This is a genomic window from Rheinheimera sp. MM224 (assembly GCF_947090785.1).
Classification (GTDB): Bacteria; Pseudomonadota; Gammaproteobacteria; order Enterobacterales; family Alteromonadaceae; genus Pararheinheimera.
The window spans coordinates 3231715-3289169 of sequence record NZ_OX352320.1; the positions used below are offsets into that span (position 1 = coordinate 3231715).

Genomic DNA, 57455 nt, shown 5'->3' on the forward strand with positions numbered 1-57455 from the left:
TGGTGTATCGTCCAAATAACCCGGTAACTTTGGATGATGCAGCCCGCGCCGAAGTGGAAGCCTTTTTGGAAGCCATTGACGCTGACGATGACGTACAACATGTGTATGTGGGTTTAGCGGGTTAATACTGCAAACTAAAGATGAAGGCGGCTGTGGCCGCCTTTGTTTTATCCAAATTTTGATACATAGGTACTGCGATGTTAATTATTAAAGTAGCCTCCGCCAATCCGGCCAAAATCAAAGCTGTTGCCTCTGCTTTTGCCGACCTGTTCCCCGATGAAAGCTTGGATGTGCAAGGAATTGCAGTACCCAGTGGTGTTGCCGACCAGCCGATGAGCAGTGATGAAACCTTATTAGGTGCGATGAACAGAGTGGCTGAACTGGCAGGGTTCGAGGCTGATTTTCGTGTCGCCATAGAAGCGGGTTTAGACGGTGATTTTACTTTTGCCTGGATGGTGATTGAACATCAGGGCAAGATTGGCAAAGCCCGCTCTGCCAGTTTAATGTTGCCGCCCGAGGCTTTGTCGCAATTGCAGCAAGGTAAAGAGTTGGGTGATGTGATGGATGCGATGTTTAATCAGCACAATATCAAACAAAAAGGGGGAGCCATAGCCCTGCTGACTCAGCACAAACTCAGTCGCAGTTCTGTTTATCATCAGGCTTTAATTCTGGCGATGATCCCTTTTTTAAATCTTGATTTGTTTTAAATCAGGTTGTCATACAGCTGATTCAGCCTTAGTGTAGAGTACAACTTAACATCAAGGAGAATCCAATGTCCGGACTAAAAGTACTGGCCCTCTGTGGCAGCTTAAGAACTAAATCGACCAACAAAGCCCTGGTAGAGTATGCGATGGCCCATGCCCCCGAAGGTATGGACATTGAATTGGCAGATTTAACTGATTTGCCTTTTTATAATTCTGACCTCACAACCAAACCCGCAGCAGTTGAACGCTTGCTGGCACAATTCGCTAAAGCCGATGCCTTGCTGCTCGCTTGCCCTGAATACAACTACTCTATTGCGCCCGCTCTGAAAAATGCGCTCGACTGGGCATCCCGTGAACCCAACAATGCTTTAATGGCTGGTAAAGTGGCTGCTATTATGGGCTCAGGTGGCGGTATGGGGACTTCCAGAGCTCAATACCATTTACGTCAGGTTTGCGTATTTTTAGACTTGCATCTGGTGAATAAACCCGAAGTATTCTGTAACGCTTTTGCCAATACCTTCGATGCAGAGGTTAAACTGACAGACGAGCGAATCCAAAGCCTTATAGTGCAGCAACTGGATGCTTTACAGCAATTGGCATTGCGCTTTAAAGACTAAGCGCATCACAGTACCAAAGGTTAAAAAAAGCAGATAAAACAATAAAGTTGTTTTCATCTGCTTTCTTTGTCAGAGTAAAGAACCTGATAAGAATATTACATTTTTTTACAAAGCCACCATCCGAAGTGGCAAGGACCTAGGTAGAGCTTGTTACAACGCTTAAAAAATGATTTCCACCTGTCAATGATTACTCTGGTTGGAGTGATAGCCAGTGGTACTTTATTGCCTTACGCTTTGTACCGTATCGCGACGGGGAATTATCTGGTTGGTGTAGTAGATTTGCTAATGATTGCCGTCAGTACCTTTTCAGTTCTGATGGCATGGCGTACTGGTGATACCGAAAAACCCGGCTTTTTAATGGCCGCCGTATTTTGTTTTGGCGCTGTGTTAGTGTGCATGAAGCTCGGGCAGGATGTACTGTTCTGGATTTACCCACTGATGGTGTTTATTTTCTTTTTAGTGGCGCCTATCAAAGCCTTATTGCTGCTGTTACTGATGGTCAGCGCTATTGTGTCGCTGCACTTTTCCGAACAGTCCGCTATTTTTGCCAACAGCTTTCAACTGCTGGCGTTTATTACCACAACTTTAATTACCAGTATTTTTGCTTATATTTTTGCTTACCGCACTCATCTGCAGCGTCAGGAATTACGGCGCTTAGCCACTACAGATCCGCTGACTGGGGCCGCCACCCGGCATTCTCTGACCGATGAATTAACTTATGCTATCCAGCAACATCAACACAAAGGCGTGGTCAGTGGTTTAATGCTGCTGGACCTGGATCATTTCAAACGCATTAACGATAACTTTGGCCATCAGGTCGGCGATCAAATTTTGAGTCAGCTAGTGCCTTTGTTAAAACAAATGATCCGCCAGCAGGATTCGGTGTTTCGTTATGGTGGCGAAGAGTTTGTACTGCTGATTAAAGAAATTCAGCTAGCTGATTTACATCGTTTAGCAGAAAAAATCCGTCACGCAGTCTGGCATCAATTAGCCTTACCAGATGGTTCAGCTCTGACTACCTCTATTGGTATAGCGACAGTGCAGCACGCCAATGACTGGGAAAGCTGGTTACAAAATGCCGATATTGCGTTGTATCAGGCCAAACATCAGGGTCGGAATCAGGTGGTTATTGCGGCGCAGCCTGCAGAGCAAGCAACAACTCAGTCTTAGACTTAAGTCGAAGCGCCAAATACCGAACAATACTTTAAGCTGACTATCATCATTCAGTGCAGGTGTCTTTTATGTTGTCTTTTATCATCAGCCGTTTTTTTGCTATTCAAATTTTGGTATTGCTGGCTTTGGCTTTAGCGAATTATTTCTCCGCCATCAAACTTGGTTTTATTCAGGATGTTTTGTTACTGCCCACCCTGACTATTTTTCTGGTTTATCACTACTGTAAAAAACAAAATGCTTTTTTAAACACAGAGCAAAACCAAAAAGTGATTTATGCCCTGATTCTAAGTGATGCGCTGATCCAGGCTGTTTTAACCTTCAGTAGCCCACAGGGCATTATTGCAGCACAGCACTTTACCAACGCCGCTTTAACTTATGCCGCAGTCATGGTCTTTCATAGCCTGATGATTTATTTTGCAGTGGGCTACAGCAAAACCTTATTTGAAAAACGCCAGGCGTTGAGCTAATAGCTAAAACCAGCCATGTCAACAATCCCTCTCACAAGGACGGCCATCGTTGTCACCATCAATCAACACATTAGGGCAGTTTTTTAAATAAAACCTGGCCTCGTCACAGGAGCTCATTTCAGAACAGTGTTGCTTACCTTCACACTGAAATTGCGGGTTTTGTTGTGCTTGTATGGGTGGCCACACCGGATTTTCTAATGAAGCAGTAGTACTTTGCTCGTCATCAGTTTCAACTAACCCTGCAACTGCTGGCGAAGCTGCCTCTGCATTGAACAAATGCATCGATTGATAACCAAGCCAGGCGAGAATAGAAAAAGTCACCACTACAGATAACAACTGCTGGAATGGCAAAGATGACAAAGCTGGTTTTTTCACTGCAGGGGCTGGAGCAAAATGCTGACCTGCTCTGTACGCTGATACAGCTTTAGGCATACCTTGTGGGTCGACTTCAATCTGAAAGAAAATGCAGTCACCGTCTTGCAGCTTCTCAGGTTTTTTGCGAAAACCACTGCTGCTGATACGAATATCCGGTCCTGCTTTATCCTGCTGAATAAAGCCACTGCCTTTGCTGGGGTTCCAGTCTCTTAACTTTCCCTGATGTAACATCTCAACGTCCTGTTGTATCTATTTTAAAAACACCTTATTTAACCTAAATCACATTTGTTTTACAAGCATAAAAAAAGGCCACCTTTTGCAAAGCAGCCCTTTTAAGCAGAATGAACTATTAATTACGGATCAGATAGTCAAAAGCACCTAAAGCCGCTGTTGCACCACTGCCCATCGCAATAATAATTTGCTTGAATGGTGTATTAGTCGCGTCACCTGCGGCAAACACGCCTTTTAATGACGTCTGGCCGTGGCTGTCGACGATGATTTCACCACGTGGTGTTAACTCCACAGCACCACGTAACCACTCAGTATTTGGTACTAAACCAATCTGTACAAAGATACCGGCCAGTTCAACAGTTTTGCTTTCGCCGTTGGTACGGTCAGTGTACTGTAAGCCAACAACTCGCTGACCATCACCCAACACTTCTGTCGTTTGCGCTTGAGTGATAATAGTGATGTTGCCCATAGACTGCGCTTTTTTGATAAGCACTGCATCTGCACGTAATGTGCTGTCAAATTCCAGCACTGTGACATGCTGAACTATACCCGCTAAGTCGATAGCCGCTTCAATACCAGAGTTACCACCACCAATCACTGCTACTTTTTTGCCTTTAAACAAAGGACCATCACAGTGTGGGCAATACGCTACACCCTTGCCACGGTATTCTTTTTCACCAGGCACGTTCATCTCTCTCCAACGGGCGCCAGGAGATAGAACTATGCTTTTACTTTTCAGCACAGCGCCGTTTTCAAGCGTGATTTCAAACAAGTCGTTTTTGCCCAGTTTCACTGCTTTTTGGCTATTCATAATGTCCACTTCGTAATGACGAACGTGAGACTCTAAGTTAGCCACCAGTTTTGGACCTTCAGTTTCTTTGACAGAAATAAAGTTCTCAATACCTACAGTATCAGCAACCTGGCCACCAAAACGCTCGGCAACAATACCTGTGTTCAGGCCTTTACGGGCGGCATAAATAGCAGCTGCAGAACCTGCAGGGCCACCACCCACAATCAGCATGTCGAAGTTGTCTTTGGTTTTCAAAGCTTCAGCTTGACGAGCCGCAGCACCGCTGTCGACTTTGTTCAGAATATTGGTCAGGGTAATAGCGCCCTGAGAGAACTGCTGACCATTTAAATACACTGTAGGTACTGCCATGATATTACGTTTGCTGACTTCATCAGGGAATACAGCACCGTCAATCATGGTGGTTTTAATGCTTGGGTTAACAGCCGCCATTAAATTCAGTGCCTGAACAACTTCAGGACAAGTCTGACAGCTTAAAGATACAAACACTTCAAAGTTAAATTCACCTTGTAAAGAAGCAATTTGCTCCAGCACAGCAACTTCTTCTTTAATGGTGTGGCCACCTGAATGCAACAAAGCCAGCACCAGAGAGGTAAACTCGTGGCCCATAGGCACACCAGCAAAACGAATTTGAGTGTTCTTCGCAGTAGAGCGCACCAACATAGATGGCTTTAATACTGCAGGGTCTGTCTCATCTTTTAAATGGATCAGCGAACTTAAACCGGCGATATCTTCGGCCAGACTCTTTAACTCGGCTGCTTTATCGCTGCCGTCTAACGCAACTACCAGCTCCACCGGGCTTTTCAGGTTTTGCAAATAGGTTTTTAATTGGTTCTTTAGGTTAGTATCTAACATATTTGGCCCCTTTCTTATAGCCACAGTCACGGCCACCTTCAGGTGGATTGCCACTGCCCTTTTGGACAAAGCTTCGCCGTACCAGTAAATTCTGGTGAGCAAAACTCACAAATTTATTTTAAATAGGGGCTGAGAACTCAGCCCCTGCAGTCTTAATCAGACTTAGATTTTACCAACCAGGTCTAAAGATGGAGCTAAAGTCGCTTCACCCGGAGTCCATTTAGCTGGACATACTTCACCGTCGTGGTTTGCTACGTATTGTGCAGCCTGAACTTTACGGAACAGTTCTGCAGCGCTACGGCCGATACCTAAGTCGTGAATTTCAGCAACTTTGATTTCGCCTTGTGGGTTGATTACGAAAGTACCACGTAAAGCTAAACCTTCTTCCTCGATCATCACACCGAAGTTACGAGTGATAGTACCTGTTGGGTCACCGATCATTGGGTAGTTGATTTTTTTGATAGTGTCAGAAGCATCGTGCCACGCTTTGTGAGTGAAATGCGTGTCAGTAGATACTGAGTAAACTTCAACACCGATTTCCTGGAACTTAGGATAGAAATCAGCCAGATCGCCTAATTCAGTTGGGCAAACGAAAGTGAAGTCAGCTGGGTAGAACACTACTACTGACCATTTGCCTGCCAGATCCTGTTCAGTCACTGGAACAAATTTACCGTGATGGAAGGCAGTCGCTTTAAATGGCTTGATGGTGCTGTTGATAATTGAAGACATTGTCTTACTCCATGTTGGTTGGTTATTAAAATTGAACTCGCTTCGATGGAACAAAGAATAACTGTTCCAGACGATTTGAGATAACGAATTAAATCTATAAACTTAATCTGTTTTTGTGATTGGAAAATACAGTTATTTATCTGTTTTTCCACTTTATTCTACAGTGCCACTATGACAACACTAAAAACATACAGTTCTGAGCTGCACTCTCTCTTTGCTAACGAGTACCACAAAAAATGCAAAGAATGACTATGCTCAATAAGTCAGTGTTGAAATGGGGGCATAAATTGAAACTTCAAGCAGCGAAAGTCCTGACAACTGGTGTTTTTTTAGCGGTGGCGACTGCCGTGGTTGCTGATGATCCACCCGTGTATCGTTACCAGCAAGCCAATGGTGTAACAGCTTTTTCTGACAGAGCACCAAAAAACAGGCCTTATCAGTTGGTTCGCTTTGACTGTTTCGCCTGTGACCTGCAAAGCACTGTGAACTGGCACAATACGCCATTGTTTTTACAGAAGTATCAGCAGGAAATAACCACAGCGGCGCAACACCATCAACTAGACCCTGCTTTATTAAGAGCGGTGATCCATGCTGAATCCGCTTTTAATCCTAAAGCATTATCCAAAAGTGGTGCTGCAGGTTTAATGCAGTTGATGCCAGATACAGCGACAGAAGTGGGTGTACAAAACGTCTGGCACCAGCAGCAGAATATTCAGGGTGGTGCATCTTACCTGTCCTCTTTACTCAAACGTTATAAAGGCGATATTAAACTGGCAATGGCGGCTTATAACGCTGGGCCCGGGGCTGTAGATAAACATCAGGGTATCCCACCTTACGCTGAAACTCAGACTTATGTAGAGCGGGTTCAACTGTTATTCTCGCGTTACCAAAAAGCCGTATACAGTTCCTGAAACATTTAAAGGCAAAGAGTAACAATTTATAAGCCTTTGTTTTTAAATAATTTTAACTCCTGCCGTTCTTTTGCAATTCCTCAGCACAACAGGCAGACTAGCAGCACTATTAAGGAGTTGCTTTAAGGACCTGTTATGAAAAAATTGATTGCTGTCTGTATTCCGACATTATTACTCAGTGCTTGTGTTATTCACGTAGGCAATAGTTCTGCGGCTGAAGATCTAAAACACGAACAACTCCATTTGCAGTTAAGTGCCGCTGATTTGACTGAATTAAAAGCTGAAACTGAAGCAGGCGACCTGAAAATTATCGGTATCAAAGGCTTAACCCAAATTGAGGTGGTTGCGGATTTGTATTCCAGCGAAGACAAACCTTTTACTTTGTCACTGGAAAAACAAGGCTCAGCTGCTGTGCTTAAAGCTGTCGGCGGGTCCTGTATTGGTATGTGTACTGGTTCTTCTGCTTATGCAGATCTGGTTGTCAAAGTGCCGGCTGAACTGGCATTGGCGCTGGAAGACGGTTCAGGTGATATCAGTATTGAAGGCTTAAGCTCAGATTTGGTGATTGAAGATGGCTCGGGCAATTTAACAGTACAAGGTGGCCGTAATCTGGTACTGGAAGATGGTTCAGGTAATGTCAGTCTGACCCAGCTAAGTGGCAACCTTACTGTGGAAGATGGCTCAGGCGATCTGTTGATTCAGCAGGTTGCAGGCACTGTGCTGGCGGAGGATGGCTCGGGTGACACAGATATTCAGCAGGTAAAAGGCATGGTCAGTGTCAGTGATGGCTCTGGCGATATCCGCGTGCAACAAGCGGGTGGTTTTACTTTATTGGACGATGGTTCAGGCGAACTCAAAATTGACCAGATCAATGGCCCTGTCAGCTTAAACAAAGACTAAACTACAGGAAAAAAAGTCAAAGCTTAGCCATGCTGGCTTTGACTTTTTTCCGCTGCAGCGCGCAGTTGCCGCAATTGTTTATCATGTAAACCCTTAAGGGTAAACCAGCCAATTAAAGCGCCACTTAACGCCCAGGCCATATCAGACTGAGTATCCCAGACATACCCCTGAGTTCCTAAGAAAGCTTCTGCATTTTCACCTGATAACAAGGCGACCCACCATTCAATCAGCTCGTAGAAAGCGCTGAAAGCTAAGCAAAAACAGACACTGAAAAAACACTGCCAGCTTTGGCCAAAAATTAAACCTTTACGCAAAATCAGCTCACGACAAATAATCACCGGGATAAAACCCTGAGCAAAATGCCCTACTTTATCGTAATTATTGCGCTCTCCGCCCGTCCAGTCTCTGATCCAGTCAAAGAGTGGCACTTCTGCATAAGTATAATGACCGCCAACCATCAAAATTACACAATGCAGCAATATCAATATATAAAGCAAAGGCGTCAGCGCAAAGCGACTTTTGGTCACAGCCAGCACGACTAACCCAATCAAGGCCGGTAAAACTTCCAGAAACCAGGTAAATTGATCTTTAGGCGCAATACCAGACCAGATCAGAACGATAAAAAATACAGCCAACCATACCCCTTGCTTCATCCTGATATCACCTTTCCCAACTCGTTACGGCTATCAAACCAATAAAGCAGTCAAAATACAAGGCCAGACTGATGTAAGCCTGTTCCAAAGCAAAAATAACCTTCTATCCCCTTAACTCACCGCTGGTCACTTTTTGTAAAACAAATGCCAACATTTACCGCACACTGACGCCAGTTCAGCGGAGAGGATTGGATAATGGAAAATACCAAACAACGATTGACGGGTTTTATACTGAGTTTTGCCAGCTTGAGTTTTATTCTCGCTATGGGTCCTTACCTGACATTAAAAACAGCACCTGCTTTAGGCACTTTGCTGACACTATTACCCTGACCTCTTGTTGTTTTTTGTAAGCTACGGTAAAACATCAAAGTTGTCTGCTTTTGGAAGCCTTCTCTTGTCTGATTTTTTAAGTCGTGCTGTTGAATTATCAAGCCGTTTTAGCAGAGCCTATCTGCTCGGCCAGCTGATTTTTATCACGCTGTTTTTTGCCAGCTATCTGGTGATGATGCAACCTTTTCTGGAGATCCAGAATAACAACATAGCCTCACGTTTTCTGATCAGAGGATTGATTGACGGCGCCAGTTCATTACTGATAACGCATCTGCTGTTAAGACCTGTGCTGAAGCTTTACTTGGTTAACACGACAAAGAAACTGCTTACGCTGTCCTGGAGTTTTTTATATTTAATCGCTGTATCTTTATTCTGGTCGGGTATTTCGATGTTAACGGCCAAACTGGAGCTATTAAAAACTACTCAAATTGATACGGTCAGCTTTAACCACCAAAACCAGCAGGTTTTGATGGAATTCTCTCAATTTAATCAATGGCTTTTGGGTGGTTTTAATTCCCTGATTGTGTTGCTCGGTTGGAGCCTGATTTATTTATTCTGGCACAATCTGCAGCAAAAGAAGCAGTTGCAACAACAGATGCAACAAGCTCAAATTCAGCAACTGACCTACCAGCTAAGCCCGCACTTTTTGTTTAATGCCTTAAATTCAATACGAGCCTTAATTTTTGAAAATCAACAGCAGGCAGCACAGACCGTCACTCAATTATCTGAACTGTTGCGTATTCATTTACAAACCCAAATGCGCCCTGTCGCCGTTTTGGCTGAAGAGTGGCAAACCGCAGAGTTTTACCTGCAAATAGAACAGGTTCGATTAGAGCGACGACTGGCAACCCATATTGAGCTGGCTGACGATTGCCTGACACAAAAACTACCGGCGCTGACTTTACTGACACTGATTGAAAATGCGATTAAACATGGCATCAGCCCTAATGCCGAACCTGGCTGGCTGAAAGTCAAAGCAGAAAAAATAAGCCACTCTTTGTGGGTGCTATCGGTCAGCAATAGCTACAAAGCCGCAAGCCCCTTTAAAGGCACTGGCAGTTCACTGGCTAACTTACAACAACGACTGCAGTTGCAACTGGGAGATAGTATTCGCTGTCAGCAGATTAAAACAGAGCATCAGTTTGAAGTGCGTATGGAGCTGCCTTATGTTTAACACTTTACTAGTGGATGACGAAAGGTTAGCCAGAGCCGAATTGCGTCGCTTACTCAGTCCTTACCCACAGATCAGTATTCAGGCCGAAGCCAGCACAGCGGAGCAGGCTTTAGAGCTGATGCAGCAGCAAGCTTTTGATTTGGTGTTTTTAGATATTCAGATGCCGGGTTTATCGGGTTTGCAGCTGGCACCACAATTACAGTCACACTGCCATTTTGTATTTTGTACTGCTTTTGACCAGTATGCGCTGGACGCTTTTGAACTTAATGCTTTGGATTATTTATTAAAGCCTGTAGCGCCAGAGCGGCTGGAAAGAACCATTCAAAAGCTGGAGCAACAACACTCTGCAGGCCAGCAACACAGTTACCTGCCTGAACAACATGGCATATTGCTGAAATTTGGCGAGGTCAGCCGGATCAAACGATTAAATGAAATTCAGCGTTTTGAAAGCATTGGCAACCACACTGCGGTTTACTGCGACGATGGCAAAAGCTTTTTACACAGCTCTTTATCCAAAGTAGAGATGCGCTTAAACCCACAGCAGTTTTTTAAAGTCAGCCGCTCCGACATAGTGCGTATTGATGCTATTTCACAGATTGAACCAGGTCTGGCTGCTGGTACCCTGATTGTTGTGCTCAAAGATGGTTCTGCAGTAGAAGTCAGCCGCCGTCAGGTGCAGCAACTAAAACAGTTGTTTAATGCCTGGGGTTAACCGTATTTCCTCGTTATAGCCCGAAAATCACTTTTTATAAGGCGTAGTCAGTCGGATCTTTTACTCTGAAACTGTTGAATCACAAACTTGGATCTTACAGAGGGTTAAAAGATGAACGAAATGATGACGACTTTAAGCGGCGCTTTTGCCAAAGCTTCACTGACACAATGGCTGATTTTTTTACCCTTGTTTTTGGCTGTCTACTTTTTGCCAAGCCTGCTTGCTTTGGCTTTTAACCGCAAACATTTAAAACTGATTTTAATAGCCAATATACCAGCTGGTTTTTCCTTTATTGCCTGGGGCGCATTAATAGTCTGGGCTGTCACGGGTAAAATGATGGAGAAAAAGCAGCCAGAAAAAAGCCCTGTTTAATCAGGGCTTTTTCATGCTCAGACGCTTCGTGTTGTTTACTGCTGCTGACGATACCATTCGCCTAAAATCAGGCTGGCAGCCACGCTGACATTTAACGATTCCACTTTACCTGTGCCAGGAATTTGTAAGGCGATATCGGCAGACTTAGCCACAGACTGAGATACACCAAACATTTCTTCACCAAAGACTATCACGACTTTAGCTGGCAACTGGCTGCTGTACAGTGATACGCCACCATGGCTTGAGGTAGTCACCAGGGTATAACCCGCTTGTTTACATAGCTGCAATGCCAAAGGCAGGTTGTCACAACTTAAACCTTCAACAAACTCAACACCGCCTTCAGCTGTGCGGGCTGCAGCGCCATGTGCCAGTAAATCCGGGTCTTTCATCACTATGCCACTAATGCCAAAGTGGGCGCAGCTGCGGGCTATAGCGCCTAAATTGTGCGGATTACCGACACCATCTAATGCCAGCAAGCAATCCTGCTTTTTACGGCCATTTTGAGTTAAATAACTGGCCAGTGATAACACAGCCTTACGTTTAACCAACAGCACCACACCACCGTGATGCTGACTGCCTGCTACTTTTTCAAGCTCGGCTTCAGATACCACATGGTAGGCTTTTTTATTGGCAGCCAGATATTTCATTAAATCGGCAAACTTTGGTGCCATTTGCTCGCTTAAATACAAACGCACTAAAGCTTCAGGGCGCTGCAAAAAGGCCACACGGCAGGCATTTTCACCATAAATTTTGGCTTCTTCCTGGCGATTTTGTTTTAACACTTTGGCAGACACAGCTTTAGGCTGAACAGCTTTTGTCTCTGGCGCTTTTAACGCAGCAGCGCGATTGGCTCTATTCGCCGTTGACTTCGCATTTTTTGCACCAGCGTCTTTGGTCCAGGGCTTATGCAATGGATTGGCTGTTTTTTCGCCTTTGCCTTTGTGTTGTGACATAACATTTCCTGCTTGCGCCTTGCGGCCTGTAATCCTAAATGCGGCGGATTTTACCAGCTACAGGGCAACAATACTTCTATTTTTCTATCCGCAGAACAGGGCACTATTGATGACTCACAGAGCAAGCAAAACACTGAAACGCCGCAGCTATATGATCAGCGGGTCCTGTAAGTAAAATGGGGCGTACTAATGCGCCCCTGCAGATGCTGAGCTGGAGCTCGTCATACAGTTGATTAAGCTGCTTTATTTGGCCACTTTTGGAGTGCCGCTCCATGACTTACTAACCACCCGCCACTGGCCGTTGATTTTGGTCATGGCCAGATAATCCACTCCTAGCCATTGTGGGTAATCCAGCATCACTTTCACCACAGCGCCGGTGTCAGTGATATCCAGAATTTGATACTGACGGTGACGCTGATCTTCATCTGGAGCCGGTTGAAAACCTTTAGCCCATTCTTCACCCGAGACACTGACAACTTTTTGTTGTTTGCCCGAGTAGCCGACTACTACTGTGTCTTTTAGGATCACCCGAAAGGCGGTTGGTGCACTGCCTTGTTCAAAAGCTTGCATCATGGTTTGCATGGCGCTGTCGATGGCGGCATATTCGGCGTGTTGTTGCACAGGAGCTTGTGCACTGACATTAGTGTTTGCAGCGGCAGACACAATCCAGCCAAGGCTCAGGCAGGTTACAACCAAGGTTTTTGCAAATGTGTTCATAAAACTGGTTTCCTTTTAGATGAAATAAACGATTAAGGTTGGGTTACGGCTGATTTCTGCTGTTGCAAGATCTGCACAACGGCGCTGGCCACCAAAGGTGCAGACGGATAGTTCTGGCCAGTGACTAAACGGCCATCCACTTCGATATAGGGCTTCTCCGGATCCGGCGCTTTAAACAAGCCACCATGATCTTCAATGGTTTGGCGCATTAAAAACGGCAAGTGCTTAAAATAAGCGGCAGATTGGTCTTCATAATCTTCCGGGTAGCCGGTGACACGTTTACCTGCCAGCAAATACTGGCCATTGCTGAGTTTGAGGCGGACAATACCCGCTGTGCCATGGCACACCGCCGAAATCACGCCGCCATTTTTTTCGTAAATATGTCGTGAAATGTCTTGCAGCCGAACGTCATCCACCACCTGATACATGGCGTTGCTGCCCCCGACGTAATACACAGCCTGGTAAAGAGTGGCATCAATCTCGTCCGGAGTATGAGTTTGGGTAAGGCCGGCCATAATGCGCTGATCTTTCAATCGTTCAATTAAGCGTGGGCCTAGCACCGTCGGGTCTATCGGCACTGCGCCGCCGGCAGGGGACACAAAGTCGATGGCATAACCTGCGTTATGGAAGGTATCCCAGGCATGCACCACTTCGCCAAAGCTGATGCTGGCAGGCACAGTGGAATTACCGTGGAACTTGCTGCTGGACAACACAAACAATACCCGACCAGCTGGGGTTGCTGCTGTGTCGGCTTGGGTTTTGCTGGCTTGTGCCTGCACTGTAGTTAAAAAGCCACTAAACAGCAGGCATAGCAGCAGTTGATAACATTTTTTCCAAATCATAGTGAAAAGCTCCGTCTCAGTTAAAGGAGCATTCACCTTAAGCGAAAATGATTTAAATCAAGGTCTTGCTAGCTGTTCCCGCACTACTGAAACCTGTTTCCGCAGTGATAGCACGCTCGCGGAACAACGCAGGTGTACAGCCATTGGCCTTTTTAAAAGCGGCGTAGAAAGTTGACATCGACTGAAAGCCTGCAGCCTCCGCAATAGCTTCCAGCGTTTGATGGGGTTGTTGCAGCAGCAGGCGCTGGGTTTCGACCACCCGCAATTGTGCGACATAGTGTTTAAACGGCGTGCCGTTGTTGTCATTCAGCAACTGCGACAAGCGCGCCTGAGGAATGCCCAAACGCTTCGACACCCGTGCAAGCGTCAGGCTAGGGTCAAGATACAGCCGCTCACGGGACATCAAATCAGCCAACTGCTGCAACTCTGCGGCAGCTTCAGCTGCCGGAATTCGCCTGTCCTGGTAAGGCTCAACCGGCGCCTGACCTTGCCGCAAGCCCCATGCGACAGCCACACAGAGGTAAAGCACAAAGGAAAACGACAAAGCCCCAACAATATAAGAGGTAAAACCTGAGGTTAAATACGCCAGCCAAATCAGCCAAAGCCCGGCGTTGGCAGCAAGCAGCAATAACCTGGCGCTACCTTCAGGCAAACGATGGCGCTGCTTTACCAGTAAGGCTGTGCTGACCAGCAGATAAATTAACCAAAGCCAGTTGCCAGTGCTGACAATAGAGCCATGCCAGATGGCGGCGTAGTCTGCATAAGGCAAAAACAGATTCAGGGTAATAGCCACTATAGCCAGCACACTGCCATGCACCAATTCAAAACGCCCCAGTTCGCCGGAGGTAGAAAGGTTGGTGCGGGTGAAAAAATATAAAGCCGGGCCAATCAATAAACAAGCGGTCAGGCCGGCTTGCATCACTGAAGCTGGTGTATCTGGTAAAAAATAAAAGGCCACGGATTTGCCGGTGCGGACACTGACCATCAAAATCAGCACAGCAAGAGCACGTTGTGCAACAGATGCTTTACCGGCAAACCATAGATAAAATGCCAAAGCCAAGCCATTAAATGCACCAAGCCCAGAGAAAAAAAACAACAGGTGTTCGTTTAACATCATGAGTCCCCGCCGCTGGAACGGCACTTCGTTACCGAATCATCCTGTTATTCGTGTTGATCTGCAATGAGTTTTCACTGAACGAACACCTTAGTGCCACAAATCCAGGAGGTAAGCTCCACTCTGGTGAGGGTATTGCAGACTATCAAGCCTTGCCATTCGGAAGCCTCAATCATGCCGTTTATGCTAACAGTTAAAAACAAACAAGGTCAGGCACTCTGTCGGGTGTGTGGTGTTACAGCACCGCACTGCTTTGGCTCACAGAATACTTGCCTTTCTGCTCTGGCGCAGTATGCTTGCGCTTTTAGTGCGCCATCAACGCGAACACCATCTTAAAAACGATCCAAAAACTATCTAAAGAGTGGGCTTATGCTGAGTTATCGTCATAGTTATCATGCAGGTAATCACGCCGATGTGATTAAACATCTGGTGCAGATTTGTATCCTGAATTACTTAAAACGCAAAGATAAGCCTTTTTGCTATCACGATACTCATGCCGGTGCCGGCTTATACAGCCTGCATAGCGAACAAGCGCAAAAAACTGTCGAATATCAGACAGGCATAGGCAAACTCTGGAACTATCAAGGCGCAAATGCTGATATCAAAGCTTATGTGGAGACCATCAGGCTGGTGAACGACAGCGACGATTTAGCTTTTTATCCGGGTTCACCGAAAATTGCCGATTTGTTATGTCGCGCTACAGATACCATTCAGGCCACCGAATTACACCCTAGCGATCATCCTATTCTGGCCAGCCAGTTTCAGCGTCGCAGACACAGCCGTATTGAAAAAATGGACGCATGGGCTGGCATACGCGCCATGCTGCCCCCCTTGGCTAAACGCGGCTTAGTGCTGATTGACCCGCCTTATGAGTTAAAAACCGAGTATCAGGACCTGATCAAAGGTTTAGAACAGGCAGTGCAGCGTTTTCCACAAGGTACCTACGCCATTTGGTATCCGGTGATCGAACGTCAGGCGGTCGAAAGCTTTATTGATGCCATTGTCGATACACAAATTCGTAATCAGCTGCGGATAGAATATTGCCCACAGCCAGACGCTGAAGGTTTTGGTATGACGGGCAGTGGTATGTTGGTGATTAACCCACCTTTTACGCTGAAACAAGATATGGAAAACTGCTTAAAAGAGCTGGCACCATTGCTTTCACAAAGCCCGCTCGCCCACTGGCAAGTCACTCAACTCGTGGATGAATAAGGAAATACTCTATGCGTACTCTGGTTTTAGCTTTGGTGCTATTTTGTAGCCCAGTGTTTGCTTTTGGTGAATTAGGCCACCAGATGGTGTGCTCTATGGCTTATCAGTTATTAAGCCCGGTCAGCCAGCAAAAAGTGCAGCAACTGATGCAATTGCACGAACAAAACGATTTTACCAAAGCCTGTTCCTGGCCGGATCAGATACGCTCCTTGCCGGAATATCAGCACACCAAGGTCTGGCATTACATCAATATCCAGCGCTCTGACACTAAGTTAACTATGCAGCACTGCCCTGCCGAAGGTTGTGTCTTGTCGGCTATTGAACAACAACGGAAAAAGCTGACGCCTTTTGCACCGTCAAAAACTCAGCTGGAGGCTCTGCTGTTTGTTGGCCACTTTATTGGCGACTTACATCAACCTTTGCACGCTGGTTATGCCGATGATTTAGGGGGCAATAAAACTGCAGTGTATTTTGCTGGTGAGCCATCGAATTTACATGGCGTCTGGGATAGCCGTATTCTGGAAGCCGCTTCTTACCAGGATGATGCGAAGCAGCAAGCTTTGTATCGGGCGTTAAAAACTAAACAGCAGCAGTGGCAAACCGTCAGTGTGCTGGATTGGGCCAATGAGTCGGTGTTGTTAGTGAAACTGATTTATCAGGGCTATAAACCAGGTATGTTAATAGACGAGCGTTACCAGCAACAGCATCTGCCACAGCTGGAACAACGACTGCAACAAGCTGCAGTGCGTCTGGCTTTAGTGCTGGAGCACAGCTTTAATCCGGCAGCTAACGGCGGTTAACCTCAGCGCTGGTTAAATTCTTCCAGCACAAAAGTTTTAAACTTGCTTAGCTTTAACTGGCTGAGCAAGTTTGCTAAGTGTTCCTGATGTGTTAAGTAACCAGGTTCTGCCAGATACGCCTTGTAATACATTTGAGCAGCAGGGCGTAATTCACCTTCTTTTTCATGTCGTAAGCCCATTTGGGCATAAACCTGCCCTCTGTCCGCCGCAGCATAAATCAAATGAAAGGCCTGCTGATGCACACAACCGGCATAAACTTTATGTATGCTGTGCGGCAGCAAATTCAGCGCTTTGTTCGCCAGATACATTAAATCAAAGGCTGCATTCATCTTACCAAGGCTGGCCATCAGGGTGGCGCCATGACACTGACTGGCAACAGACATCTGCATAGCAGCTAAATGTTGTTTCTGTTTCTCTAAGAAGGCAATAGCGGCTTCTTTGCCATCGGCCTGGCAGATTAAACTGCCCTGCAACCAGATAATATCAGCGGCAAACTGACTGGCCTCTTTGTCGCTGATCAACTGACGAAAACATTGCTGCAACATGGTCTGATACTGGGAAACTCTCTGCTCCGGCATCGGCTGAGCCATTAAAAACAGCAACAGCTTGCATAAACTCACCGTCAATACACAAAACTGGTAACCACTGCCTGCCTGCCGTCTTTTGCGCTCTATCAGTTCAATCGCCTGTTCTGTTTTATCCGATACCATCATCACCAATTGCACTAACTGAGTAATATGGGTCGACATACCGGCAGCCGGGAATTTAACAGCCACACTGAGCGCAGCGGCGTAGTCTTCATTTTCCAGCGCCAGATACACTTGCCAGACTTCTTTTCGTTCCTGATAACGCAGTACTTCTTCGGTCACATTGACTAAAAAGCTGTTGCAGGACTGCAGATCACCTTGCTCGTAATCCAGTAAGAACTGCAACCACAAGGCCCAGCCCTGCTGTTTGGCACAAGCTGATTTAATCAATGCTGAAGCTGCATCACAAACCCCAAGCTCCAGCAACATTTCAGCTTTTAGTTGCAGCACAGCCACTGGCGTGTCAGCACCAGCTTTTTGTTGCAGCTCACCTATCAATTTAAAAGCATCAACATAACGACGTTTGTGCACCAAAGGCAGGATCTGATCCATAAAAGGTTTTAGGCGGACATGCAGTTTGAGTTGCTCGTCCATATGGAATTTATTGCAAGGCCGGTCGAGAAAATCAATCTGATGAAAAGGATAATCCACGGCATGCTTCTGCCGCTCTGTCGCTGTGGATAACACCACCAGACGACTTAAGGGACTAACAATGTTTTTGTGCAGCAGCAACTCAATCAGATCGGCGCCAACCAAAGAGGGTTCCGCATCATAATCAAGGAAAATTACATCGTAAGGGGCAGTACCTTCGCTGCTCAACAGATCCTGAGCTGTGCGACTGAGCTCCACCTTTTTGATGCCAAGGCCGGTCAGTATTTGTTTTAACTGATGACCAGACGCAGGATCAGACTCAACAACTAACACATTGAGATCAAATAACTTACTAAAATCAAATCGGGTAAGACTCAAACCTTTGCCTCGTTTTTCTCTGATCGATGATCCGGCCACTCACACCCCTTTAGTGTAGGCGGAAGATGGCCAGTCGCAAAAGAAAAATTTAGAAAAAACGATACAAAATCCGAGACTTGGCTAATTTTTTAACCGATTTTAGTCTTGTCCACGCCAACGGGCATGACATAAAGTCTCATACTTTTCTTTGCTCAGTAAAATTCTGGCAAGAACAATCTCAGCTACCCCATTGATATCAGCCAAACCAATATGAGCTTCTACATGTAGTTCGGGGTCAATATCCATAGCGATCATATCAACCCAGTCGTCTGTAGCTGGTACTAAATCCACATAAGCGGACGCAGCTGCATGTTGTTGATACAACGCATAATCTTCAGCGGACAAGTTGTCTTCTGCTAACTCTTCAAAAATAGCAAAAGCATGATCGCACAACTCATCCAAAGTCCAGAGTTCAAGTTCTGAGCCAGACATTCTTTTCTCCACACAGACAAATCAAAGGCCGCAGTATACCAATTGCATGCTGAGTATGCCCAGCCAAAGCCGGCTCAAACACGAATATTTACTGGCATCCCAAGCGGCGGGTCGGTAGCATAGCGCCACTTTTGGATCTGCGCTAAGTGAGCATGATGAAACAACGTTTAGGTTTGATTAGTGTATTAGTGGCTGACTATGATGAAGCTATCGAATTTTACACACAAAAGCTTGGCTTTGAATTAGTAGAAGACAGCCCACAAGGTGAAAAAAGATGGGTGGTGGTGCGGCCCCAAGGTGCTGTAGAGACTGCTATTTTGCTGGCCAAAGCCAGTAACGAGCAGCAAAAACAACAGATAGGCAATCAGTGTGGTGGCCGGGTTTTTCTGTTTTTAAATACAGACGATTTCTGGCGTGATCATACCCGGATGCAACAACAAGGCGTAAAGTTTCTCGAAACACCACGCGAAGAAGCTTATGGTACTGTCGCTGTATTTGAAGACTTGTACGGCACCCGCTGGGACTTGCTGCAACTGAATTAAACCGGAGATGTTTGTATGTACCGTTGCCCGCTTTGCCAACAAAGTCTGACTCAACACCATAACAGCTTTGTTTGTGCGTCAAACCATAGCTTTGATCTCGCCAAAGAGGGCTATTTGCATTTATTGCCGGTGCAGCAAAAAAACTCTAAAGTCCCGGGCGATTCGCCGCTGATGATGCAAAGCCGCCGCGACTTTTTAAATGCAGGTTATTATCAGCCCCTGTCCGATGCAGTAAATCAGTATTTTTCCGCAGTGTTACCACAACAGCCTGTGGTGCTCGACCTTGGCTGCGGCGAAGGCTATTACAGCAACAGGCTGATGCAGGCTTTAGCAGACAAAGAACTCAGATTGTGCGGCCTGGATATCGCTAAAACAGCCATCAAAAAAGCCGCGAAAAGCTACCCTGCTATCAAGTTTTGTGTCGCCAGTGCCTGGCATCTGCCTTTTGCCGATCAGAGCTTTGATGCTGCATTAAAACTTTGTGCGCCTTGTGAGCCAGAAGAACTGGCTCGGGTATTAAAAACTGATGGCCTGTTGCTGACCGTGACTCCTGCTCCAGAGCATTTGCTGGAGATCAAACAGCAGGTATACAGTTCAGTGCGTCTGCATAGCGATCAAATCGAAGCCATTCCAGGTTTTGAGCATCAAGAGCGTCAGGAACTGAAACTAAAGCTAACCGATTTACCTGCTGACATGGTGTTAAATCTGTTGGAAATGACCCCTTTAGCCTGGAAGTTTAAACCGGAGCAAAAGCAGATTTTTGCTGCAAGTTCGCCACAAATTAGCCTGAATTTCTATTTAGACATGTATCGGAAAAATCGCTCAGTATAATACTGGCAAAGCCCTTGCATTGGTCCCTGCGGATCCATTGGAGGGCAGTAGCTCAGGCGTTGGTTGTACATGCAGTTTTTTTTCGAACACCATAAAAATCATCTGAAACCTCACATGAGTGGCGTTTTACAGTACGAACAAAAGTTAACTGAACTGGACAGCTGGTGGAGTAAAGTTACTTTAATAGGGAAAATCAATAGCTTACGCCTTGGTTCTACCATACTCGACAGCATGGATCAGACTAAAAAACGCTTCACTGAGCTACAACAAATTCTGATCGACAACTTACTGCTGGAACAAACCAAAAAAACACTGTTAACGGACAAAGCTTGTAGCCAGATTGCCATTGACGTGCTGATCCGTAACTTGTTTGAACGCACAGCAGATATAGGTTTTCTCGCCACTGACAGCCAAATTCGTAGCTTTTTAGCAGAGCCTTGCGTTGAAGCTGTTGATGCAATGCAACAGCATTTAGCCAACTATGTCAGCTATTATTCAGTGTATCAGGATGTGGTTTTAGTCAGCCCTGACGGACAGATACAGCTCAGACTTGCCCCCTCGCAGACGCAAAAATACAGCCGTGATCCCTTAGTGCAGCAGTGCCTGCAACAGCCTCAGCAATTTAGCGAAACCTTCAGGTATTCCGACCTGCAGCCTGAGCAAAAACAAAGCCTGATTTATGCCCAGGCTGTGCTGTCAGAGCAAGGTAGTGCGCTTGGAGTGTTGTGCTTATGCTTTAAGTTTGATGATGAAATAACGACTATTTTCAACAACTTACTGCCAGAACATAGCCAAAGTATATTGTTGCTGCAATCTGAAGATGGCAGCACTGTCTTTAGCTCCGACATCGAGCTGCTACCGCCCCAACACACCGCAGGACGACAACAGCAATTGGGGCTAAGAAAAGTAGAAAGCCGGGATTACTTGCTCAGTTTTGCGCAAACTCAGGGGTATCAGGGTTACTTTGGTCCGGCCTGGCAAACTCAGATCTGGACACCGGTAAAAAGCTTGTCGAATCAACCTAAATCAGCACAACAAGAGCTGGATATTAATAACCTTAAGTTATTTCCAGAACTATTTCATATTCATCGCTCGTCTTTGCAGGTCAATGATGAACTCAGTCTGATTGTATTAAATGGCGTTATTTCGGCAGCCCGCAACGACGCCGTTGAATTTGTGCCTGTGCTTGATGCCATACGTGGTATAGGCAAAGAAATCCATCAAGTGTTTTCTCATTCAGTGGAAGAATTGGCTCACACCGTATTACACAGCCAACTGGAAGAGTTGGTGATGCTGGCACGGCAAGCTCTGGATATTATGGACAGGAATCTGTATGAACGCGCCAATGACTGTCGCTGGTGGGCACATAATAAAAAGTTTCAGCAGTTACTACGACAACCAGACTCAGAAAAACAGCAGGAAGCAGCAAAAGAACTTACTTACATCAATGATTTATATACAGTTTATTCCAATATCTATCTCTACGACAAAACACAGCGTATTTTATGTTGCGCCAGAGATAACACAGAACAGCTGCAGCAAATGCCTGACAATAGCGGCTCTGCAGATTGCCTGTTATTAAATTCCCCTCATCAGTATGCGGTCAGCGATTTTGAGCCCAGTGCTTTGTATCAGCAGCAATCGACCTACATCTACCATGCGCCTGTCTTTACCGATACCACAACAGGTAAAGCTCAGGGGGGCATAGCGCTGGTGTTTGATAGCGCGCCACAATTTAGTGCAATGTTGCTGGATATTTTGCCCAAAAATGAGCAGGGAGAAGTGAAGGCTGATTTTTCCGCCTGTTTTATCGATGAGAAAGGTGCCATTTTGGCATCCAGCGCAACCGAACTCTGGCCAACAGGACATAGTATGCCTTTGCCGGACGAATTATTTTGCTCTGCAAAACAGCACCCTGTCAGTCAGCGTGTCACTCTACACGGACAGTCTTATTGGCTTGCGCTCGCCTATTCTAAGGGCTATCGCGAGTACAAAACTTGCGATGGTTACGACAACCCGCTGTATTGCTGCGCACTGCTGCACTGCTAGTTTAAATTCTGACAAAGCCGCCTCATCAATTAAACCGATAGAGGCTATTGAGTTAAAGCGTTATCTTTCATCTGCATCCATCTTTATGCTGAGCACAAATCAACACAAGATGGATGCAGCGATGAACACAGCTATCACAACTTCAGCTACTGCTCTGCCTGTTGATCACCCATTCTATATTCAGAAAACTGGTACAACCTGACGCGGAACCAATGTCCGACACTATGGTCCATGTTTTTAGGATTAGCGTTTGTCGTCATCATCAGGTGATGAGTTTCAGGAAATACACAGTTTTTTGCAGTGAAGAGTTCTAGCGCAAGCGGTTTTATTCATCTCCCTGGACCGCTGTTTTTCGCCCGGCTATATAGCCGGGCTTTTTTTCACAGCACAGAATCAAATCAATTCTGAATAGTGGTCACTTTATTCCATAAATTCTGATTTTTACTGTAGGAGAAATACTCGTCAGGAAACCAGCATTTAGGAATTAATTCCATATTCTTACGTTCTTCAAAGTTAGAAACCAGCTTACTCAAAATCTCCAGCAGCCGCTCTTCGCTCATTTTTTCCAGTTTCTTGCGTGCCGCAGGGAAATACAGATTGTTATCCACGCTAACCACTACATTGGTACCTGTGTTACTAAAGGTCATACTGCGGGTCACTACCCTGCATATTGGCATATCTGTCGTGGGCGGATACAAAGACACCACCAAGGCATATTCATATCTGTCCAAATCGCGCTTGTCTGAGTCTTTGGGAATATAGGTCACGCCATAGCCTTGTGGGAACAAGCCGGTAATTTTGATCAGCGCATCCACAGCAGCTTTATGGTAATACCCCCGCTCCACACCGCTTTGCAGCACCAGAGCCGCTTTAGGCAAAGACTCGTAGCTGTGGTTTAATTTAGTCGACAACACAACAGAGGTATAAATCTGGGGAATTTTCAGAAGGTTACCTACGCCACCTTCAGGTTTTATGGCGTTTTTAAGCAAGGTGTAAACAAAATTCAGTTTGTCCTGCTCGTTTTGATTAAACAGCTCCCGTTCTTCTTTTGAATTGCCGACATAACGATCACAGGCTAAGCCTTTCGTGACGTAACTCAGTGTCTCCTGATAATTGATTTTTAACAGCGCAACACGGTTTTCATCATCCAGCACCCGAAACTCGTCCAGATCGCCATCCGCACCTTTGAGAATAGCCAAAGCGTCAGGATGATAAGTGCCTATATCCTGCAAAATAGCAGCCATTAATAAAGGCAGCTGCACATCGTCACGGAAAGGGGAATAGTCGGCCTGATAAGCAGCCTCTGCATTATCCAGCATTTCTTTGGCGGCTCGCACCTTACCTTGCACATAGTTATTGTTCAACTCATTATCCAGCAGTAAGCGGTCGAGCAAACGCAAACTTAAAACGCCTTTGTATAAATGCTTAAACTTTTGATTCACCGGAGCAACATACTTGCCATTGCTTGGTGCCAGCAGCTGAATAGTGCCCAAAAACTTAGACGACATTTGTACTGTTTCATCAAAGCTTTCACCTTCTGTCAGTTGTAACACCTGCAAACATAAGGCTTTTAACGCTCTGTAGCGTTCAACGCGACTGTCATCCAACATACGGATATAAAGTTTTAAAGCAGACTGGGCTTCAGCCAGTTTTTTTTGTTCAGCGGAAGACGGCTCTGGTTTTTGTTCCAGTTTTCGCACTTGCAGCTGTAATTGCTGCAGTTTTTCTTCCTGCTGTTTGGCATGACGAAAATAATCAGTGGCCACTTCATACACTGAATCATTCAGAGCTGTGGCATCATGAATTTTGCTAAGAATAGTTTTTACGGTTTTACTATACGAAGACTGACTTATGGTTCCCATCGACATATCGGGCATCTATCCTTTTCAGCAGGCCACTTAGATTGTACGAAAATGAGTATAGCAGTCCTTTGCCTGGTTCGGTTTTAGTCCGCTAACAGCGGTGCTTGCCACTCTGTCTCTGATTCCATCTCCAGATCCCACTCTTGCTGCATTTGCGCAGCAATACGTTTCTTTTTATGCGGTTTAACCGCCAGTAAGTTTGACCAGAACCAGGTCGATAAATCGCCCACCAGATTCGTTTCAGCATTGATCAGTACCACAAAACCTACGCCTTTTTCTTTGGAGTACGCCATTTCAGTACGGTAACCTTTTACCCAACCGCCATGGTAATAGACTTCATGACCGCCAAAGTTAAAAATACGCACACCTAAACCATAATGTGACGTGGTGACATACTGACCCCAGGTGCGACCACCTAAATCATCCGCCACTTTCACTCTTTTAGTCCGCACATCCTGCAACATGGCAGGGCTTAATACCGACGGGTACTGACCTAACTGTGCCATTAACCACTGGCTCATATCCATCACACTGGCATTAACACCTGCTGCTGGACTGACCCGGTAATAGCTTGGATTTACTTTGGTTTCAGCCCAACCTCGTTTTACCCGAACATGAGGCATGGCGCGGTTTTTCGACGCTAAAAAAGCAGAATAACCCACTGAAGCTGTTGGCATTTTTAATGGCTTAAACAGTTTTTGTTCCATCAAACTTTCATAACTGCTGCCGGTGGTTTTTTCCATCACAGGCCGGATCAGACTGAATAATACGTTCTGGTAACCATAACATTTACCTGGTGCACAACGTGGGTTTAAGTAACGAAATTTAGGTAAAATCTGGGCTGGCGTTTGGTTGGCTTCAATTAAATCATCATAAGTGTTAGGCACCAGGCCTGCACTTTGTGATAACAAGTGCTCCACTCTTAACGCACCTGTATGTCGGGGGCTTTTAAAGGAAAAAGCCGGTACGTAACGGGTAACAGGATCATTCCATTGAAAACGGCCCTGATGCACCAGCAATGACGACAATTGACCCGCAAAAGTCTTGGATACAGAAGCCAGTCGGAATACAGTGTAAGCATCAATATTCGATTTGGTGCCTACAGAGCGCACACCGTAAGCCCCCACTTTCACCACTCTGTTGTCTTTGACAATGGCGTAAGCTGCACCTGGAATATTGTTCTTTTTTAACGTCTGGCGAAAATGCCAGTCAAAGTTGGTAGCCAGTTCATCAACATCAGCCGCCAGTAACTGGGGGGAAAGGACGAGGAATGCGCCCACCAGTAATTGGATTAATTTCAATGTGTTAGTCCTCAGACAAAGGGGTTGCCTTTGTTGTAGTGCCACTACTGGCATGTAAGTTATGATAAGTCGTTAACATCGACGGTATCAACTGCGTAATTAAATGCTTTTTGTGTTCTTCACTGACCTGCTGCACAGACCATTCTCCGGCTAAATAGGGCACCAAAGCTGGCCCTGCGATATAACACCAGGCATCCAGCCATTGGCCTGAAGACTGAACTCTGACCTTTTGGCGCAGATACAAACCTGAATCCAGCTCCTCGAAAAAATCCAGCTTTTCAAGTTCGGCAGGATAAACATCAAGCAATAGCTGTCCATGCTGCACATAGCCTGGGCTTTGGGTTAAGGCTGGTATAGGCGTTTCACCTGGCTGCTGGCTTACACCATAGCTTTTGTGATCAGCCAGACTGGCTTGTTGCATAGCGTAATGTTTACCTGTAATGGCATACACCACTTCAGGCAAGGTCAATAAACCATACACAAATACAGCATCACCAGAGCTCATAAGGCTTTCCCTTCCAGCTGTCTTAAAGTTAAAAACAGGCGTAAGTCAAATTCCAGTTGATGATACTGGGGTTCCATGTGCTGACACAATTGATAAAAGGCTTTGTTGTGATCTTTTTCGCGCAAGTGTGCCAATTCATGCACCACAACCATCTTTAACAGCGGAAAAGGCAGCTGTTTAAATAAAGCAGAAATACGGATTTCCTGTTTGGCTTTTAGTTTTCCACCTTGCACCCGGCTGACAAAACTATGTAAACCTAAACTGTTATCCAGATGGATCTTACCATCAAAGCACACTTTACTGACCGGAGAGCTGGATTTCACAAAACGTTGCTTCAGCTCCTGAGTAAACTGATACAGGCTTTTGTCATTCTGGATATCATGCGACGGTTCAGGATAACGGGTCGCCAGCACTTCAGCCAGGCGCCCTTGCGCAATCAAAGACTGCACCTGCGCCCGCACACTTTCAGGATACGAGGTCAGAAAAGTTAAAACAGGTTCCACTAAGCATCATCCAGAACAAAAACGACGCTTAGTGTAAAAAATAAAAGCCCTGCCGTGAACCTTTCTTTTTAGCTGTTGCACTGCAACGCTTGTTTTCCGGATTGTACGGCCAGAATTTGTCCCTGCTGACCGGTTTTTATCTCAACCCACTGTCCTGCCCGCCACGGCATATCCTGCTGTAACTCCAATGCCAGTTGCTGATCAATTTTGACCAACAGCTGATCACAAACTTCGATTTGCCATTGCTGGTCAGCAAAACGCAGCTGTCCAACCAGACTATTACTGTGATCCAACTGCTGACGGGCTTGCTGGTACTGCTGATAACGTTGCAGGTAAGCAGTTGGCTGTGGTGAAGTTTCGTTTTTAGACAAACTATGCAATTGCACTTGATGATAACTAGCATCCGATTGCACCACGATTTGGTAATAGGCTGGTTGCCACCAGAGTTGTTGTGCCAGCCAGATTAAGGCAACGCATGCAGCTAACCCTTGCACTGCCGGCCATAAGGATTTCCAGCTCGCAGTCTTTGGTTTTGATTTTAATTGCAACAGTTGCTGCTTTAATTGCTCTGGCATAGGGTGTTCAGCTTTACTTTGCTGATACAACTGCTGCAGTTTTTCATCCAGCTTATTCATCATGCCCTCCAAGCTGTTTTGCTAACACTTGCCGTGCATAACGTAAACGGCTTTTGACGGTTTCGGGTTCTGCAGCTGTGATCTGTGCTATCTGCTGCAGGCTGAAACCTTCCAGCTGCAACAGCACACTTTCCCGCTGCAGCACAGGCAGTTGCATCAGCACTTGCTGAAGCTTTAAATTGTCCTGATCCTGCTCCAGTACTTGTACAGGTCCCGACTGCTGCGCCGGTAAATCTTCACTTAGCTCATACACCCAGCGCTTTTGTCTTCTGAGTTCATCCAGTAACAGGTTGCGGCCTATGGCAAACAACCAGGTTTTAAAACTGCTGTGTCCGGCAAATTGTTGTTTTTGTTCCATCACTTTTAGCCAACTTTGCTGACTCAGATCTGCAGCCAGGGCAGGATCACTTTGTTTTAATAAAAAATGATATAAATCATCACCATAGCAGTGGACCAACCGGGCAAGATAAGCTGGGTTATCTGTCTGAATATAACTTTGCATCAGCGATAACGGATCAGACTCTGGTTCTGTGTCACGTCTGGTTAACCAGGATAACAGCATCCTTTGCTCCTCTTTTTTGCACAAAGTCAGCATCAAACTGATGCTGACTTTGTGCTTTATTGTTGTGTCTTATTGTTATGCTTTATCCAGACTAAAATCCAGCTGTACCTGCATCCCTTGCTGCGCTAAAGCTTTTCCATCCTTCATTTGCGGCTGATACTTCCAGGCTTTCAGCGCTTTGATGGCCTCGCGGTCAAAAATACGTTTGGGCTCAGCATCCAGCACTTGTACGTCAATAACAGCTCCAGTCGCGTCAATTGAAAAACTTAACTTTACCCAACCTTCAATGCCATCTTTAGCAGCTTGTGCCGGGTATTTAGGATCAATACGAACTAGTGCTGTGGCAGTTTTATCCAGTAGCATAAAATCCCCCGCAGCGCCTAAACCCGGTGTAGGTAACACAGGATCTACAGATACCTCCACTAAAGGCCCAGCCTCTCCTGTCGCATCGGGTGTAAAAGATTCTGGCCTTGGCATAGGTTTTTCTGGCTCTGGCAAAGTGCGCACTATATGGTTTGGCTGACTGTCTTTTCGTGGTTCAGGCAGTTCATTATCAATGGGGATAGGGGTAGCTCTGATAGATATCGCATCTGTTTCTATCAACTGCTGCATCAAGGCAAACAATAAGAAGGTAATCACCAATGCTGGCAAAGCAGCAGTCATTAGTTTCTGTGTGTCTGTACTGGTTTCTGTTCTGTTCATCTGGCATTCTCCACTGGTTTTTTAATTAGACGAAACAGCGGGAAAAAAGGGGTTAACCAGTGATCAAAAAATTATCAGCTTTTGCCGGAATCACACTGCTTGGCGTGACAGCCTGGACTTTGCACGCAACTCCGCTTGAGATTTATCTGGTGCGACATGCCGAAAAATTAAAATCTGCGGATAAAGACCCGGTGCTAAGTCCTTGTGGTCTGGCGCAAGCTAAGGCGATGGCAAAACTAATCCCCACAGCCCTGAGTGCCATTTACCACAGCGGCTATCAGCGTACTCAACAAACGGCACAGCAGATTGCATTGGCCCAATCTGATGCAAAGCTACAGCCTTATAACGCCAGTGATTTGCCTGCTCTTGCTGCAAAAATCCTGCAACAAGACAACACAGTGCTGGTGGTTGGCCACAGCAATACCACGCCTGAACTGATCCATCTGCTCAGTCAGCTACCAGCGCCACAGATCACCGAACAAGACTATGGCGTGGTCTATCAGTTAAAACAGTCGGGGCAAGCTTATAGTTTATTTAGTTATACCATTGTGCAGCCAGCAATCTGCGCTTCATCGAATAGCTAGATCAAGCACTTAGCACAGTAGCCTCACAGCAAAAATAATCCCCTATGCTAGACTGACTGCAGCGAAGTTTTTCTTTCTTTGACAAGCTACAGTCTGGTGCAGGGGCTTTATGGCGTTTTATCAGAAATTGTTAGAACTGTTTCAGTCTATCCACAACTCTGAACGTTTTCTGGATGTATTTCCCGAACTGGAAGCACAAATTCTTCAGCTATTTACCGCCGAACGTATCACTATTTATCAGCGGAGTTACCACAGTCAGGATATTTATTCGCGTTTTAAAACCGGTTCAGAACTGACTGAAATCCGCGTGCCCATAGGTCCACAATCCATAGCGGGTTATGTCGCTTTAAGTAAAAAATCAGTGCTGATTAAAGATGCTTACGATGAACAGGAGTTGCATCTGATCCACCCTAAACTCAATTTCGCCCGTCAGTTTGATCAGAAGTCAGGCTTTCGCACCCGCTCTGTTCTGGCCGTACCTATCACTGAACAAAACGTATTGTTAGGTGTGATCCAACTGATTAATACCAAAACAGCAGTAGCTTTTAGCCAGGAAGACTGTGATAAAGCCATGCAGCTGGCACAATTACTGGGCCAGAAATTTCGTTATGAATTAGGTGCAACCCGTGGGCCTTTTGATTATTTGCAACACCGTAATTTAATCTCAGCCAGTCAGTTACAACAGTTAAATCAGCCACCACAAGATTTTGCCACGCAAGTGAATAAAATCATCACCGACTACAAAATCAGTAAAGAACAGCTGGGCTTATCGCTTGAAGCTTTTTATCAAGTCAGTTTTATTGGCTTTGAACCTGATAAGTATCAGTTACATGGGCTGAACAGCAAACTGAACCGCTCTTACCTGCTGAAAAACCATCTGGTGATCCTCGAAGAGCAATCCGGCAAAGTGGTGATAGCTCTGACCAACCCAAACCACGCCGATACGCTGATGGAAGTGGAACGGGCGACGGGCTTATTAAGTTACGATATTCATGTTGCTTTACCTGACGATATCGATCACTACATCAAAGGCCAGCAAGAGGATAACTTAACTGAGCTTGGCGATTTATTAAATGAAGCCGATGATGATCTGACGCTTGAGACTCTGCAACAGGAAGACGAAGGCATATCAGAAGAAACTCCAGTGGTGGTTAAGCTGGTGAACCGGGTTTTAATGGACGCACAGCGCCTGAATGCCTCTGATATTCATATTGAATCCGGTAAAGGCAAAAGCTCCTGTCGCGTGCGTTTACGTATTGATGGCGAATGCCGTGAGCTCATTCAAATTCCACCCGCTTTTATGCCCCCCGTTGTATCCCGCATTAAAATTATGGCGCGGCTGGATATAGCCGAAAAACGTCTACCACAGGATGGTAAGTTCAGCGTCAAACTGGCGAATAAAATCATCGAAGTGCGGGTTGCCACTTTGCCTACAGTATTTGGTGAAGGTGTGGTGATGCGGATTTTAGCCAGTGGAGAAGCTTTGCCTTTTGATAAGCTGCAACTGAGCCCACGTAATTACCAGATGATGTCGCAGATGATCAAACATCCTCATGGTGTCTTGTTGGTGGTTGGCCCTACAGGCTCAGGGAAAACCACCACTTTGCATGCGATTTTAGGACGGCTGAATACCACGGATAAAAAAATCTGGACAGCTGAAGACCCGGTTGAAATTACCCAGCCTGGCTTACAGCAAGTGCAAATGAACAACAAATCTGGCTTAACCTTTGCCGTGGCTTTGCGAGCTTTTCTGCGCGCCGATCCGGATATTATTTTAATAGGCGAAATGCGTGACAAAGAAACAGCACACGCCGGTATCGAAGCCTCACTCACAGGGCACTTAGTCTTATCCACACTGCACACCAATTCAGCACCTGAAACCATTACCCGACTGATTGATATTGGTATAGATCCTATTAACTTTGCTGACGCCTGCATCGGTATTCTGGCACAGCGGCTGGTTCGGACCTTATGTACTAAATGCAAAGAAGCCTATCAACCAGACCAGATAGAACAGGATTATATAGAGCGGCATTATGGCCTGGCTTTTGCGCCAGAACTTGAGCTAAAAAGCCCGCTGACACTTTACAAAGCCAAGGGTTGTCCGGCTTGTGAACAAACAGGTTATAAAGGCCGGGTGGGTGTGCATGAGCTGTTGCCGGTGACCGCCAAAGTGAGGCAACTGATTTATCACAAAGCCAGCATAGAACAAATTCAGCAGCAGGCTATCACTGATGGTATGCGCACTTTGGTGCAGGACGGTATTTTAAAAGTGTTGTCCGGAGTCACAGACTTTAAACAACTGCAGGCTATTTCGGTGTTTGAAGACTAAAGCCGGCTCACCGACTTTAGTCTGCTCAGGCAAATTACACTTTGCGGAAACGCTCCACCAGTTCATGCAACTGCTCAGAAGTATTTTGTAAATCTTTACCACTTTCGCTGACCGCTGTGCCCTGACTTAGTGATTTACTGGCAAGATCAGAAATACTGACAATTTGCTGATTAATATCTTCAGCCACATGAGCCTGCTCTTCTACAGCAGCGGCCATTTGTCCCGCCATAGCAGCAATACTACTGACTGCAACACTAATGCCTTCCAGCGCTTTTTCCGTTTGAGCAACCTGAGTCACACCCAATTCCGCATCCTTCCGGCCATTTTCCGCCACCATTACAGAGGCTTTGGCTTTGGTCGACAGCTGCTGAATAATCTCATAAATCTCTTTGGTCGATGCTGTAGTACGGGACGCCAATAGCCGCACTTCATCCGCAACCACGGCAAAACCACGGCCTTGTTCGCCAGCGCGCGCCGCTTCAATAGCTGCGTTTAATGCCAGTAAGTTCGTTTGCTCGGCGATCTGCTCGATAATTTGCGCAGCACCCACAATTTTATTAGTTTGCTCAGCCAAATCTGCGACAGACTGACTGATATCGTTCACCGTTTTTTGCAACTGTTGCATAGCACCTCGGGTCTGACCCGCTACTGCGGAGCCCGAACGGGCTAATGCATCTGCATCATCAGCTTTGCTCGCTGTGTCCTGCACATGAGAAGATACCTCGGCGATAGTAGTCGTCATTTCATTCATCGCAGTAGCAACCTGTTCGGTTTGCATCTGTTGTTTACGAATGCTGTCAGCCGCATCGACGGATAAATGCCGTACCTGGTCCGACTGCACAGCCACTTTAGTTGACGCATCTTCAATCCGGGTCAATACGGTATTTAAGTGAGCAGACTCAGCTAATAACGCTACTTCCAACTGCCCTTGCCTGCCTTGGTGTTTTGCATATGAAGCTACAGCCAAGGTATCGGTAAATGCGGTGGGCATTAACTCCAGCAAGCTGTTCAATGATTGCTTATAGCGCATAACTCCCAAGCCATAACCAAGCACTGTCGTCAGAGCAAAAGCAATTGCAGCGGCGCCAGAACCTAAAGCCCACCATAAAATGGCTGAGATAATGACTGCGACCAAAGGTAAAACCGACCAGCGCAAATCAGCGGCCACATCTGAGCCAGCTTTGTCGGTATTTTTCCCGTCATTAATAGCTTTATATAATTGCTCTGCATGAGCGACCTGAGCACGGCTGGGCACAGTACGCACCGATTCGTACCCCACGATACGACCATGTTCCGTGACAGGTGTGACATAGGCATTGACCCAATAATAATCGCCATTTTTGCAGCGATTTTTTACCAGCCCCATCCAGGGCTTACCTTGCTGTAAATAACTCCACATGGTTTTGAATGCAGCTTCGGGCATATCCGGATGCCGCACCACATTATGAGGTTTGCCGACAAGCTCTTCTTTGCTAAAACCACTGATCGAGGCAAAAGCATCGTTACAATGCAAAATCGTGCCTTTGATATCAGTAGAAGAAATAAGCTGCTGCTCTTTTGGAAAAGTACGTTCTTTTTCGGTAACAGGTAGGTTCTTACGCATCTGCGACACTCTCCTTAGTGATCTACGATAGAGCTAAATTCAACGAATGTGAACTAAAACAGGGAAATGAAAATACTGATAAAAACCTAGCAGCAGATTGAAGTCTTGGACAGGAAATGTAAGAAATATATATAACTTGCTGAATGGCTTATCAGACACTACGCCTTTGCAACAAGGTTAGCACTTCTGCGTGATGAGTATGAGGAAACATATCAAAGAGTTGCACTTTTAACAGCTGATAGTCCTGGTTCAACAAAGCTAAATCGCTGGCGAGCGTCTCTGGATTGCAGCTCGAATAAATCAGCCATGCCGGTTGTAATGCCAGTACAGACTGACAAAGCGCAGCGCCTAAGCCTCGTCTGGGTGGATTCACTAACAGCAGATCAGGCGCATCTTCTGACGCTTTCGCAAAAGCGGCTGCATCCAGAGCCTGAAATTTAACTGCAGTAAGGCCGAGTTCAGAGGCTGAACGAGTGGCACTGGCAATAGCTTTGGGAGCAATTTCAATGCCGGTTAAATCCCGCAGCTGACCTTGAGTAGAACTTGCCAGATGCAAACCCAAACCACCAACCCCACAAAACAAATCCCAAAGTTTTTGCCCGGGCAATGAGTCTGCCCATTGTTTTGCTGTGGCATACAAAGCTGCAGCCACTGAAGTATTGGTCTGGAAAAAACTTTGTGGCGTTAAATACAGAGGTATGCCGTTTAACTCTTCACGTAGCAACTCTTGTGAGGTCAATACAATCTCTTCCGGCCCTTCCAGCACAGCCATATGCACAGGCTGCAGGTTGACTGAACACACTTCTAACTCTGGCCATTGTTGTTGTAACCAGAGTAAATGTTTTTGGATAGAGGCCAGACAGTTTTTAGAGCGCAGCACAAATCGCAGCATAAAGCGGCCGGAATGCTGACTTTGACTGAGCAAAATAAGCTTCAGCTCGCCTTGTTTCTGCTCCAACTGATAAGGAGTTAAGCCCGCACGTTGAATAAAGCTTTTAATCAAAGCAAAAGCAGGCGCAAAAGCTGCAGGGTATAAAGGGCAGACTGATAAATCGACAGGGGTTTGGCCGTTTAGAATCCCCAGCACAGGCTGATCCTTTGTACCGGACACCACCATTTTGGCTTTAGTACGAAAACCTTGTTCCTCGCTTGCCACAACAGGCAAAAGTTCAGCTTCGGCAAAAGGCGCCATCAAAAGTGCCAGTTGCTGCTGTTTTTGCTCCAATTGTGTAGCATAAGGTACAGCAAGCTGATTACAGGAGTTACAACGTCCGGCTAAAAACTCAACACAATTCATCGTTTCTCAACTGCACTCAAGGGCTTTGGCTTCATGGCCGCTATTTTACGGCCTAAAGTAAAACCAAAGCCAGAAAAACTACCAGTACGACTTACATCTGACGGAACAAGGCCACAGCTTGCTGGTAATTCTGCAGCGCCAAAGCTGCATCATAACGCTCGCCTTCATCACGCATAAAAGCATGCTGGGCATTGTATTCATACCAGCTAAAACTAACTTTGGCTTCAGTCAGTTGTTGGTACACTTTCTGCCGACCTTCAGGGGATACATGAGGATCCTGTTTGCCCCAGACCATCACCAGTTCGCCCCGAATATCAACAGAGCGGCTTAAGGTTTGCTGACCTTCACCACAAGGTAAGGTATCGCTGTGTAAATCTGTAGCATACAAACAATAGCTGGCTTTAATAGCCGGATTCAAAGCTGCACGAAACGCCAGATGACCGCCAATACAAACGCCCATAGCCCCCACTTCAGGCCGGACATAAGGCAAGGTTTTTAAATAATCCAACATCACCTGATTGTCGCTATCGTAGCTTTCCAGTGGTTTAGTCCATTTATCCTGATTACCTTTGTCTTTGCCCGCGTCGTCATAAGCAAGCACAGTACCCAGCGGATTTAACTCATGGAAAATCTCAGGTACCAGCACGACAAAACCATGACTGGCGAGAATGGCGGCACTACGGGCAATAGGAGCTGTTTGTTGGAAAATTTCTGAATAAAACAAAATAGCCGGATAAGTTTTAACTGCGCTTGCAGCAGCTAAAGGCTGGTACTGATACACCTGCATTGGCCCTGTTGGCGTAATTAAGGTGACTTTGCTGTGTTCAATTTGCATAAAAGTTTGTCTGAAATAGAAGGCTGGGCTTCCATCATAATCAGCAAAATACAAAGGCACCAGCATGTTTCCGCTATCTATACCCAAGTAATTACAGTTGTAGCGAGGCGACAAGCCTTAGAGACCCCAGGAGCATAGTAAACCTATGAGACTGGGGCGAGAGGGTGCAGTCAACAAAGCTACAGCTTCAAGTAAGACGGGTATATACAGTATTAATCAGCCATTCAGCTACTCTGCATACACTTAGCTTATCTAAATGTAAGGAGTTTATATGGTCCAGTCCCGCTCGTGGGTTGCTGCCGCAGTGTTAGCCGCAGGTATGGTCGCAGGTAGCGCCATTTTAGCCAATAGCCTGATTGAATTCAGGGCTATGGAGCGTGTGGTACAGGTGAAAGGTTTGTCGGAGCGAGAAGTAGCCGCAGACACTGTGATTTGGCCTATTAAGTTTAACGATGTCGACAACAACCTGACCACTTTGGTAGCCAATGTTGAACGTAAAAACGAGCAAATTCAGGCGTTTTTAAAGCTGCAGGGTTTTAGTCAAAAAGAAATCACTGTCGCTGTGCCACAAATTGTTGATCGTCAGGCGGGTTATTACGACCCCAATGCCAATCAGATGCGTTATACAGCCAGCTCAACTGTGACGGTGTACAGCAGCAATGTCGATTTAGTGCATCAGGCCATGGCGAAGTTACTGGAATTAAGTAAAACCGGTATCGCGATAGCAGGTCAGGACTACGACAGTAAACCCGAATTTATTTTCAGTGGTTTAAACGAATTAAAGCCCGACATGATTGCAGAAGCGACGCGCAATGCCCGTGAAGTGGCCACTAAATTTGCAGCTGACTCAGACAGTAAACTGGGCAAAATTAAAACGGCAAGCCAGGGCCAGTTCAGTATTACTGACCGTGACAGCAATACGCCTTATATCAAAAAAGTCAGAGTAGTAGCGACAGTTGACTACTACCTGTCAGATTAAAACGGAGCTTATGATGAAAAAAGCATTGTTGATGACCGCAAGTATTGCCGCACTGCTAACCCTGACAGGTTGTGCGGTACGTGGCCCCACTGTGTGGGTAGAGCCACCAGCTTATTATGGCCCGGCAGTGATAGTGGAGCCAAGACCAACGGTAGTGGTCTACGAAGAGCGCCATTATCATCAGGACAGGCACTACCATAAAAAGCATAAAAAACATAAACGTCATTATCATCATGATGACTGATCTGACTTAGGCGCTGAGTTGTACAATTGATGGTATTAGCACTAAGCTAAGCTGGTAAGTTTAAATAAAAGGGAAAAAAATGCGTATATATTCAGCTTTTGTTGCTGTTGTGCTGATGTCAGGTTTAACAGGCTGTGCCGTCAGAGGTCCAAGTGTAACTGTAGAACCACCTAAAGTTCTGATTCCGGGCGTAATAGTTGAAGGTCAGGGTCATGGCAAACATTGTCCACCTGGACAAGCGAAAAAAGGCAGATGTTAAGTTTTTATTTTTTGTTTTTATTTTAATTTGGCAGGACGTGTGAAAAGGCCGGTGTTTAATCAAACACCGGCCTTTTTATTGTTCGTCATCAAGCTGTATTCAATGCGCTGGCAGTAATTCCAATAACTGCTCTAAAGGCACCAGTTTCAGGTTCTGACCTTGTTCCGGCATCCGGTTACGACCATCCTGTACTATCACAGCACCTTGTTCAAAACCGTTACCCAAGGACAAAGTGGTCAGCTCCAGGCCATCGGTTTCTGAGCTGCCATCTATTCCCAACTCTGCATTTAAGCGAATACGAAAGCGGGCTACGGCTTTAAAAGGGGCAGTTGCCTGAAACAACACATAACTGTCATTGCCCTGACTGGATGCCAGTAAATACGGTGTTTTTGCTGGCTCTGCTGGTAACAAAGCCAAACCTTCCACATCAGCCACCAGCACATCGCCATCGGCTTTAATTACCAGTTCGCCTTTGGTATCCGCTTTGGCATCAGCAGCAAAACGCCAAATACCTACATCTTCTTCGCCCAAAAACAGCACGTCGTTCTGATCATCGGCCACACAACCTTCCGGCTGACTTGGCACTTTTAAACGTCGTACTTGTTTGGCGCTCCAGCTCTGGCCATTGGAGCTGATCTGGTACTGCAACACTGTGCCATCTTTGTCATTGGCAAAAACATAAGTCTGACCGCTGCGTTTTGACTGATACAAACACAAACCATAAATATCGCTAAAAGGTGTGGCAAATTTCAGTGCTGTTTTCACTTGCCCCTGCGCATCTATTGCAAAAAGTTGTACCGAGTTATCCGCTCTTAAGGTAGCTGCGGCTATATCCTGTTTTTTACCCTGATACTCAAGGCCATAACGCAGGTCGATATTGTTAACCCGACCTACATGTAAAAACTGCAGCTGCTCGCCTTTCATGTTGTAGACAGCCACACCCGCTCTTTTGTCTGTGGCTAAAATACGACTGTTATCTGGAGTGGCTGAGTGTTGCCAGACAGCAGGATCGTCTATTGCGTCCCCTCTGTAACTGACGGCCACAGTTTCCAAAGTTGGCTTTAACTGCTGCATCGGTAGAGTGGAACGCTCTGGCAAGACGGCTGCTTGCGCCCGATAAGCTTTATCTTTTAATTGCGTATGCTGACCATCTTCACTGACAACAGACAAGCTGCCTGCAGCGAGGCCTAACTGCTCTGCAGTCTCTAGCGCTCTGATGGCTTTGCTCTGTTGCCACACCAAAGCATCGTCTTGAGTTTGATAACTTTGCAGCAAAGCAGGTTCTTCCTGTAACGCCACTAAAGTGCTATCTGCAGTAAATTCCAGCGCTTTCAATTCACCTGTGAGTTTGCCAAAAGGAGCCTGCACATCAATCAGGGTGCGGCCTTCGTCGGACTCCACTTCCGCATTGTAAGACCAGAGCGCTGTCGCGCCTTCAGCCAGATACAAGGTGCCTTTTTGCTGATCCACAGCACAGGCTGTGGCATCAGTGGGCAGGTTTAAATTACGGATAGACAAAGGCGCTGCTAAAAACTTCGAATCCTGCGCCAGTAACCACTGCTCACCTAAGCCTCTGTCACCTATTAAAAACAGGCTAAGTTGTTTGTTCTCCGTACTTTGATACCAGCATAAATCGTCCACCACCAGTTGACTGACCAACTGTTTACCAGAACGCTGTACTGTTTTGCCCTGCAATTGCCACCAATGCAGCTGATTGCTTTCCGTTTCAATGGCAGCCAATAACACAGAGCCATCAGCCTGAGGCAAAGCTTTTAAACGGCGAAATACACCAGGCCATTGTTGGATCACTGCACCTTTGCCATCGTGCCAGACTAAGGCAGTAGCAGAACTTTGAAACTGCCCTACTGTGGTAGTGAGCTCTGCATAGACAGCTGCAGCCGGGTCAATTGTTGCGCTGTTTTGGCTTTGCGCCTGACAGGCCATCAGCATGGTTGCCGATACTAAGGTTGCAATTAAAGAGTATTTCATTTTTTCTCCGGGGCGCTTTCTGCAGCGCTGAATTCTGTGCCTTGCCAGCATTTGTTGTCGTTGACGGTTTTAGCGCTGCAATGGGCCACTTTGGCTTTAAATTGTTGCTGCAACAGGTTCGAACCATCGCTCTGACGCTTTAAGGTGAAGCTGTCGTATAAGCGGCCAGTCACTGTCATGGCTTTTACTTTTAGCTGGTTTTCGCTGATATCCAGTTGCTGAAATAACTGGGTATCTTCGCCGACCTGAGTCATTTTGGCTCTGGCCGCCTTCGACACCAGATACATTTTTGGACCAGCCACTGACACCATATACACCGGGCCTTTATTCTCAGGCTGATAGCGGCCGTAGACATGGTCGTGGCCCTGCAACACCAAATCGACTTTGTACTGGTCAAATAATGGCTGCCAGTACTGGCGTAATCTTGGGTTATCACGGCCTAAAGACACCGAAAACATCGGATGATGATAGATGGCGATAGTCCAGCGGTTCGGATTATTCGAAAGCACCTGCTTTAACCAGTCGGCTTGCACTTTAGCCAGGCTTTCATCTTCCACTGCAGCAGTGGAGTTCAGCACAATAAAGCGTACGCCCTGATAGTCGTGGTAAAACACTGTATCCTGCAAAGACGTTGGGCCGTTGTTCAGGCTCTGAAACTGCGCGGTAAATTGTGCGGCCAGCTCCCTGCCTTCTTCCCCTTTGGCATTTGTACTTTTCAGGTATTCATGGTTACCAGCGGCAATCAGCTGCGGCGTCATAGCGCCCACCCAGCCTATAGCGTCAAACCACTCGCCCCATTCGTGATCCAATATGCCGTAACGGGAATTGACCAAATCACCAGCATGGAGCATTAGCTTAGCCTGTGGCACTTGCTGCTGAGCACTGCGCACCAGCCGTGAAAAATGCGCTTTTAAGTTATTTTGCGCATCACCAAAATACAGCAGACTAAAAGGTTCAAACTCTGCTTTGGCAGTGCGAAATTGCAGCCACTCACTCCAGTTGCCTTCACCTTTGACTCTGTAGGCATACAAGGTATCGTTTTGTAAGCCAGATATAACAGCTTTATAAAAATAAGCCGGGCCATTGTCTGTCTTCACTAAAGTGCCTTTGATATCCAGCGTTTTAGCATCCAGCTCCAGCGCAGGGCCATCAATAGCGTTAGCCCATTGCAGCTGGCTTTTCACCTGATTACTGCGCCAACCCACCGCCTGACTGCTGGCCGCATCGCTAGCAGGTAACAGCACTATGCGATCGGCAAAGCTACTTGCCTGATACCGGCTTTTTCCTTCAGGTACTGACGTGTTACTGGCACTGGCCATACAGCTTAAAACCAGCAGCAGGCCAACAACTGGCCCCTGCAGTTTTTGATAGCTCTTCTTGCTCATAGGAGTTATCGTCATAAAGCGCCCCTTACCAGTTGGTTAACTGAATACCGACGGCAAAAGTACGGCCATATTCTTCGTACTGAGCATTAAAGGCACGTGTCCCTGTGTAGTTGTAATAGGGCTCATCTGTTAAATTCACCGCATTAAAGTACAACTGCACAGCTGGGTCGATTTTCCATTTAGCGCTGAAATCCCATTGCAGCTGACTGTCGCTGAATAAGTCATAAGCCGGGTCGTCAAACTCACTAACTTCCACCAGATAATCAGACTTATAATTCGCAGCTAAACGTAAGCTCCAGCTGTTGTCTTCATAACCAATGGCCATATTGGCGGTTTTATCCGATTGACTGGGTAAATCAATATCACGGGTCAGCAGCTCGCCATCATCAAACCAACTAATTTGTGCATCAGAGCGGCTTAAGGTTAAGTTGGCTGAGACTAACCAGTGATCCCAAAACTCGCTGATGCCTTGCAGTTGCTGCACATAGTTCAGCTCCAGACCATACAAAGTGGCATCATCACCATTGATAAAAGTTTCGGCGTGATTAAAGTCCAGATATTCACCCTGACCTGCCAGGTCTGTAGCATAAATAAAGTCTTTAATGTCTTTGTAGAACAACATCGCTGACATGACGCCTAACTTGTCCGGGTAGTACTCCACACCTAAATCCAGGTTGGTTGAAGTTAAAGCCTCAAGTGCCGGATTACCAAAGCTGGCTTCAACATCACCATCATCTTCTTCCAGCACAAAAGCCGGTGCCAGTTGAGCAAAACTTGGACGCACTAAAGAACTGGTAATGGCGGCTCGCACCTGGGTTTGATCTGACAGACTGTAACGGCTGATCACGGCTGGTAACCAGTGTGATTCAGAGCCGCTGTATAATTGTGGGCTGAATTCTTCAGTCGTGGCGTCGTATTTGCTACCTACAGCGTCACGTTGGTCATGTTCAAAACGGCTCCCTGCAATGACTTGCCAGTTTTCGCCTTGCCAGTTGCCTTGCAGATAAGCGGCTTTAATTTCTTCATCTACGCGAAAATCGTTAATTTGCGATTCCACTGGATCCAGATAATCATCTCTGTCTAACGTGCTTAATTCTGACAATAACAGGCCAGGATTAATGGCTGGCCCAAACCGACCTAAACCGTAATCTGCATTGCCCATAGGGTAATCGGCCAGGGTTAATTTGGTCAGGCCTGCATCTTCTAAATCTTCATACAGCCACAGGCTTTCATCTGCAACTTTGCTTCTGTCACTCCATTTCACGCCAGCTTTTAGTTCCAGTGCGCCCCAGCTTTGCAGCAATTCGCGGCTTAAATCAAACTTGGCGTTTTTCTCTTTTTCTTCGGTGAAGGTGTCAGCGACCTCGACTTCATCCAGCTCGTAGTCTTCGGCGCTGTAAGCCGACTCTGGTGCCAGTAACTGCAGCTTATCAGTGCCGCTGAAACTTAAACCTTCGTCAAATTCTTGCTTAAACTGACCATCGGCCAGACTAAAAGGTGTTTTTTCATCGGCTTTGCTGGCGCCTACTTCGGCTTTCCACTGCCAGTCTGCTAACTGTTGTTGCATCCCCAACACTACAGCACTGATGGTTTGAGTTTCTTCACGGGCTTTAATACCACGCACAAGCTCACCTGCTGAATCTACGCCAGCCTGAACTGGTTCTTCAAATTCAGTGAGTAAACCCTGACGCACTTCATCGTCGGTAAACTTGCTGTACAAAGTCCGCAGGTAGTAGTCCGTATCGCCTTCAGGGCGGTAATCTAAGTTCAGCGCTAAGCCCATACGTTTGCGGCTGATTTGATACTGGCGCTGCTCAAACTCAGCTAAAGCTTCGTCTTCAATTTCCCAGTTACCACCAGTCTCGACGTTGTCTGAGCCAAATTTACGGTCGGCATAACTGGCAGACAAAGCCACACCTAAAGCGTCTTTATCACCAGCGACATCAAAAATGCTGCTGTATAAACCTGATACTTTTGGGCTGGTTTCGCTTTGTTGCTGGTTGTAACTGCCTTCCGCGCTAAAGCTATAGAAATCATGGCTTCGGTCAAAAGCGGAAATACTTTTGATATCGACAGTGCCACCTAGAGAACCCGCTGCTTGTTCAGGGGCTATGGTTTTGGTGACTTCAACAGAGGACAATAGATCAGAGGGGATCACGTCCAAAGCCACGGCACGACGGCCAGATTCAGGCGCAGCCAGCTGGGTACCGTTGTAGGTCACTGTATTGTAATCCGGCGCTAAACCTCGCACCCGGATAAAACGACCTTCGCCTTGATCCGGCTCAACAGACAAACCTGCTAAACGGGCTAAGGACTCACTGACATTTTTATCCGGGAACTGGCCCAGTTCATCCGTTGTCGCCACACTGACAATACCGCTGGCAAAACGTTGCTGACTTAAAGCCTTACCTGCTGACGCCAACTGGCCCTGAACTTCCAGTTTTTCGATTCCGGATTCCACTTTAGCTAATGTGATATCGCCCATCATCTGATCGGCAGTCAGGTTCACTGCTGATTTTTGCTGTGGCACACCAGCGTAGCTAAATTGCAGCTGGTATTGACCTTCAGGTAAATTGGAAAACACAAAACGACCATCATGGCCTGTGACTTTACTGATTTTTAATGCCGGAATACTCACCTGCACACCAGACAACAACACCTGACGGTTATCCACCACCCGGCCTGTTAATTCTGCGGCCTGCACTGACATGGCTGAAGCGCAGATCAAACTGATGCTGCTGGCCAATAAAGCGCGACGAAACAATCTGTTCGTTTGCATAAGAAGAACCCCAATTCCTGAGTAAGTTAAAACTGTTATGTTGATTGGAATTTATTCTGCGGCGTTTTTATGACAACTCAGCGTGTCAAAGCGGCTCTGTCTGAGCTAAGCGGACCCGGGGTCTGCTTAGCTCTGCCACATTGATTTCTGTCATGTGACTGTCATCTGCCAAGTTCAGACTGGGCTTCATAGTCTGTCTTTTATGATGCGGAAGCTCTTATGGGATTTAGCTCACAGCATCCGGCCAAACTCTGGTTGACCGCTTTGCTATTTGTGCTCTGCATTTTGCTGGCGGTGAATTATGGCGAGCTAAAAACGGCAGCAGAAATTGACTGGATGGATATTCTGGGTGAAGGCAGCAGCCTTGCCGTAGTGATAGCCTGGTTATTACTGGTGTTGTCCAGCAGACCTGCGGGCCCTGTAACTAACGGCCTTTATGTAGGCTCTTTATTGCTGGTGTTGTCCTATCAGCTGAACTTACTGGACGAGTTTTTCCAATACCCTGACAGCCACAGGCTGTTGAGCTGGCTTGAATCTATTCCGGCTCCTATTGGCATGCTGATTTTAACTTTAGGCCTGATTGGCTGGCATAAAGAACAACGTTTTATTAATCAGCAACTAGCCAGCCGCGAGCTGCATTTACGGCATTATCAGTTGCTTGACCCTTTAACCAAACTTTATAAACCAGAGTATTTGCTGGCCGTACTTAAACGTGAGCTGGAGTTACAACAACAGCACCAGCAGCCTTTTTGTCTGGCCTTGCTGGACATCAGTCAGTTTGCCCGCTTTAACAAAGAACAAGGTATGGCAGCGGCAGATTTATTGCTGCAACAACTTAGTGAGCTGACGCTGGTGCAATTCAGATCCGGCGATTTAGTTTGTCGTTACAGCGGCGACAAATTTGTCATATTGATGCCACAAAGTAATAAGGCGATAGCTCAAAGTTTATTGCAAAATGCCACCAGCCAACTGAGTTTGCACCTTCATACCCAATTGCACTGGACCATCACTGAAATCACAGCAGTACAGCATGTGACTAAACCCCAGCGATTGTTATCTCAACTGTGGCAACAATTGCAAAAGCAAAAACAACAGCAAACTCAGTGGAGTCTGGTGTGAGCAAAGTGCTGCTGGCTTTTGATGACAAAGCGTTGCTGTTCAGTGCTGTAGCGCTGGATATGATTTTATTGTGCCAACGTCGCGGTTTCGCTTTAGATACTCTGCTTAAAGGCACCAGATTATTTGAAGAAGACTTACGTAAAGCCACGATAAAAATCAGCCCACAACAGTATTTGCAGCTAGTTAGCAATTGCCAAAAAGTCTTACCAGGGCCTGAACTGGCCTATTTAACGGCCCAAAGTTGGTTGCATCACAATCACTCGCCTTTGCTATTGATGCTCAGACACAGTGCCAACTTACAGCAAGCTTTACTGAGTTTTTACCGCTACCGCTCCCAACTGTTGCCTTTGGTTTATATGCGCCTGCAGCGGGTGCAGGGTCAATTACGTTTAGTGTTAAGGCCCTCTTTTGCTTTGGGAAAACAGCAGGTTTTTATAGAGCAGTTGATTCTTCACTACCTACTGGGTTTAGTGAAACAACAGCTCAGTGATACATCAAAACTAAGTATCAGTGCAACGAGCCTGGATCATGAAACCTGTTGGTTGTACCAGCATCAATGGCAACTGATACCAGAACTTTGTTTGCAAAATTGTTTGTCCTTGCCCCTTGCGCTGCTAAAGCATTCTTTTGCCGACGCTAATCCTAAGCTTTGGCAACAACAACAGAATTGGTGCCAGTATTTGCAGCAGTCGATACCAGAAAAAATCAGCTTTACTGAACAATTGGAACAATGGCTTTTTACTGTGCTAAGGCAATCGCCATCACAAGAAGAAGCCGCACGGCATTGGGGGTTGAGTTTAAGTAGTTTTAAACGTTTATTGGCACAACAACACACCAGCTATCAACAGTTGCAGGATCAGGTGAAAGCCTGCGCTGCGCAGCAAGCCTTATTACTACAAGGCATGTCGAATAAAGAACTAGCAAGCCGGCTGGGGTATTCCGACGAACACAATTTCCGTCGCGCATTTAAGCGCTGGACAGGTTTACTACCAAGCCAGTTACGCTCTTAATCCTGCTTTCTGGCAATAATATCGTTTATTTATTGCGCTTTTGACAGGATCACGACATGCTTAAGCCAAGTGAATGCCCCAAGCAAGGATGTTGCGCATGACCATAGATCAATCCTCTATTCTGATCGTCGATGACGTCAGTTCAGTTCGTTATTTTTTAAGTCAAAATCTGCGTATTATGGGCGCTGAAAAAGTTGCAGAAGCCAGCACAGGTCAACAAGCCTTGATGGCCATCAGCACCGATCACCCTGATGTAATTTTTTTGGATATTGAACTGCCGGATAGCAATGGCCACGACCTATTAACCCGCATCAAAGCATTAGAACCCAACTGCCATGTGGTGATTATGTCAGCACACAGCACAGTGGAAAATGTGAAACGTAGTGTCGAAGGCGGTGCCAGCGGTTTTATGGCCAAACCTTTTACCCCGCAAAAAATTCAGGCAACTATCAATCGTATCTGCAACTTGCCTCAAGCCCAATCTGCTTAAGCTGATTTGGGGCTCAATATCTGGTCAGCGAATTCAATCCCAGCCCTATTGCATAGTTGTATGGATTAATTATCAGACAGCTTTTGGGCTGAGCGCCTGACCGGCGAATTCAATACCATCCCAGCCGTACTGCATAAACTGCCTTATATTGGCATGATCTGAACCTGCCGGGCTTGATAACACATCTTTGCGGTAATAATCGCCAAACATTTGCAAAGCTTGTGGCTCGGATAAACGGTGCAACAAAGCAAAAGCAAATATCTTGCACGAGCCGTTATTCTCCCCTGCCGCATTGTGTTTATCGCCATTACGAAAAGCCGTTTCGGAAAAATTATATAAGCTTTCAATCAGCTCTATACTTTGCGAAAAGCTAATACTGTCTGGATCTGTCGTCAACTGACGGAAAAAATTTTCTAGCATGATAGAGATCCTGGTTAAAGTTTGTACAATTTTGGTCGATACAGTCGTTAAGCCCAAGTCAGAGAGGGAGCTACAATGCAAATCCTCAGCATCAAGCAACAACAGAACTCCAGCAGTCAGCAGCTATTGTATTCAGGCCGCAGTGTGAGTCCAGAGCGAAACGACCGCTCAACTGTAACAAAGGATAACAGAAGTTTAACTCAGACTTCTCCGTTACCTTCGGCTAATGGTATTTCCTCTGAAACTATGCCTGAGTCAAAACCTGCAGAAACAGCAGATAACAGCGGTGAAGATGGCTTCTTTAACGCTGTGTATTCCATTGGCACCATCAAACGTTTGCTGGAGCAACTGACAGGTGAAGAGTTACAAGGCTGGGTAGACCCTGCTGAATTAAACCGCGCTTTAAACGGTACAGACAACAGAGCTCAGCCAGAACAGCCACAAAACCAAAATGCCAGTGGAGTCACTATTCGTGAATGGTCGTACCGTTATGAAGCCGTCAGCGCTGACTTTTCAGGTTCTGTCGCTTTAGAGGATGGCAGCAACTTTAGCTGGTCGATGCAATTTGCCATGAGCTACGAAGAATTCAGCTACAGCGAACGCACAGAACAGCCGATGAAAGACCCTTTAGTGATGAGCTTTAACGGCCGTCCGGTGGAACTTACAGGCAAAAGCAGCGACTTTAACCTGACAGACAATGCCAAATCTATTCAGCAACTGGCGCAGGGTCAGTATTACCTCGCAAAAGACAGCAATAACAACGGCGCAGTCGACTCAGGCCAGGAATTATTTGGCCCCAGCTCAGGCGCAGGTTTTGCTGAACTTGCCAGTTATGATGAAGACCAAAACGGCCTGCTCGATCAACAAGACCCAATCTGGCAAAGTTTATGGTTATGGCGTCCTGAAGATAAAGGCTTATATAGCTTAAAAGAAATGGGCGTAGCGGCTTTAAGCGTCGATTCAATAGCCACACCTTTTAGCTTGCGCCACAAAGACGAAGTACAAGGCCGGCTGGAACGCAGCTCCATTTTTATCACCGAAGATAAAGATGTCGGCTTATTGCAGCAAATTGATTTGAAGGTGTGAGTGGGTACATAGAAAAAGCTTAGTTGTACTGCCGCGTCTCGGCGAGTACAACCCACAAGCGTTTCCACGCAAGCCTTGTCGCTGCGGCTTCAAGCACAAAACTAGCCAAACATCTCTGCAGAGCGTTTTGCCATTTCTTCTTCTGATACATCTTCAATATGAGTAGAAATCATCCAGTTATGGCCAAAAGGGTCTTGTAAACAACCACTGCGATCGCCCCAGAATTGGTCTGATACTGGCATGGTAATAGTGGCACCAGCGGCAGCTGCGCGTTCGACAAAGGCATCCACGTCAGGTACATAAATCATTAAGGTGACCGGACTCGCGCCCAGCATATCCGGGCTTTTAGTGCCCCAGTCATCATTTTGTTCACTAAACATAAATGTCGCACTGCCTATACGCATTTCGGCATGCATCACAGCGCCGGATGGCATATTCATGCACATTATCGTTTCGGCACCAAAAGCTTTTTGATAAAAATCAAATGCTGCGGCCGCATTTTTAATCACCAGATAAGGCAATACCGCAGCAAGGCCTGGTGGAATAGCCTGAACGTCGGACATGATCTTCTCCTTGTCGTCTTTTATTTGAAGTAGAAAAACGCTATCAGTATAGTCAGAGATCTTTGGCTCATTCGCCTAACTGCTGTTTTAATACATCCACCACAGACTGAAACTGCGTTTTATTTTTTTCATTCAGCGCAATCAGCGCTTCATGGGCATGCAGGATCATCAGGCCTTTTTGCTGATCGCTATAGGGTGCAGCCTGCACAGTGCTCAGCTCAACAGCAGGATGAGTAGGCTGCTGCACTATATCAAAAGCCTGATCCAGACAAAGGCTGAACAGTAGCTCATTGACGGCTGGTACAGTGCAAAACAACACAGGTTTTGCTAACTGATGCTGCTGGGCATAACGCGCTAAACCGGCCAGCAAACCAATATAAGTGCTGTCCATAAAACTGGCTTCGTTTAAATCGACCACCAGTTGGGTGCAGCGAAGTTCAGCAGAAAACAGCCGCTCCACCAGCTCGTCCATGCCACTGGCATTGGTGTAACGCAGTTCACCGGATAATTTGAAAAAACAGCATTGGTCAACGCAGGCGAACAGGATTTGCTCTGTCATACAGTTCTCACTCAGGCTATCTGTTGCCGGGTTAATTTCAGTATAGTTAAGTCGTCTGGCAACTGTTGTTCCGGATCTATCGCCAAAGCCCGTAACAAATCAGCAATGTCTCTGTGTTGGTAACTTTGTTGCAATAAGTACTGCAGTTTTTGTTCAGTGTTTTGCTGGGGTAACAGATCTAAAATGCCATCAGAACATAAAACTAAGCTGCTGTTTTGCTGCAAGACTAAACGCTGATTGTGGTAACTGGCAAAGTCAAACATGCCAACAGGGCTACTTTTAAGTTCCAGATAATGTTGCTGCTGATCCTGTTGCTGCAATAGCAAAGGCCAGGGAAAAGCCCCTGCATTGGCATAGGTCAATTCAGCCGTTTGCGTATCCAGCACCGCATAAAACAGCGCTATGTATTTGCCGATTTTGTCTTTCAGCAGCTCTTTATTCAGTTCGGTTAACACAGCGGCCGGATCCACCACAGAAGCAGAGCTGTCCCGCTGATAACGCTCCAGCCTGGAGCTGATAAAACGTTTCAGGTACACAGTGACAAATGCCGAAGCCACGCCATGGCCTGAGACATCCGCGATATAAAACACCACTTTATGCTCATCCACACAAAAGTAATCGACAAAGTCGCCACTCATAAATTCTGACGGATAAAGCACATGGCTGAATTGATACTCAGCATAATTAAAAACGGCGGGCGGCAGCATTTTAAACTGCACTTGTTTACCGGCCTTTTCGCCCGCTTCCAGCTCAGCCAACGAATGCTGCAACTGCTGATTGGTCGTTTGCAGCTGCTCTGTCCGGGTTTGTATTTGTTGCTCCAGATGTTCATTCAGATCAGCCAGTTGCCTGATGGCGATATAAGATCGTAATGCCGATACCACACTGGTGGTCAGGCGCTGTACTGTCAATTCGGTTTTCGAGCGGTAATCGTTAATGTCATAGTCCAGAACTATCCGATGTTCAGGCGCTTGCCCTGGCTGACCAGTGCGCAAAATAATACGTACCAGCTGGTTTTGCAGCTGCTCGCGGATATAACGCACCAGCATCAGCCCTGCGTCATCGGTTTCCATCACGACGTCCAGTAAAATCAGCGCTATGTTGTTGTTTTTCTCAAGAATATGCCGTGCTTCGGCCGCACTGTAGGCACTGATAAAACGAAGTTTGTGCTGCATAAAGCTAAAATCACGCAGTGCCAGTAAAGTGATTTGATGGATTTCAGGTTCATCATCCACAATCAGTACAGTCCAGTAAGCTTGCTGCTCGTCTGTGATTTCAGCATCAGCAGCAAACAACAATCTGTCTTCGTTTGACTCTGTCATTTGTGGGGCATTAAGGTGTTGTTCCATACGGCATTCCTTCACATTAATGGCTGGTCGAACTGGCATTAGCGGTTCGTTTAACTATAGTCGTCTGAGATCAAACTGCAGTTGAGACTCGGCGAACAACTGTAAAAACGCGTTCTTTCAGTGCCGGATCCGGCCAGCTTTTTTTCTGTTCTCAAGGTACACTCTGTTTAGTTTTTGCTGATGAGCCTTACCATGCTTGATCCTGTTGTCTGCCAACAAGCCCGTTTATCGCGTGACAGCCGTTTTGATGGCCTGTTTTTTATTGCGGTAAAAAGCACAGGGATTTATTGCCGCACCATTTGCCCGGCTAAATCTCCGGCTGAACATCAGGTCACCTACTTTTCCTGTGCAGCGGCTGCTGCCTCTGCAGGCTACCGGCCTTGTTTACGTTGCAGACCGGACAGTGCGCCACAGTCTCCGGCCTGGCTTGGCGTGGAAACCAGTGTACGACGCGCATTAAAACTCATTGCTGAAGGTGCCTTAGTGCATGGCGATCAGGCTGCTTTAGCATCCCGTCTTGGCATTAGTGAGCGTTATTTACGTAAACTCTTTCAGCAGCATTTAGGCGTCGCGCCAAAACAATATGCTTTGTATCAGCAGGTGCTTTTGGCCAAACAGCTGCTGCATCAAAGCCTGCTGCCAGTACATCAGATTGCTGCCTTATGTGGTTTTCATAGCATCCGGCGCTTTAATGATGCCTTTAAGCAACAATTGCTGCTTAACCCCAGCCAAATTCGCCGTAAAAAAATGACAGGACACTCATCAGTGATTGAATTACAACTTAGTTACCGTCCGCCACTGAACTGGCAAGCTCAGCTGGAATTCTGGCGTCAGCGTACTCTGGAAGGCATGGAATGGGTGAAAGGTAACGCCTATGGCAGAACTTTTAGCTGGCCAACTCAGGACGGAGTTGTGCATGGTTGGTTTGAATTAAGCCCGGCAAAAGAAGGTGTAATGCAGTTGAAGCTGCATTGGCCCAGCCAGCAAGAGTTAACCTCCGTGTTGCAACGTATTCGTCAACTGGCTGATTTAGATGCCAATATGCCGCAGATAGAACAGCAACTTGCAGCTGTGTTTGGCGACTCTTTGGAATCTGGTTTACGGTTGCCTGGGTTATGGAGTCCTTTTGAAGCAGCAGCTCGGGCTATTTTAGGACAACAAGTCAGTGTGCAAGGCGCCCGCACTCAGTTGAACCGTTTACTCTCTGAATTAGCAGAACCACTCCCAGATGACCCGGAGAAAACGCTGTTTCCAACCCCGGAAGCCATCACTCAAAACGAATTACTGATGCTGAAAGTGCCACAAGCCAGACGCGATACCTTAAAGCAACTGGCCGCTACTGTGATAGCTGAACCACAAAGCACGCCCGATGACTGGTTAAAACTCAAGGGCATAGGGCCATGGACTGTGGCTTACAGCAAAATGCGGGGTCTTGCTGATCCGGATATTTGGTTAGGTGGTGATTTAGGAGTGCAAAAAGCCTTAAAACGCCATGGCGATATCACACCGGAGCAGCTGGCGCCCTGGCGCAGTTATGCCACCTTTCAGCTGTGGTTTAGCTTATCCCGTCCTGCTTTGAAGGAGACAACCGAATGAGACAACTGCAATTTGCCACACCTTTAGGGCCATTGGTCGTTACAACGAATTTCAAAGGTATAGAGTCAGTCTTGTTCAGGGACAATAGCGAGGCACCAGATCACAGCAACGATAGCTTGCTACTGGACTGCAAAGCCCAATTTGATTCCTATTTTACCGGAACCTTGCAACAGTTTGATTTGCCTCTGGCAGCTCATGGCACTGATTTTCAACAAGCAGTCTGGCAACAGTTAAGCAAAATACCTTTTGCACAGCTTCGCAGCTACAGCAATATTGCCCATGCGCTGAATAACCCAAAAGCAGTAAGGGCCGTAGGCGCTGCCAATGGCCGTAACCCTCTGACTATTATTGTGCCCTGCCACAGAGTCATAGGTGCCAATGGCACTTTAACAGGTTATGCCGGCGGATTAGAGCGTAAAGACTGGCTACTCAAACATGAACAAAATACGGCTTTAGCCTTGGGCTTGTTTCAACTGGAGGCTCACTGATTATTCAATTTTTTCGAACAGTGATAACAAAACAATCCGCTATTGTTTCGATAAAAGAGCTGTTTTAATGAACCCATCAACCAGCCATCCCCTAATGAAGTGGAGTTTATGATGACAGCCCGTACTTTAAAACAATTGATCCCTGCCATGCTGGCCTCTGACGGCGCTGGCGTAAAAATTAAACGTAGCCTGGGTCAAAGCCAGGGCGTGCGACTGGATCCATTTTTAATGCTGGACGCTTTTGGTTCAGACAAAGCCGATGACTATATTGCCGGCTTTCCTGCCCATCCACACCGCGGTTTTGAAACCGTAACTTATATGCTGGATGGCCATATGTTGCACGAAGATCACCTCGGCAATCAGGGCCATTTAACCAGTGGTGGTGTGCAGTGGATGACAGCAGGCCGTGGCATTATTCACTCAGAAATGCCGCAACAGGAATCTGGCCTGATGCGTGGTTTTCAGCTGTGGATTAATTTGCCTGCCGCGGAAAAAATGAAAGAAGCCGCTTATGTTGATATTCCGGCTGCTGATATTCCGCTGCTGAATTTATCTCAGCAGAGTTTTGTCAAAGTGATTGCAGGCGAAACTGTAGTCAATGGTAAGACTGTGCGTGGTCCTATTTTTGGCCTGTCGACTGAACCTCTGTATCTGGATGTGCAGTTAGAAGCAGGACAAAGCCTGACCTTGCCGGTCACAGCTGGTCATAACGCTTATGTGTATCCTTTTGAAGGCGAAGTTTTTGTTGAAGGATTAAGAGTTGCAAATCATCACGGCGCTGTGCTGACCGATGGTGACAGCGTGACTGTCTCAGCAAAAAACAAAGCACGTTTTATCTTGCTGGCCGCTAAGCCTATCAAAGAGCCTGTAGTGCAATACGGTCCTTTTGTGATGAACAAGCCAGAGGAAATTGAGCAAGCTATCCGTGATTATCAGGCCGGAACCCTGACCAATAACCAGCAAGCCAAAACCATAGCTATTCATAAATCAATCTAATGCAGGGGCGGTGGCTTGTCCCCGCCCGTCTTGAATTCCAATCCGATGCTAAGTTGGGTTTATCCCCGCCCATCTATTGTTCGGGTGTAATTTAGAAAGGGCAGATGTTATCATCTGCCCTTTCTTTTAGAGAGGATCGGCAGATGCAACTTGTGGGTATTATCGGCGCTATGGAGCCGGAAATTGCAATTTTAAAAGCTCAACTGAGCGATATGACCACGGTCAAACTGGCGGATTATGAGTTTTATCAGGGCTGTCTGGCCGACACTGACGTGGTATTAGTGCAATCTGGTATAGGCAAAGTGGCTTCAGCTGTCGCTACTACCTTATTAATCAGTCAGTTCAAACCAGACTGTGTCATTAACACTGGTTCAGCCGGTGGTTTTGACCCGGAGCTGAATGTAGGCGATGTGGTGATTTCTTCTGAAGTACGTCATCACGATGTGGATGTCACAGCTTTTGGTTATGAAATGGGTCAGGTGCCACGCATGCCTGCAGGTTTTACGGCCCACCCGGCTTTGATCAGCGCAGCAGAGCAAAGCATCAATACCTTAGGTTTTTGCAAAACTAAAAAGGGGTTAATCACTACGGGCGATGTGTTTATGTGCCAGCCTGAGCGTATTGCTCAAACCCGTGCACAATTCCCGACCATGCTTGCTGTGGAAATGGAAGGTGCAGCCATAGCTCAGGCTTGTTATCAACTGAACACACCTTTTGTGGTGATCCGCAGCTTAAGCGATATCGCAGGCAAAGAGTCTCCTAGCTCTTTTGAAGCTTATTTAGAAATCGCCTCTAAAAACAGTTCTGCCATGGTGCTGGAACTTTTGAAAAACCTCAAAACAGTTCAGCTTAACTAAATGCCATATTGGCTGGCCGATCTTTCAGCTTATCCACTGGTTCTGCTAAGCATTTGGTTGCTTGGCAGCATGGTGTTATTGCCGCAGGATTACCAGCCTTTAACCTTCTTTCGTATTTTCGCCAAACAGTTAGCTGCAAAAGTTCATCCGGATCCAAACCGAGCGACCAGCCAGCAGCTGATTTCCGGCAGTTTGGCTTTGGTTTTGGTGATGTTGCCAACTCTGGCTTTACTTGCGCCTTTGTACTGGTTATCCGACTGGCCTTTAGTGCTGGATGCTTTGCTACTGTATTTTTGTCTGGACTTTGTCCACTACCGCCAGCAAAGCCACAAAATAGCTTTGGCTATTAGCCAGCAACAAAACAGCAGAGCCAAAGATCTGTTACAACCCCTGGTGTTACGTCAAACCCAGAGTTTAAGCAGCACGGGCTTATGCAAAGCAAACATTGAGATGTTATGGCTTCGTACCGCCAAACAATGGGTAGGGGTTAGTTTCTGGTTTTTAATAGGCGGTGGTTTAGCCGCTGTGGCTTATCGCTTGCTGTTGTTGTGTAATCAGCAATGGAACGATAAACAAAGCAACTTCCGTTATTTTGGTCGCCCTGCTTCTTTGTTAGCTCAATGGGCCAGCTTTCCCGCCAGCCTGCTCACTGCCCTGCTGTTGGCATTCCTGACAGATATAGCAGGAGCGTTCCGCCAATGGCGTCAGGCTTCACAGCTAAAACTCTGTTTACCCCATCTGCTTATTCTGGGTGCTCTAGCTTCTGCCTTGCGGATTAATCTGGCAGGCCCAGTGATGTACCAGCAACAGAAAAACCAGCGTCAGCGGCTCGGGCCTGCACAGTTACCACAAGTTGGTGACGTATTGGGAGCCCTCAAACTAAACCGGCAATTTCAACTGTATTCAGCTCTTCTGGTATTTATTTTCAGCCTGTTACAATGCCTTTGGTTTATTTATTAACAGCCTGATAATTTTTGTAATAATTCTTTGGAACTATACTGGACTTTTAAGCGCTATTCGCTGTATTTTCTAGGGCTTCTTACAGCAGACAACTATAAAAATAACAACCGACCTACTGAGGAATCGTTTTGCCTGTTTTAGCCCTATTGCGCTATGTATGCATCTTGTTGCTGCTTGTTTGTTTTTGCCAATCCACTCTGGCTGCGCCGCTATTGCAACCATTAACACCGGATCAAAACTTATCTCAGGGTTCAGTCAACGACCTATTACTCGACCGTCAGGGTTTTTTATGGGTTGCTACCGATGCAGGTTTAAACCGCTTTGATGGCTATAAAAACCTGATCATAGGCGCTGGTTCTGCGCAGTTACAAAGTCTGGCATTCACCAAATTATTGATCGACCAAAAACAACGTTTATGGGCTTTAGCACCACGCTCGGGTTTGTATGCCTTTGATCCAGTCAAAGCACAGCTGTTTTTACATGGCTCCTTACCAGGTGCAATGACACTGGAAAACCGCTTTATCAATTTAACTCAGGCAGACAATGACGATTTGTTACTCAGCAGCAGAACTGAGTTGTATAGCTATCAGATAGACAACAGCCAACTGACTCTGTTGGCAAAGCTGGCCGATCTGGATTTAGCCCATGCCCTGATCCGCACTGTGCTCAATACCAAAGAATGGATTTTACTGGGCACCAGTCACGGTTTAGTACTCTATGACAAAGCTGCGAAAAAACTCAGTCTGGTGCCGCATTTACCACAAGGGCAAACACTAGACTATCAACGTCATGTCAAGACGTTGGAACTCAACAAAAATCAGCTGCTGATTGGTACAGTCGAAGGTCTGTATCAATTGCAACTGGATGAAATCGCGCAATTCCTGCAAACAGGACAAAACCCGATCAGTACAGAGCTGATTGCAGGCCCCAATGTCTGGCAAATTCAGGTTCAGTCGGATCACTTCTTAGTAGGCACAGAACGTGGTTTATTGCGTTACACGCCTGAGCTCAATAGCACAGAATTGGTACTGAATTTCAGCGAAAGTAACTTCAATTTATCCGACGATAATGTGGTGGCTTTGCAACAGGATGGCCAGGGCGGTTATTGGCTGGGCAGTCGTTTTGATGGCGCTTATTATTGGCATCCTCGCAGCAAAGCTATCCGCAGTTTCAGTCAGACAGGCACCGATGCACTAAGCAATGACAAAATTACGTCTATTGCTGAAAAAAGCAGGGAAGAGCTTTGGCTTGGCAGCCGCAATGGCTTGAATTTATTAAATCTTGAAACTCAGCAAGTTCAGCATTTTCTGGTTAACCCGGATCCAAAAGCGGTCTGGCATACCAGCACCATCATGAATCTGTCGATGGATAAAACAAGTGGCTTATGGTTTTTGTCGTCCAGCGGTTTAAACTATTTTTCAGTCCAACACAAAGAACTGCAACAACCTAAGCTGACCGATGCCACTAAAAAAACGATATTGGAAACAGCGCGACCGGGCAGCTGGCTAAACCAACAACAGCCCTTTTACCTGCTGACAGAGAAAAGTTTTTATCTGTATAACGCAGAGACAGGTGAACTGGACGAACTAACCGACTTAAGCAAAAAAATAGCTGCCAGTACAGTGCGGATTATTTTAGGCAAATGGCCAGGTCAGCCAGAGTGGCTGGTGTTATCTGCCTATGAAAAAATCTGGCTATACAATGAAAAAACCCAAGAACTAAAACCCTTGTATCAAGCCGAAGCGAACCCGGCTTTTAGTATGCGTTTTGCCGACAAAATGGCGCTGGATAAAAATAATACCTTGTGGTTCAGCGCTTCAGATATTGGTTTACTGGCCTTTGATGCCAATACCATGCAGCTGAAACACCACTTTCATAGTAAAAACAAACTCAATACCAATGTGGTTTACGCGGTCAATCGTGACCAAGTGGGGCAGATCTGGTTTTCCAGCTTGCATGGTGTGTCTTCGCTGAATGTCGACACTTTGCATATTGAACAGTTCAGTAAAAAAGACGGCCTAACCAGTAACGAATTTATCAGTCAAAGCAGTGACACCTTAAGTAATGGCGAAATGGCTTTTGGCTCAATACGGGGTCTGAATCTGTTGTCTCCGGTGGCCTTGACTGAACCCAGACGCAAACCACGTATTGTTATTACTCAGCTGGATTTATTGTCATCGCCTATAGAAAGCCCGATGACAGATTTATCAGGTCAGTCTTTTACTTTGCCTTACGATAGTCAGGGTTTAACCATTAGTTATTCCAGCCTGAATTTCCGTGACAGTGGCAAAATGCGTTATCGCTACTGGCTGGATGGTCCGCAGCGTTTGGTTTTCCCGGAGCAAAGCTCAAGCTCAGTGATGTTTCCACAACTGACTCCGGGCAATTACCAGTTTAATGTAGTGGCTGTATCCCCTGTCACAGGCCTTGAAAGTGAAGTCGCAACCTTGCGACTTCAAGTGCAGCCTGCGCCATGGCTTAGTCATTGGGCTTTTATAGCTTACGCTTCTATTTCTTTGATTGTGATGTTGTTTTACCTGCGCACCCGTCAAAAACAGCAACGTATGCTCAAAGTAGCTCACTCAAAAGTGACCGCCAGTGAACAACGCTTAAAACAAGCTCTGGACTCTATCGATAGCGGAGCCTGGGAATGGCATGCGCATAAAAATATTATGTTCGCGTCCAGGATCTACAGCATGCTTGGCTATCAGGAAGCCCTGAATCCGCTGGCGATGACTCAGCACCTGTCATTATTGCATCCTGAGGATAAAGAGGCTTACCAGCAAGCCTGGCTGAAGCTAATGCAAACACCGGATAAAACCTTCGACCACACCTATCGTATGCAGCATAAAAACGGCAAATGGCTGTGGTTCCGTGACATAGGTAAAGTGGCTGAAGTGGATGACAAAGGTCAGCCTGAGCGGGTGATAGGTACCTTCAGTAACATTACCGAAACCCGAGCGAACCAGGAAAAAGCCAGGTTATTTGGTGAAGCTTTTCAGCAAACCCGTGATTGGGTGGTCATTTTAGATGCCAGTCAGCGTGTCATAGCTGCCAACCAGTCTTTTGCTGATGTATTTGGATCTGTGGATCAGTATCTGGTCAGCCCTAAAACCCATCATTTAGGTATCAGTTTACAACGCCGTCGTTTTTATACCAGCTTGCTGCGTGGTTTAACCGTCAACCAGCACTGGCAAGGTGAAGAGCTGGTGCATACGCCGGATGGCAAAGAGCGCCCTACCCTTATTAATATCAGCGCTATTGGCGATATAGATAAAGTAGAGTTTTTTGTCTTGGTGTTTACCGATATCACCGCACAAAAAGTGGCAGAAGAAGAACTACGTTATTTGGCCAGTTATGACTCACTGACAGGCTTGCCTAACCGTACTTTGCTGATGGACCGTATTCAGCATGGCATTGAGCAGGCAAAACGGGCGAAAAAATCTCTGGCCTTGTGTTTTATCGATCTGGATAAATTTAAGCAGGTAAACGACTCCTTAGGCCATGA

58 protein-coding genes (2 of these 58 only partly in view) are annotated in these 57455 nt (G+C 46.3%); 31 read left to right on the forward strand and 27 right to left on the reverse strand.

Annotated features, from left to right (window positions below):
- The 5 genes from OM978_RS15240 to OM978_RS15260 form a co-directional block, all read left to right on the forward strand.
- Positions 1-125 carry the end of a YebC/PmpR family DNA-binding transcriptional regulator gene (locus OM978_RS15240; RefSeq protein WP_264343104.1) on the forward strand. 577 nt of this gene lie to the left of the window's left edge, so 125 of the gene's 702 nt are visible here — the last part of the coding sequence; the start codon falls outside the window, past its left edge; the stop codon is at positions 123-125.
- A 72-nt stretch (positions 126-197) separates the two neighbouring features.
- Complete coding sequence (gene yjjX, locus OM978_RS15245) at positions 198-707, forward strand: inosine/xanthosine triphosphatase (RefSeq protein ID WP_264343106.1); 510 nt, start codon at positions 198-200, stop codon at positions 705-707.
- A 65-nt stretch (positions 708-772) separates the two neighbouring features.
- Positions 773-1321: an NADPH-dependent FMN reductase gene (locus OM978_RS15250; protein WP_264343108.1), complete on the forward strand. Its 549-nt coding sequence runs from the start codon at positions 773-775 to the stop codon at positions 1319-1321.
- Positions 1322-1504: 183 nt separating this feature from the next.
- Entirely contained in the window at positions 1505-2491 is a 987-nt protein-coding gene (locus tag OM978_RS15255; RefSeq protein ID WP_264343110.1) for a GGDEF domain-containing protein, read from the forward strand.
- Between the two features lie 71 nt (positions 2492-2562).
- Positions 2563-2961, forward strand: a complete 399-nt coding sequence (locus tag OM978_RS15260) for a hypothetical protein (RefSeq protein ID WP_264343111.1) — start codon at positions 2563-2565, stop codon at positions 2959-2961.
- An 18-nt stretch (positions 2962-2979) separates the two neighbouring features.
- Here the strand turns inward: OM978_RS15260 and OM978_RS15265 are convergent, their stop codons facing one another.
- The 3 genes from OM978_RS15265 to ahpC all read right to left on the reverse strand — a co-directional run bounded on the left by OM978_RS15265 (position 2980) and on the right by ahpC (position 5959).
- Positions 2980-3567, reverse strand: coding sequence for an excalibur calcium-binding domain-containing protein (locus tag OM978_RS15265; protein WP_264343113.1), 588 nt, complete (start codon positions 3565-3567; stop codon positions 2980-2982).
- Positions 3568-3685: 118 nt separating this feature from the next.
- On the reverse strand, positions 3686-5230 hold the full coding sequence (ahpF, locus tag OM978_RS15270; protein ID WP_264343115.1) for an alkyl hydroperoxide reductase subunit F: 1545 nt from the start codon (positions 5228-5230) through the stop codon (positions 3686-3688).
- Positions 5231-5392: 162 nt separating this feature from the next.
- Positions 5393-5959, reverse strand: a complete 567-nt coding sequence (ahpC, locus tag OM978_RS15275; RefSeq protein ID WP_264343117.1) for an alkyl hydroperoxide reductase subunit C — start codon at positions 5957-5959, stop codon at positions 5393-5395.
- 287 nt (positions 5960-6246) lie between these two features.
- Here ahpC and OM978_RS15280 point away from each other — a divergent pair, with 287 nt between their 5' ends.
- Positions 6247-6870: a lytic transglycosylase domain-containing protein gene (locus tag OM978_RS15280; RefSeq protein WP_264343119.1), complete on the forward strand. Its 624-nt coding sequence runs from the start codon at positions 6247-6249 to the stop codon at positions 6868-6870.
- Positions 6871-7005: 135 nt separating this feature from the next.
- Positions 7006-7770 carry a DUF4097 domain-containing protein gene (locus tag OM978_RS15285; RefSeq protein ID WP_264343122.1) on the forward strand — a complete coding sequence of 255 codons (765 nt, stop codon included), beginning with the start codon at positions 7006-7008 and terminating at the stop codon, positions 7768-7770.
- 23 nt (positions 7771-7793) lie between these two features.
- Here OM978_RS15285 and OM978_RS15290 read toward each other — a convergent pair whose 3' ends face one another.
- Positions 7794-8423, reverse strand: coding sequence for a DUF2238 domain-containing protein (locus tag OM978_RS15290; protein ID WP_264343123.1), 630 nt, complete (start codon positions 8421-8423; stop codon positions 7794-7796).
- 195 nt (positions 8424-8618) lie between these two features.
- Between OM978_RS15290 and OM978_RS15295 the strand changes: the two genes are divergently transcribed.
- The 4 genes from OM978_RS15295 (at position 8619) to OM978_RS15310 (ending at position 11011) form a co-directional block, all read left to right on the forward strand.
- Positions 8619-8753, forward strand: a complete 135-nt coding sequence (locus tag OM978_RS15295) for a hypothetical protein (protein ID WP_264343124.1) — start codon at positions 8619-8621, stop codon at positions 8751-8753.
- Positions 8754-8817: 64 nt separating this feature from the next.
- Positions 8818-9927 carry a sensor histidine kinase gene (locus tag OM978_RS15300; RefSeq protein WP_264343125.1) on the forward strand — a complete coding sequence of 370 codons (1110 nt, stop codon included), beginning with the start codon at positions 8818-8820 and terminating at the stop codon, positions 9925-9927.
- Positions 9920-10639, forward strand: coding sequence for a LytR/AlgR family response regulator transcription factor (locus OM978_RS15305; RefSeq protein ID WP_264343127.1), 720 nt, complete (start codon positions 9920-9922; stop codon positions 10637-10639). Before OM978_RS15300 ends, OM978_RS15305 begins: the two co-directional genes overlap by 8 nt.
- 111 nt (positions 10640-10750) lie before the next feature.
- The gene (locus OM978_RS15310) at positions 10751-11011 is read left to right on the forward strand and encodes a superinfection immunity protein (RefSeq protein WP_264343129.1); all 261 of its coding nucleotides are present in this window, start codon (positions 10751-10753) and stop codon (positions 11009-11011) included.
- 35 nt (positions 11012-11046) lie between these two features.
- Here the strand turns inward: OM978_RS15310 and OM978_RS15315 are convergent, their stop codons facing one another.
- The 4 genes from OM978_RS15315 to OM978_RS15330 all read right to left on the reverse strand — a co-directional run bounded on the left by OM978_RS15315 (position 11047) and on the right by OM978_RS15330 (position 14640).
- Complete coding sequence (locus OM978_RS15315; RefSeq protein WP_264343130.1) at positions 11047-11964, reverse strand: tRNA/rRNA methyltransferase; 918 nt, start codon at positions 11962-11964, stop codon at positions 11047-11049.
- Between the two features lie 243 nt (positions 11965-12207).
- On the reverse strand, positions 12208-12681 hold the full coding sequence (locus tag OM978_RS15320) for a nuclear transport factor 2 family protein (protein WP_264343131.1): 474 nt from the start codon (positions 12679-12681) through the stop codon (positions 12208-12210).
- 32 nt (positions 12682-12713) lie between these two features.
- Positions 12714-13523 (reverse strand): type 1 glutamine amidotransferase domain-containing protein, encoded by an 810-nt coding sequence (locus OM978_RS15325; protein ID WP_264343132.1) that lies wholly within the window; start codon positions 13521-13523, stop codon positions 12714-12716.
- A 52-nt stretch (positions 13524-13575) separates the two neighbouring features.
- A complete protein-coding gene (locus OM978_RS15330; RefSeq protein WP_264343133.1) occupies positions 13576-14640 on the reverse strand; it encodes an AraC family transcriptional regulator in 1065 nt (354 codons plus the stop codon).
- A 366-nt stretch (positions 14641-15006) separates the two neighbouring features.
- Between OM978_RS15330 and OM978_RS15335 the strand changes: the two genes are divergently transcribed.
- A complete protein-coding gene (locus tag OM978_RS15335) occupies positions 15007-15849 on the forward strand; it encodes a 23S rRNA (adenine(2030)-N(6))-methyltransferase RlmJ (protein WP_264343134.1) in 843 nt (280 codons plus the stop codon).
- An 11-nt stretch (positions 15850-15860) separates the two neighbouring features.
- Positions 15861-16649, forward strand: coding sequence for a S1/P1 nuclease (locus tag OM978_RS15340; protein WP_264343136.1), 789 nt, complete (start codon positions 15861-15863; stop codon positions 16647-16649).
- 2 nt (positions 16650-16651) lie between these two features.
- Here OM978_RS15340 and OM978_RS15345 read toward each other — a convergent pair whose 3' ends face one another.
- Together OM978_RS15345 and OM978_RS15350 are read right to left on the reverse strand one after the other, a co-directional pair.
- On the reverse strand, positions 16652-18244 hold the full coding sequence (locus OM978_RS15345; RefSeq protein WP_264343137.1) for a hypothetical protein: 1593 nt from the start codon (positions 18242-18244) through the stop codon (positions 16652-16654).
- 99 nt (positions 18245-18343) lie between these two features.
- On the reverse strand, positions 18344-18676 hold the full coding sequence (locus tag OM978_RS15350) for a YciU family protein (RefSeq protein WP_264343138.1): 333 nt from the start codon (positions 18674-18676) through the stop codon (positions 18344-18346).
- A gap of 155 nt (positions 18677-18831) precedes the next feature.
- Between OM978_RS15350 and OM978_RS15355 the strand changes: the two genes are divergently transcribed.
- From OM978_RS15355 to OM978_RS15365, 3 genes are all read left to right on the forward strand, one after another.
- Positions 18832-19218, forward strand: a complete 387-nt coding sequence (locus OM978_RS15355; RefSeq protein WP_413691235.1) for a VOC family protein — start codon at positions 18832-18834, stop codon at positions 19216-19218.
- A gap of 15 nt (positions 19219-19233) precedes the next feature.
- On the forward strand, positions 19234-20049 hold the full coding sequence (rlmA, locus tag OM978_RS15360; protein ID WP_264343140.1) for a 23S rRNA (guanine(745)-N(1))-methyltransferase: 816 nt from the start codon (positions 19234-19236) through the stop codon (positions 20047-20049).
- A gap of 69 nt (positions 20050-20118) precedes the next feature.
- Positions 20119-22098, forward strand: a complete 1980-nt coding sequence (locus OM978_RS15365; protein WP_264343141.1) for a cache domain-containing protein — start codon at positions 20119-20121, stop codon at positions 22096-22098.
- Positions 22099-22496: 398 nt separating this feature from the next.
- Here the strand turns inward: OM978_RS15365 and OM978_RS15370 are convergent, their stop codons facing one another.
- From OM978_RS15370 to OM978_RS15400, 7 genes are all read right to left on the reverse strand, one after another.
- Complete coding sequence (locus OM978_RS15370) at positions 22497-23966, reverse strand: hypothetical protein (protein WP_264343142.1); 1470 nt, start codon at positions 23964-23966, stop codon at positions 22497-22499.
- Between the two features lie 77 nt (positions 23967-24043).
- Positions 24044-25261 (reverse strand): serine hydrolase domain-containing protein, encoded by a 1218-nt coding sequence (locus OM978_RS15375; protein ID WP_264343143.1) that lies wholly within the window; start codon positions 25259-25261, stop codon positions 24044-24046.
- 4 nt (positions 25262-25265) lie between these two features.
- Positions 25266-25766: a gamma-glutamylcyclotransferase family protein gene (locus OM978_RS15380; RefSeq protein ID WP_264343144.1), complete on the reverse strand. Its 501-nt coding sequence runs from the start codon at positions 25764-25766 to the stop codon at positions 25266-25268.
- Positions 25763-26269, reverse strand: coding sequence for a M48 family metallopeptidase (locus OM978_RS15385; protein ID WP_264343146.1), 507 nt, complete (start codon positions 26267-26269; stop codon positions 25763-25765). The genes OM978_RS15380 and OM978_RS15385 overlap by 4 nt, the downstream gene beginning before the upstream one ends.
- Positions 26270-26337: 68 nt before the next feature.
- A complete protein-coding gene (locus tag OM978_RS15390; protein ID WP_264343148.1) occupies positions 26338-26907 on the reverse strand; it encodes a hypothetical protein in 570 nt (189 codons plus the stop codon).
- Entirely contained in the window at positions 26897-27466 is a 570-nt protein-coding gene (locus OM978_RS15395; protein ID WP_264343150.1) for an RNA polymerase sigma factor, read from the reverse strand. The genes OM978_RS15390 and OM978_RS15395 overlap by 11 nt, the downstream gene beginning before the upstream one ends.
- A 75-nt stretch (positions 27467-27541) precedes the next feature.
- Entirely contained in the window at positions 27542-28168 is a 627-nt protein-coding gene (locus tag OM978_RS15400) for an energy transducer TonB (protein WP_264343152.1), read from the reverse strand.
- 59 nt (positions 28169-28227) lie between these two features.
- Between OM978_RS15400 and OM978_RS15405 the strand changes: the two genes are divergently transcribed.
- The gene (locus tag OM978_RS15405; protein WP_264343153.1) at positions 28228-28752 is read left to right on the forward strand and encodes a SixA phosphatase family protein; all 525 of its coding nucleotides are present in this window, start codon (positions 28228-28230) and stop codon (positions 28750-28752) included.
- A gap of 109 nt (positions 28753-28861) precedes the next feature.
- Positions 28862-31084 carry a GspE/PulE family protein gene (locus OM978_RS15410; RefSeq protein ID WP_264343155.1) on the forward strand — a complete coding sequence of 741 codons (2223 nt, stop codon included), beginning with the start codon at positions 28862-28864 and terminating at the stop codon, positions 31082-31084.
- Positions 31085-31118: 34 nt separating this feature from the next.
- Here the strand turns inward: OM978_RS15410 and OM978_RS15415 are convergent, their stop codons facing one another.
- The 3 genes from OM978_RS15415 to OM978_RS15425 all read right to left on the reverse strand — a co-directional run bounded on the left by OM978_RS15415 (position 31119) and on the right by OM978_RS15425 (position 34819).
- Positions 31119-32687, reverse strand: a complete 1569-nt coding sequence (locus OM978_RS15415) for a methyl-accepting chemotaxis protein (RefSeq protein ID WP_264343157.1) — start codon at positions 32685-32687, stop codon at positions 31119-31121.
- Between the two features lie 151 nt (positions 32688-32838).
- On the reverse strand, positions 32839-33984 hold the full coding sequence (gene rlmC / locus OM978_RS15420) for a 23S rRNA (uracil(747)-C(5))-methyltransferase RlmC (RefSeq protein ID WP_264343159.1): 1146 nt from the start codon (positions 33982-33984) through the stop codon (positions 32839-32841).
- Positions 33985-34075: 91 nt separating this feature from the next.
- Positions 34076-34819: a dienelactone hydrolase family protein gene (locus tag OM978_RS15425; protein ID WP_264343161.1), complete on the reverse strand. Its 744-nt coding sequence runs from the start codon at positions 34817-34819 to the stop codon at positions 34076-34078.
- Positions 34820-35090: 271 nt separating this feature from the next.
- Here OM978_RS15425 and OM978_RS15430 point away from each other — a divergent pair, with 271 nt between their 5' ends.
- The 3 genes from OM978_RS15430 to OM978_RS15440 all read left to right on the forward strand — a co-directional run bounded on the left by OM978_RS15430 (position 35091) and on the right by OM978_RS15440 (position 36301).
- Positions 35091-35798: an SIMPL domain-containing protein gene (locus tag OM978_RS15430; protein ID WP_264343163.1), complete on the forward strand. Its 708-nt coding sequence runs from the start codon at positions 35091-35093 to the stop codon at positions 35796-35798.
- Positions 35799-35808: 10 nt separating this feature from the next.
- Entirely contained in the window at positions 35809-36042 is a 234-nt protein-coding gene (locus OM978_RS15435; protein WP_264343164.1) for a hypothetical protein, read from the forward strand.
- 79 nt (positions 36043-36121) lie between these two features.
- Entirely contained in the window at positions 36122-36301 is a 180-nt protein-coding gene (locus OM978_RS15440; protein WP_264343165.1) for a hypothetical protein, read from the forward strand.
- A 99-nt stretch (positions 36302-36400) separates the two neighbouring features.
- On the opposite strand, the gene OM978_RS15445 is transcribed toward OM978_RS15440, so the two are convergent.
- The 3 genes from OM978_RS15445 to OM978_RS15455 are packed head-to-tail and all read right to left on the reverse strand — an operon-like array spanning position 36401 to position 42454.
- Positions 36401-38290, reverse strand: coding sequence for a phytase (locus OM978_RS15445; RefSeq protein ID WP_264343166.1), 1890 nt, complete (start codon positions 38288-38290; stop codon positions 36401-36403).
- Entirely contained in the window at positions 38287-39690 is a 1404-nt protein-coding gene (locus tag OM978_RS15450; protein WP_264343167.1) for a purple acid phosphatase family protein, read from the reverse strand. The genes OM978_RS15445 and OM978_RS15450 overlap by 4 nt, the downstream gene beginning before the upstream one ends.
- Positions 39691-39700: 10 nt before the next feature.
- Complete coding sequence (locus OM978_RS15455) at positions 39701-42454, reverse strand: TonB-dependent receptor (protein ID WP_264343169.1); 2754 nt, start codon at positions 42452-42454, stop codon at positions 39701-39703.
- A 219-nt stretch (positions 42455-42673) separates the two neighbouring features.
- On the opposite strand from OM978_RS15455, the gene OM978_RS15460 reads away from it, so the two are divergent.
- The 3 genes from OM978_RS15460 to OM978_RS15470 all read left to right on the forward strand — a co-directional run bounded on the left by OM978_RS15460 (position 42674) and on the right by OM978_RS15470 (position 45073).
- Entirely contained in the window at positions 42674-43573 is a 900-nt protein-coding gene (locus OM978_RS15460) for a GGDEF domain-containing protein (RefSeq protein WP_264343170.1), read from the forward strand.
- The gene (locus OM978_RS15465) at positions 43570-44583 is read left to right on the forward strand and encodes a helix-turn-helix transcriptional regulator (protein WP_264343171.1); all 1014 of its coding nucleotides are present in this window, start codon (positions 43570-43572) and stop codon (positions 44581-44583) included. The genes OM978_RS15460 and OM978_RS15465 overlap by 4 nt, the downstream gene beginning before the upstream one ends.
- A gap of 97 nt (positions 44584-44680) precedes the next feature.
- On the forward strand, positions 44681-45073 hold the full coding sequence (locus OM978_RS15470; RefSeq protein WP_264343172.1) for a response regulator: 393 nt from the start codon (positions 44681-44683) through the stop codon (positions 45071-45073).
- 72 nt (positions 45074-45145) lie between these two features.
- On the opposite strand, the gene OM978_RS15475 is transcribed toward OM978_RS15470, so the two are convergent.
- Positions 45146-45493 (reverse strand): HopJ type III effector protein, encoded by a 348-nt coding sequence (locus OM978_RS15475; protein ID WP_264343173.1) that lies wholly within the window; start codon positions 45491-45493, stop codon positions 45146-45148.
- 75 nt (positions 45494-45568) lie between these two features.
- Between OM978_RS15475 and OM978_RS15480 the strand changes: the two genes are divergently transcribed.
- Entirely contained in the window at positions 45569-46579 is a 1011-nt protein-coding gene (locus OM978_RS15480) for a hypothetical protein (RefSeq protein ID WP_264343174.1), read from the forward strand.
- A gap of 101 nt (positions 46580-46680) precedes the next feature.
- Here OM978_RS15480 and OM978_RS15485 read toward each other — a convergent pair whose 3' ends face one another.
- The 3 genes from OM978_RS15485 to OM978_RS15495 form a co-directional block, all read right to left on the reverse strand.
- Positions 46681-47142, reverse strand: coding sequence for a VOC family protein (locus OM978_RS15485; protein WP_264343175.1), 462 nt, complete (start codon positions 47140-47142; stop codon positions 46681-46683).
- Between the two features lie 67 nt (positions 47143-47209).
- On the reverse strand, positions 47210-47701 hold the full coding sequence (locus tag OM978_RS15490) for an STAS domain-containing protein (protein WP_264343176.1): 492 nt from the start codon (positions 47699-47701) through the stop codon (positions 47210-47212).
- 11 nt (positions 47702-47712) lie between these two features.
- Positions 47713-49050 (reverse strand): PP2C family protein-serine/threonine phosphatase, encoded by a 1338-nt coding sequence (locus OM978_RS15495; RefSeq protein WP_264343177.1) that lies wholly within the window; start codon positions 49048-49050, stop codon positions 47713-47715.
- 192 nt (positions 49051-49242) lie between these two features.
- Here OM978_RS15495 and OM978_RS15500 point away from each other — a divergent pair, with 192 nt between their 5' ends.
- From OM978_RS15500 to OM978_RS15525, 6 genes are all read left to right on the forward strand, one after another.
- Positions 49243-50646: an AlkA N-terminal domain-containing protein gene (locus OM978_RS15500; RefSeq protein WP_264343178.1), complete on the forward strand. Its 1404-nt coding sequence runs from the start codon at positions 49243-49245 to the stop codon at positions 50644-50646.
- Complete coding sequence (locus OM978_RS15505; protein ID WP_264343180.1) at positions 50643-51134, forward strand: methylated-DNA--[protein]-cysteine S-methyltransferase; 492 nt, start codon at positions 50643-50645, stop codon at positions 51132-51134. Before OM978_RS15500 ends, OM978_RS15505 begins: the two co-directional genes overlap by 4 nt.
- 111 nt (positions 51135-51245) lie before the next feature.
- Positions 51246-52130, forward strand: coding sequence for a pirin family protein (locus OM978_RS15510; protein WP_264346958.1), 885 nt, complete (start codon positions 51246-51248; stop codon positions 52128-52130).
- Positions 52131-52273: 143 nt separating this feature from the next.
- Positions 52274-52987, forward strand: coding sequence for a 5'-methylthioadenosine/S-adenosylhomocysteine nucleosidase (gene mtnN, locus OM978_RS15515; protein ID WP_264343181.1), 714 nt, complete (start codon positions 52274-52276; stop codon positions 52985-52987).
- Positions 52988-53947 carry a cobalamin biosynthesis protein gene (locus OM978_RS15520; RefSeq protein WP_264343182.1) on the forward strand — a complete coding sequence of 320 codons (960 nt, stop codon included), beginning with the start codon at positions 52988-52990 and terminating at the stop codon, positions 53945-53947.
- A 212-nt stretch (positions 53948-54159) separates the two neighbouring features.
- On the forward strand, positions 54160-57455 hold the 5' portion of the coding sequence (locus OM978_RS15525; protein ID WP_319633877.1) for an EAL domain-containing protein. Its footprint extends 1126 nt past the window's final position; only the first 3296 of its 4422 coding nucleotides appear in the window; its start codon is at positions 54160-54162; its stop codon lies off the right edge, out of view.

What these genes read in the sequence shown, in the direction of transcription:
- OM978_RS15430 (WP_264343163.1), top strand. Translation starts at nt 35,091, where the DNA reads ATGGTCCAGTCCCGCTCGTGGGTTGCTGCCGCAGTGTTAGCCGCAGGT.
- OM978_RS15440 (WP_264343165.1), top strand. Translation starts at nt 36,122, where the DNA reads ATGCGTATATATTCAGCTTTTGTTGCTGTTGTGCTGATGTCAGGTTTA.
- OM978_RS15475 (WP_264343173.1), bottom strand. Translation starts at nt 45,493, where the DNA reads ATGCTAGAAAATTTTTTCCGTCAGTTGACGACAGATCCAGACAGTATT.
- OM978_RS15335 (WP_264343134.1), top strand. Translation starts at nt 15,007, where the DNA reads ATGCTGAGTTATCGTCATAGTTATCATGCAGGTAATCACGCCGATGTG.
- OM978_RS15340 (WP_264343136.1), top strand. Translation starts at nt 15,861, where the DNA reads ATGCGTACTCTGGTTTTAGCTTTGGTGCTATTTTGTAGCCCAGTGTTT.
- OM978_RS15285 (WP_264343122.1), top strand. Translation starts at nt 7,006, where the DNA reads ATGAAAAAATTGATTGCTGTCTGTATTCCGACATTATTACTCAGTGCT.
- OM978_RS15485 (WP_264343175.1), bottom strand. Translation starts at nt 47,142, where the DNA reads ATGTCCGACGTTCAGGCTATTCCACCAGGCCTTGCTGCGGTATTGCCT.
- OM978_RS15460 (WP_264343170.1), top strand. Translation starts at nt 42,674, where the DNA reads ATGGGATTTAGCTCACAGCATCCGGCCAAACTCTGGTTGACCGCTTTG.
- OM978_RS15315 (WP_264343130.1), bottom strand. Translation starts at nt 11,964, where the DNA reads ATGTCACAACACAAAGGCAAAGGCGAAAAAACAGCCAATCCATTGCAT.
- OM978_RS15435 (WP_264343164.1), top strand. Translation starts at nt 35,809, where the DNA reads ATGATGAAAAAAGCATTGTTGATGACCGCAAGTATTGCCGCACTGCTA.
- OM978_RS15470 (WP_264343172.1), top strand. Translation starts at nt 44,681, where the DNA reads ATGACCATAGATCAATCCTCTATTCTGATCGTCGATGACGTCAGTTCA.
- OM978_RS15380 (WP_264343144.1), bottom strand. Translation starts at nt 25,766, where the DNA reads ATGAGCTCTGGTGATGCTGTATTTGTGTATGGTTTATTGACCTTGCCT.
- OM978_RS15250 (WP_264343108.1), top strand. Translation starts at nt 773, where the DNA reads ATGTCCGGACTAAAAGTACTGGCCCTCTGTGGCAGCTTAAGAACTAAA.
- OM978_RS15325 (WP_264343132.1), bottom strand. Translation starts at nt 13,523, where the DNA reads ATGATTTGGAAAAAATGTTATCAACTGCTGCTATGCCTGCTGTTTAGT.
- OM978_RS15305 (WP_264343127.1), top strand. Translation starts at nt 9,920, where the DNA reads ATGTTTAACACTTTACTAGTGGATGACGAAAGGTTAGCCAGAGCCGAA.
- OM978_RS15330 (WP_264343133.1), bottom strand. Translation starts at nt 14,640, where the DNA reads ATGATGTTAAACGAACACCTGTTGTTTTTTTTCTCTGGGCTTGGTGCA.
- rlmC (WP_264343159.1), bottom strand. Translation starts at nt 33,984, where the DNA reads ATGAATTGTGTTGAGTTTTTAGCCGGACGTTGTAACTCCTGTAATCAG.
- OM978_RS15265 (WP_264343113.1), bottom strand. Translation starts at nt 3,567, where the DNA reads ATGTTACATCAGGGAAAGTTAAGAGACTGGAACCCCAGCAAAGGCAGT.
- OM978_RS15260 (WP_264343111.1), top strand. Translation starts at nt 2,563, where the DNA reads ATGTTGTCTTTTATCATCAGCCGTTTTTTTGCTATTCAAATTTTGGTA.
- OM978_RS15520 (WP_264343182.1), top strand. Translation starts at nt 52,988, where the DNA reads ATGCCATATTGGCTGGCCGATCTTTCAGCTTATCCACTGGTTCTGCTA.
- OM978_RS15295 (WP_264343124.1), top strand. Translation starts at nt 8,619, where the DNA reads ATGGAAAATACCAAACAACGATTGACGGGTTTTATACTGAGTTTTGCC.
- OM978_RS15490 (WP_264343176.1), bottom strand. Translation starts at nt 47,701, where the DNA reads ATGACAGAGCAAATCCTGTTCGCCTGCGTTGACCAATGCTGTTTTTTC.
- OM978_RS15310 (WP_264343129.1), top strand. Translation starts at nt 10,751, where the DNA reads ATGAACGAAATGATGACGACTTTAAGCGGCGCTTTTGCCAAAGCTTCA.
- OM978_RS15500 (WP_264343178.1), top strand. Translation starts at nt 49,243, where the DNA reads ATGCTTGATCCTGTTGTCTGCCAACAAGCCCGTTTATCGCGTGACAGC.
- OM978_RS15495 (WP_264343177.1), bottom strand. Translation starts at nt 49,050, where the DNA reads ATGGAACAACACCTTAATGCCCCACAAATGACAGAGTCAAACGAAGAC.
- yjjX (WP_264343106.1), top strand. Translation starts at nt 198, where the DNA reads ATGTTAATTATTAAAGTAGCCTCCGCCAATCCGGCCAAAATCAAAGCT.
- OM978_RS15400 (WP_264343152.1), bottom strand. Translation starts at nt 28,168, where the DNA reads ATGAACAGAACAGAAACCAGTACAGACACACAGAAACTAATGACTGCT.
- ahpF (WP_264343115.1), bottom strand. Translation starts at nt 5,230, where the DNA reads ATGTTAGATACTAACCTAAAGAACCAATTAAAAACCTATTTGCAAAAC.
- OM978_RS15395 (WP_264343150.1), bottom strand. Translation starts at nt 27,466, where the DNA reads ATGCTGTTATCCTGGTTAACCAGACGTGACACAGAACCAGAGTCTGAT.
- OM978_RS15255 (WP_264343110.1), top strand. Translation starts at nt 1,505, where the DNA reads ATGATTACTCTGGTTGGAGTGATAGCCAGTGGTACTTTATTGCCTTAC.
- OM978_RS15410 (WP_264343155.1), top strand. Translation starts at nt 28,862, where the DNA reads ATGGCGTTTTATCAGAAATTGTTAGAACTGTTTCAGTCTATCCACAAC.
- OM978_RS15425 (WP_264343161.1), bottom strand. Translation starts at nt 34,819, where the DNA reads ATGCAAATTGAACACAGCAAAGTCACCTTAATTACGCCAACAGGGCCA.
- mtnN (WP_264343181.1), top strand. Translation starts at nt 52,274, where the DNA reads ATGCAACTTGTGGGTATTATCGGCGCTATGGAGCCGGAAATTGCAATT.
- OM978_RS15390 (WP_264343148.1), bottom strand. Translation starts at nt 26,907, where the DNA reads ATGATGAATAAGCTGGATGAAAAACTGCAGCAGTTGTATCAGCAAAGT.
- OM978_RS15415 (WP_264343157.1), bottom strand. Translation starts at nt 32,687, where the DNA reads ATGCGTAAGAACCTACCTGTTACCGAAAAAGAACGTACTTTTCCAAAA.
- OM978_RS15290 (WP_264343123.1), bottom strand. Translation starts at nt 8,423, where the DNA reads ATGAAGCAAGGGGTATGGTTGGCTGTATTTTTTATCGTTCTGATCTGG.
- OM978_RS15320 (WP_264343131.1), bottom strand. Translation starts at nt 12,681, where the DNA reads ATGAACACATTTGCAAAAACCTTGGTTGTAACCTGCCTGAGCCTTGGC.
- OM978_RS15355 (WP_413691235.1), top strand. Translation starts at nt 18,832, where the DNA reads ATGAAACAACGTTTAGGTTTGATTAGTGTATTAGTGGCTGACTATGAT.
- rlmA (WP_264343140.1), top strand. Translation starts at nt 19,234, where the DNA reads ATGTACCGTTGCCCGCTTTGCCAACAAAGTCTGACTCAACACCATAAC.
- OM978_RS15505 (WP_264343180.1), top strand. Translation starts at nt 50,643, where the DNA reads ATGAGACAACTGCAATTTGCCACACCTTTAGGGCCATTGGTCGTTACA.
- ahpC (WP_264343117.1), bottom strand. Translation starts at nt 5,959, where the DNA reads ATGTCTTCAATTATCAACAGCACCATCAAGCCATTTAAAGCGACTGCC.
- OM978_RS15455 (WP_264343169.1), bottom strand. Translation starts at nt 42,454, where the DNA reads ATGCAAACGAACAGATTGTTTCGTCGCGCTTTATTGGCCAGCAGCATC.
- OM978_RS15445 (WP_264343166.1), bottom strand. Translation starts at nt 38,290, where the DNA reads ATGAAATACTCTTTAATTGCAACCTTAGTATCGGCAACCATGCTGATG.
- OM978_RS15450 (WP_264343167.1), bottom strand. Translation starts at nt 39,690, where the DNA reads ATGACGATAACTCCTATGAGCAAGAAGAGCTATCAAAAACTGCAGGGG.
- OM978_RS15480 (WP_264343174.1), top strand. Translation starts at nt 45,569, where the DNA reads ATGCAAATCCTCAGCATCAAGCAACAACAGAACTCCAGCAGTCAGCAG.
- OM978_RS15370 (WP_264343142.1), bottom strand. Translation starts at nt 23,966, where the DNA reads ATGTCGATGGGAACCATAAGTCAGTCTTCGTATAGTAAAACCGTAAAA.
- OM978_RS15365 (WP_264343141.1), top strand. Translation starts at nt 20,119, where the DNA reads ATGCAGTTTTTTTTCGAACACCATAAAAATCATCTGAAACCTCACATG.
- OM978_RS15510 (WP_264346958.1), top strand. Translation starts at nt 51,246, where the DNA reads ATGACAGCCCGTACTTTAAAACAATTGATCCCTGCCATGCTGGCCTCT.
- OM978_RS15350 (WP_264343138.1), bottom strand. Translation starts at nt 18,676, where the DNA reads ATGTCTGGCTCAGAACTTGAACTCTGGACTTTGGATGAGTTGTGCGAT.